This is a genomic window from Nocardia sp. NBC_01503 (genome assembly GCF_036327755.1).
In the GTDB taxonomy this organism is placed as follows: Bacteria; Actinomycetota; Actinomycetes; order Mycobacteriales; family Mycobacteriaceae; genus Nocardia.
In genome coordinates this window covers 969,625-1,027,295 of record NZ_CP109596.1, presented here as the reverse complement: position 1 = coordinate 1,027,295, position 57,671 = coordinate 969,625, and the positions used below count along the sequence as shown (strand labels likewise).

Sequence of the window (57,671 nt, the reverse complement as noted above, 5' to 3'; positions counted from 1 at the left end):
GGACACCTCGGCGGTCAAATCCCCGCTCGCCATTCCGGCGGTGGCGCGCCTGGTCAATCAGGTGATGAATCAGCTCGATCCGACCGTGGCGGCATCACTGGCCAACACCCTCGGCGCGGCCTTCCATGACACCGATTCGGCGATGCCCGCGCTCACCCGTGCCGGTAATCTGCTGGCGTCGGCGATTATGAGCCGTGAACCCAAGATTGCTCAGCTACTGAACAGTTTCCAGGCTGCGGCCTCGAACATGAGCGGCATGGGCGAGGCTACTGCCACCGCCGCACCCGCCTTCGTACAGTTCGCTCAGTCTCTCAATGACCTCGTCGAGGCGGTCGGTAGGCTCGTTGATCGAGTGCCCGGACCGCAGTCCTATGTGGATAGCAATGGTCTGGCACCCTTCCTGGCCAAGTTGGCCGACTGGTTGCGGCAGGCCGGACCCGAACTGAAAACCCTCGCGCCCCAATTGCAGCCGCTGGCCGATGCCGCACGCGGCACCGGGCCGCAACTCGATATCAGCGCCCTGATCGCACAGGCCCTCGCCAGTACCGGCGATAACGCCGTGCGCGTCCAGGTCAACGTCAAGTAGTCCCACCGAAGAAGGAGAAGCGGATGTCGCAGGACACCGAGCCGAAGCGGGCAGTCGACGCGGAGGCCGCTGCTGTCTCCGCTCCGGAGCAGTCCGAGACCCGGGTGGCCCCCGAGCTCCCGAAGACCGTCTCGCTGAAGCTGTCCAGCCTGGTCACGGCCACGGCTGCCGTACTGCTGATCGGCGCGCTCATCACCGTGAGCGTGCTGTGGATGAACAGCCGTAGCGCGCTCAGCGATCGCGATGCCACCGCGGCCGCCGTTCAGCATGCCGAACAGGTGGCCACCGACTATTCGGTCGGCGCGTCGAATATCAACTTCTCCGACCTGAATTCGTGGACCGGGCGGCTCAAGGCCAATACGACTCCGCGCCTGGCGGATAAATTCGATGCCACCGCCGCCAAGCTCCAGGAGATTCTGGTCCCGCTGAAGTGGACCTCGAGCGCCACTCCGGTGACGGCCAAGGTGATGTCGCATGAGAACGGCGTCTACCTGGTGAATGTCTTCCTGAATGTCACCTCCACCAATGCGCAGAATCCGCAGGGTGTGCAGACCACCGTCACCTACAACGTGACGGTCGATCCGAGCAATGGCTGGAAGGTCGCCGATGTGGGCGGTATGAATCTGGCGCTGCCCAAGCAGTAGCCGCCAATCTTGCCCGGCGTGATTGCGATCCAGGTCACTTTCATGCGATAGTTCCGAGTGTGTGAGACGAAGCGGTCTCACATTGGGCTCGGAGGGTGGAGAATTGAGCAAGCCGAAGACCGCGCGCCGAATGGCCGTCGCGCTGGCGGGTATTGTCGCGGCGGCCGTCATGGCCACCGGAACCGCGGCGGCCGATCCGGTGCCGGTACAGCCCGCACCCGCGATCGCCGTTCCGCCGGAATTGGATTCGGCCTTCTACCGTCCCGCCCCCGAGTTGGTGGCGAGCAAGGCTCCCGGCGAGCTCATTGCCGCTCGTCAGGTCAATGTCGCCAATTTCGGCGTGATTCCACTGAATGTGGATGCCTGGCAGTTGTCCTATCGCTCCAACAACAGTCGCGACGAAGCGATTCCGGCCGTCGCCACCGTGCTGAAGCCGCGTGGCTCCGCCCCGGACAAGCTGATCTCCATGCAGATCGCCGAGGACTCCCTCGCGGGCTACTGCGCACCCTCCTACGCGGTCCAGCAGTGGTCGCTGAGCGCGCTCGGCGGCCAGATCGTGGTACCCGCCGAATTCGCCATCACGCAGGGCGCGCTGTCGCAGGGCTGGGGTGTGGTGATTCCCGATCATCAGGGCCCGAACGAGGCTTATGCCGCAGGGCCTTTGGGCGCGCGCATCACCCTGGACGGAATTCGCGCGGCGCGGAATTTCGAACCCATGCGGCTGGCCGCCGGGACCCGCGTCGGTATGTACGGCTACTCCGGTGGCGCGATCGTCACCGGCCACGCCGCGGAGTTGAAGCAGTCCTACGCACCCGAACTGAATATCGTCGGCGCCGCGGAGGGCGGTGTGCCCGCGGATTTGGGAATGACGCTGAGTGTGGCGAACGGTCAGGCCACCTCCGGCCTGATCTTCGCCGCGGTGCTCGGATTGACCAGGGAATACCCGGATTTCGCGCGTTTCGTGAACGAGCGGATGGATCCGCTGGGGCAGGCCCTGGCCGCGGTGAAGAACAACCTGTGCGTGCAGTACACCTCGTCGCTGCTGCCATTCCTGAATTTGAAGGGCATGCTGCACACAGCCGGCGATCCGTTGCAGGATCCGGTCGTCGCCGATGTCATCGACAAGACCCGCATGGGAAAGACCGTTCCGGATATGCCCATGTACATCTGGCAGGCGAATCCGGATGAGATCATTCCGGTCGGCCAGGTCAATACGCTGGTGGACACCTATTGTCAGAATCCCGGGGCCACTGTGAAGTACACCCGCGAGCACCTCGGCGAACACGTCGTCACCGAGATCTCCGGCGGCGGCCCGGCCATGCTGTGGATGAAGGATCGGCTGGAAGGTGTTCCGGCGCAACCGGGTTGCTCCACCGCCGATGCCGGTTCCCTGCTGCTGGACGCGGACGGCAGGGCCATGCTCCTGGGAACCTTCGGTGAGGTGTTCGCGTCGTTCTTCGGAAAGCCGCTCGGCGCAAAATAATAGGGCCCGTGGCACTGGGCCCGCACCACTGGAATTTCTCGACTCCGGCGGCTCCGGAGTCGATCGCCCCTACGCTCGCCTACACCGAACAGGTCGCCGAGCAGCTGCTGCCCCGGGTGGCGGGGCTGTAGCCGACCGGTGTTCCCGTGACGGGCAACCGGGGCGGCCGGTATCATCGCGCGCGCTACTCATCACCTGGAGGAACCGTGCCCGCGAATCCCACCGCCGCCGAACTGCTGGCGACCGTCGAAGCCTCCCCGCGGGCGGTGGCGGCGCACGACCGCGCCGCCTGGGTCGGCCTCTTCGCCGACTCCGCCAGCGTGGAGGACCCGGTCGGTTCGCGCCCGCATATCGGCCGCGCCGCCATCGAGCGCTTCTACGAGACCTTCATCGCGCCCAATGGCATCGCCTTCGATGTCGAGCACGATGTGGTCTCCGGTATGACGGTCTTCCGCGATCTCAGTATTGCCACCACCATGTCGACCGGTGTCACCCTGCACGTGCCCATGCATCTGCGTTACGACCTCTCCGAGGTCGACGGTGAGCTGAAAGTCCAAGCGCTGCGCGCGCATTGGGAGCTGCCCGGGATGATCGCCCAGCTCATGGGTTCGGGTGCGCAGGGCCTGCTGGCGGGCGCGAAACTCGGCCCGCAGCTGCTCGGCAACCAGGGTATCGGCGGCGCAATGGGTTTCATGAAGGGTATGCGTAGCGTCGGCCCTGCCGGTAAGCAGGCGGCCGGACGACTGCTGGACGCGGCGGGCCGCGGTGAATCGGCGGGCGCACACGCGGCGCTGGCTCCGGTGCCCCGGCTGTCCTGGGCCGAGGACGAGCGAATGTCGCTGGAGGACTTCATCGTTCGTGCGAAGGGTTTGCGCTGGAGCAAGCCCATCGCGGCGGGCCGCACCGTCACCGTCTCGGTGGAGACCCGTGACGGGCGCGGTATCGCGCAGCTCGACTTCACCGAGCGTGGCGCGCGGATCGAGGCCGTGCGCGTCTTCGTACCCGCACGCAGCTGAGCCCGCGCGATCACCGCACGGGTGCGGGCTCCGCTGCGGCGGGGGTCAATCCCGTAGGCCGACAATCTGGGTGAGTGGATCGGTCCGGCTGAAGTTACTGCCGCCGGCCGAGCCCACCACCTTCCCGTGTACGGCGATCATCCACTGTCCGCAGACGCACCGTAGGTACTGCACCGAGCGGTGCGAGGAGACGGGCGTGGGGGAGGGCCAAGCGCAGGAAGGGCATTCGGCTATCACCACTTCATCCTGCGCGCGCCGACGCGGGCGCGCCCGCAGGACACGCGGCAAGATCGCAAACTGATTGCGAGAATTGCCTGGTTCACATTGCGTGATTTACCAATGCGTGCAGGCGAACTGGAGTCGCTTCACACCGGTTTACCGCGCCGCACGGCGGATGGTGTTGTGCCCCACCAGCGCTGGCAGCAGCGGGTGAAGGTGGATTGTTCGGAGAGCCCGACCAGTGAGGCCACCTGACTCATCGGCATATCGGTGGTGGTGAGATAGCGGCGTGCCTCGGTGCGGCGGACCTCGTCCAGTAGCGCGGCGAAGCTGGTGCCCTCGGCCGCCAGCCGCCGTTGCAGTGTGCGCGGATGAATGGTGAGCAGCCGTGCGACAGCGCCGATTTCGGGTGCGGCGGTGCCGAGCAGTTTCTGCAGGGTGATGCGCACCTGCGGGGTCAGCGCCGTCGACGCCCCGCCGGATTGCTCTGCCAGAAACGCCATGGCGAGGCGATGCAGATTCTCGTCTCCACCCGAGAGCGGCCGATTGGCCAGCGCGCTCGGCACTCGCAGCAGGGCAACCGGACGCTCGATTCGCACTGGGGCGCCGAAGAATTCCTCGTACACCTGAATCGGCGCGGCCGGTCGATACGGCAGCTCCACCGAGCGCAGGCCGTACTTCTCCTCGGCGAGCCGTTGAATCGCGCGGTGTACGAATGCCAATCCGACATCGGTGCCCTGTACCGGTGTCGGGAGCCCGGGCGCGGTGACGCCGTAGCGCAGGGCGATCACCCCGCGATCGCCGTACGGGTCCGGTCCCATGGTCAGGCTCAGCGACCGCGCGTGCACGAACAGATACCGCGAGGTGCACTCCAGGACATCCGCCAGGGTCGGCGAGTTGCGAATGGCCAGTGCGAGTGGCCCGAGCATGTCCAGATCCTGTCGGCGTGACATGCGCAGACCCAGATCCGGACAGTTCAGTCGATGCGCGGCGAGTTCGAGGGCCGCGCCCACCGCTTGGTCGGGCACGAGCAGATCATCGGTGTCGAGCGCCTCGAGGGGGAGTCCGCAGAGCGTGGCGAGCTCCTCGGCATCACCGCCGAGCTCGGCGACGGTGGCCCGGAACCCGCGCAATCCGGCGGATCGAATGACCGACATGTCGTCCAGAATCAAATACTTGTCGCGCAGAGTCAAGAAGGCCGTGCCCACCCGACGCAGACTGGAGGTTATGAGCGCCGCGACCTCCAGCCCTGTCGAGCACCTAGACGTCGTGATCGTCGGAGCCGGACTCTCCGGTATCGGCGCGGCGTATCGATTGCGGGCCGAACATCCCGGCCGCAGCTACGCCATCCTCGAATCCCGCGCGGCCCTGGGCGGCACCTGGGATCTGTTCCGCTATCCCGGCGTGCGCTCGGATAGCGATATGTTCACCCTCGGCTATCCGTTCAAGCCCTGGCGCGATGCCAAATCCATTGCCGACGGACCGTCCATCCTGCGGTACATCGAGGAGACGGCCGCCGAGAACGGTATCGACAAGCACATTCGCTTCGGCACCAAAGTCGTTGCGGCGGAATGGGACAGCGCCGCATCGCAGTGGCGGCTGACGCTCGAGGCGCGTACCGGCGACACGGTCGAGCAGCGCGCCCTCACCTGTGGATTCCTCTACTCCTGCGCGGGCTACTACAACTACGACCACGGTTACGAACCCGAATTCCCCGGCATCGGCGACTTCACCGGAACCGTCGTACATCCCCAATTCTGGCCGGAGGACCTGGATTACACGGGTAAGAAGGTCGTGGTCATCGGCAGTGGCGCGACCGCGGTGACACTGGTGCCCGCCATGGCCGAACAGGCCGAGCGGGTCACCATGCTGCAGCGCAGCCCCACCTGGATCTCCGCGGTCCCCGGCCGGGACAAGATCGCCGATCGACTGCGCGAACTGCTGCCGCCGGAGTTGGCGCACCGGGTGATCCGCACCAAGAACATTCTGTTCAATGTCGGCTTCTACCAGTACTGCCGCCGTCGGCCCGAGGCCGCGCGCAAGATGCTGACCGGCCTGACCAGCCGCATCCTCAAGGATGAGAGTCTGGTCGCCGAACATTTCACGCCCGACTACAACCCGTGGGATCAGCGACTCTGCGCGGTGCCGGACGCCGACTTCTTCAAGGCGATGCGCAAGGGTAAGGCAGAGGTGGTCACCGATCACATCGAAACCTTTGTGCCCGAAGGTATTCGGCTGAAGTCCGGCCGGGTGCTGGAGGCCGATGTCGTCATTACCGCGACCGGATTGCAGCTGCTGGCCTTCGGTGGTATCGGGCTGACCGTGGACGGCACACCGGTGGATCTGTCCGAGCAGTTCGTCTGGCAGGGCACCATGATGACCGGCGTCCCGAATTTCGCGGTCTGCATCGGGTACACCAATGCCTCGTGGACCCTGCGCGCCGACCTGACCTCGCGACTGGTGTGCAAGGTGCTCGGTTATATGGACCGCAACGGCTATTCGGCGGTCGTCCCGCGGCCCGAGCGCACCCTCGGTGAGCGACCGCTGCTGGATCTGGCGTCGGGCTATGTGCAGCGCTCGATCGCGGAGTTCCCGCGTCAGGGTGATCGGCATCCGTGGCAGGTGCGGCAGAACTATCTGCTGGATTCGGCGACCACGCTGCGCACGGATCTGCGCAAGACGCTGCGCCCGGTCCCGGTGACCGAGAAGCTCGAAACGGTCGCCTTGCCTCGGTAGCCAGCCCGACACTCCGGGTGTCGGTGCGCGAGGTTCGCCGCGGCCTTGGTCGAACGTGAAACCGCCTGTCAGGCTGGCGGTAACGTTCGGGCAACCGGTGGCCACGGTGAGGGAGGGTGATGGTATTCGAGGCTGGATTCGTACTGTCCGCACCGGATTCGGAGCCGCCGATCGCCCCGTGCCGCCGCACCCGTTTTCGCTGGGTGCGCCCGTCCGCACCCGTTCCGGCGCAATCAACGGCGCACTCGAGACCGCCGTCCTGTCGCAATCACGTCATGCGTAATGCGGCCGAGCGGCGTACCGGAACCGTTGCGCTACAACGGGTATTACAGGCTTCGCACGCTGCGAAATCGAGGGGGTGTGACGAAGTCGATACGCCGCTGCAATTCGCCGGGGTGGCACTGCGGTTGGCGCTGGAGGTGCTCGACGGGCGGCGCTCGCCGGTACAACTGCGCCCGCTCGCGGAGTCGAGCGTGATCGCCGCGCTGCGCACTTTGGCCGAGTACGGACAGGCCCCGGGCTGCGAGTTCGGGGCCGCCACGCTCACCAGGATCGATGTGATCATGACTGATTCGAAGGCGGCGGAAGTGTGTGCCGGATACGACCGGGGAACGCGACATTTCGCACTTGCCGCCCGCATTGTCCGCGGTCGTTCCGGGTGGCGCTTGACCGTTTTCCGGGTGTGCTGAAGACCGGATGGTCTCCGCGGTAATAGCAGAATAGTCTGAGCTCACCGAATACCATTCGCGCCTGGTTTGAAACTACCTCGCCGCGGCATTAGCATTTCGGCGAATAGCGGCACCTCTACGTGGAAGGGCAGTCCATGGCGAAGAAAGTCACCGTAACTCTGGTTGACGACTACGACGGCGAATCGAAGGCCGACGAGACAGTCTTTTTCTCGATCGACGGCATGGACTACGAGATCGATCTGTCGATCAAGAATGCCGGCAAGCTGCGGGAGTCTCTCGAGCCCTGGACCGAGAAGGCCCGCAAGGTCGGTCGTTCCAAGCAGCGCAAGGTTACGGCCGCCAACGGCCGTACCCGACCGGCTGTGGACCGGGAGGAGAGCACCGCGATCCGGGAATGGGCGCGCGCTCAGGGCCATCAGGTCTCCTCGCGCGGTCGTATTCCGGCCGAGATCGTCGAGGCGTACCAGCGTACGAAGTAAAGCGGGCGATCAACACCTGCCCGTAGGGGAATTCGGCGGCAGCCGGTGACCGTGAGGTTGCCGGCTGTTGTCTTTTATCAGGCGGCGCGCAACAGCGAATTTCCGGCTATCGGCAGTTCCGTTCGGATTCGCTCCAGTTGCCGGCGGGCGCTCTCGCGATGCGCGGCCGCCACATCGGTATCACCGAGTGCGTCGGCGAGCGCGGCGAGCACGGTATCGAGCGGTCCGAAAGCGGTCATACCGGTTTCACTGCCGATGATGCTGCCCGAATGCGGCAAAAGGTATTCATAGAGCGTACGAATATCGTCCGATTCGCCGAGTGCGATGGCGGTGCGCGCCCGCAGCGCCGACATGAGCACCGGATACATCTCCTCACGCACCCCGGCGGTCTCGTCGTAGATCTCCCGAGCCCGTCCGTGCTCCCCGGCGTGGATCAGCGCCAGCGCGTACGCCTGCCCGAAGGGGCCCGGCAACAGCGTGTAGATCTCCCCGAGCCGGGCCGCCAGAACCGCCAGATCACCACGCGCCCAACCGGTTCCGAGTGCGCAGAACAGCTTCGCCTCCGCGGCGTTGGCGATTCCGGAACGCGTTATCCGCCTGCCGAACTGCTCGTACAGCCGCTCGGCGGGCTCCACCTCACCGCGCAGCAGCTCCATGGTGGCGGCGAAGCAGCTGACCAGATCCAACAGCGGTTGCAACTGTCCCTCATCGGCATACTCCACCGCCTGCGCCACCCGCCGGGCCGCCTCGCGCAGATCCCCGTGCGCCACCGCCGCCCGATACGCCATGAAATGCGCCAGCGCCTGATACTCGGCCAGCCCGGCCTGTGCGGCGACCCGCTCCAACTCCGCGGTCAGCGCCACGAATTCGGGACCGAAGTCGAAGGTCAGGTAGGTCACGGCATTGATTGCCGCACAGAGTGATTCGGCATCCCCGTGCGTTCGCGCCAGGCCCAGTGCCTGCCGCGCCATGGCCTGCTCGTCGTCGTACTCCTCCAACCCCGCCTCGAAGCTCGCCGCGACCAGCAGCCGAATTCGTGCCGCATCGGACGCCTCGTCCATTTCGCTTCGCGGGGAGGCACTTTCGGTGGGATTCGAGCCGGACGCGCCGGCCGGGGCCGCCCGACCGGGCAGGGGAGGCGGAGCGAACACGTCGGGCGGAGCGAGCGGTTCGAGTGGGCCGAGCGGGGTGGGCCGGCCTGGCAGGGTCGACGGGCCGAGCGGGGTCGACGGGGTCGGTGGGCCGGACGGGTCGTAGGCGGCGAGGGCTCGGGACAGGGCGCGCCGGATGCGATGGTCGGGGGTCCGCCATTCTCGGATCGCCCAGATGACCGGGGCCCGCCAGCAGGTGAGCGCCCGGGTGCGGAACCGGAAGTCGTCGAATATCGCGGCGGCGGTGCGGGATCGGGTGCGCAACCGCTCATTGTCGAGGTCTTCGGCCAGGGCCAGGGCGCGTAATCGTTCGGCGCGGGCCGCGCGGTGTTGATTGTCGTAGCCGAGGGCGGTGACCAACGCGCAGCGGGTGTCCAGCAGGGCTATGCGATCGTCGTGCTCGGCGTGATCGGCGGTATCGCCCGCCAGGTCGTGCAACTCCACGGCGGCGCGCAGCAGCCGTACCGAGGCATTGCGATCGCGGCGGGCCATTCGGCGTTCAGCGGCGGTGCGCACGTATGTGATTGCCGCCCTGGCGGTTTCGGCGCTCGCACCGCGAATGGCATGCCGGGCCAAGATATCCGGGTCGCGAGCCAGTACCGGATAGGAGTCGGCGTTTTCGCGCAGCAGTTCCAGTGCGGCCCAGTGCATTCGGCTGCGGCGCAGCGGCGGGATGCCGAGCTGGACCGCATCGCGGACCAGATCGTGTTCGAAGCGGATCCGGCCGCCACCCGCGCTGCGGACCAGTCCGGCGGCCTCCGCGGCGGCGATCAGGTCGATGAGTCCCTCCTCCGGCAGCCCCGTGGCCAGCCGCAGAATTCCGAGTTCGACTCCGCTGCCCCAGATCGAAATATACTGCAGCACTTCGGCAACCCCGTTCGGCAGCCGTGCGGTGCGATTGTCGATTAGCTCCCGAATGGACTCCGGCACCTGCTCCAGGGTGCCGTGCGCGGCCAGTAGCTTGGCCAGCTCCCGGACGAAGAGCGGGTTACCGCCGGTGCGTTCGTGCAGCTGGGCGAGCAGCTCCGAGCCGATCGGCGTGAGCCCCGCAGCCTCGGCCACCTGCCGTGTCCCGGCCGCGTCCAACCCGGTCAACTCCAGGTGGGTGGCCGCGTACTGTGCCAGTGCGGCAGCGGTATCGCGTACCCCGCGCCCGGCCTCCGAGCGGCGCGTGGTCGCCAGGATCAGTACGGGTTCATCCCGCAGCCAGTTGATCAGTTGCCGCAGCACCTGCAGGGTGGCGGTATCGGCCCGGTGCACATCCTCCAGCAGGATTGCCACCGGCGCGGAGACCGCCGCGCGCCGACATGCCTGTGCCAGCTTCCGCGACAGCGTGAATGGATCCGGCTCGCCGCCGGACGGAAAGGCCACCGCCGCGGTCGGTTCCAAGTTGCCGTAGATCTCGGTCCAGGGCCAGGCCGCCGGGGCACCGTCGATATCGAGGCAGTTGCCGGTGGCCACGGTCCAGCCGGTGGCGGTCAGGGCCGCCAGGACGGTTTCGCTCAGCGCCGTCTTGCCCATCCCGGCCTCACCCGAGATCCAGGCCAGGCGCAATCGGCCGGTGCGGGCGACCTCGGCGAGGGTGAGCAGATCGGAGAGTTCGGCGGAGTATCCGGTGCCGGCGGGGGTTTCGGTGAAATGTTCGGCGGGTGCGGGGGATTCGGTGACGGCGGGCAGTCCGCCGGGTACCGCCAATTCGGTGGAGTGGGTGAGGATGGCGGTCTCGAGGTGCCGCAATCCAGGTCCGGGATCGACGCCGAATTCCGCGCTCAGGAATTCACGGGAGCGTCGAATTGTGGTGAGCGCCTCCAATTGCTGACCGAGTTGGTATTGCGCGGTGGCGAGCATCCGTACCAGTTCCTCACGCCCGGGATGTTCGTCGAAGAGTGCGCGCAGTTCGATCACCACCTCCCCGGAACGCCCGACTTCGAGTTTGGCCTGTGCGTTGAGTTCCACTGCGGTGAGCCATAAGTCGGTGAGTCGATCCGCCTCCGCGGTGGCCCATTCGGTATCGGCGAAGGCCTCCAATGCGGGGCCGTGCCATTGTCCGAGGACGGTTTCGAGCAGTGCGCTGCGTTCACCGGGTTGCGGCCGGGTTTCGGGATTGCCGGTGAGTTCCTGGTAGGTGCGCAGCTGTTCTTCGAATTGCCATGCGTCCACGGCATTCTCGGCTATTCGCAGCGCATAACCGGACGATTCGGACACGAGGTATCGGGAGGGCGCACGCCGCGGCCGGTCCGGTTCGAGCAGTCGCCGCAGATTGTGCACATGGACCTGCAGCACCGAGGTGGCCTTGGGTGGCGGCGCTCCCGCCCATAGGTCGTCCACCAGCCGCTCCGCCGCGACGGCCTGGCCGCGAGCCACGATGAGCCGCCCCAATACGGCGCGCTGCATGGGTGTTCCGAGTGGGGTCTCGCGACCGTCGAGGGTGAGGCGCAGTTGGCCGAGTACCCTGATCTCCGGCCCGCCCATCGAACCCTCCTCGTCCCGAAAGCAAACTGGACGTTCGCCGCAAGAAGAGCACTATCCCGCAAAAACCCGGAGATGCCAAAAGTTTGCACAATAGTTGTCGAATAGTTATGCCCGTACCCTTCCGAACCGCTCTGGAAGTGCAGCGGAAGTGGCCTCCCGGATACTTTTGGGTGGAACCAAACCTGACCGAAGAGGTGCTCGTCATGTCGCAGCAATCGCATTTTCCGAGTGGATTCGGAGAGAGTGGAATCGAACCCGCCGTCGACGGTTTCTATGTCGATCGCGACGGTGATATCTGGGAGAAGCAGGACGAGGGCTGGCGGCTGATCCTGCAGCGCGGCGTAGCGGTGGATCCCATATCCCTGTGGGATTGGACCGAGGGCTGCGTTCGTGATTACGCGCCATTCGCCCCGGTGGGTGCCGGACTGAACTGACACAAAGGCATTACGGCCCCTTGCCCTTTCGGACCCGCTCGCTAGTGTGGAGTCGAGTTCGCCCCATTAGTCCCCCGATTCCACGAGGTGACCATGACGCAGGGTTGGCCAAGCTCCAGGGACTCCTTCGACTCCATCGACGATATATTCCAGCGCTTCTTCGGCTCCGGTATGGCGGCCCAGCCACCGGTCCAGCGCATTGATCTGACCCGATTGCTGAGCGAGAGCGCCAAATCCGTCGTGGACGGAGTCCGGGCCGCCGTACGAGGAGCACCATCGGGTGCACTATGAGGACGAGGCGCTGATCGCGGCGGCCGAACTCTCGGATCGGTACCTCACCGACCGGTTCATGCCGGACAAGGCCATCGATCTCGTCGATCAGGCGGGCGCGCGCGTGCGACTGCGCACCCGCACCCTCGACCCGAAGGCGCGCGAGAGTCAGGAGCGGCTCGCGGGTCTGCGCAGGGAGAAGGATGCCGCCGTCGCCGCCGAGGATTATGAGAAAGCGAATAAGCTCAAGGCCGAAATAGCCAAGGCGGAGAAGGGATCCGGCTCCGACAGTGCCACCTCACCCGAGGTGCAGCAGGTGACCGTCACCGATATCGCCGAGGTGGTCTCGCGCCAGACCGGTATTCCGGTCACCGATCTCACGGTCGAGGAGCGGCAGAAACTGCTGAAACTCGAAGAGGTGCTGCATAAGCGGGTCGTCGGGCAGGAGGAGGCGATTGTCGCGGTGGCCGAGGCGGTGCGCCGGGCGCGCGCCGGACTCAAGGATCCGAATCGGCCGATCGGCTCGTTCCTGTTCCTGGGACCCACCGGTGTCGGTAAGACCGAACTCGCGAAAGCGTTGGCGCAGGCGGTATTCGGTGACGAGGACCGGCTGATCCGCTTCGATATGAGCGAATTCCAGGAGAAGCACACGGTCTCCCGGCTGGTCGGCGCACCGCCCGGATACGTGGGCTACGACGATGCCGCGCAGCTCACCGATAAGGTTCGCCGCCAACCGTATTCGGTGATCCTGTTCGACGAGGTGGAGAAGGCGCACCCGGATGTGTTCAATGTGCTGCTGCAACTTTTGGACGACGGCCGGGTCACCGACTCCAAGGGCCGCACGGTCGACTTCAAGAACACCATTGTCATTCTGACCAGCAATATCGGCTCGGACATCATCCTGTCCGCCGAAGACGGTGACCTGGAATCGATTACACCGCAGCTGGAGGATCGGCTGCGCAAGCATTTCCGGCCCGAGTTCCTCAATCGGCTCGATGAGCAGATCGTCTTCCATCGCCTGGACCGCGATCAACTGCGCGATATCGTGGATCTGGTGCTGGATGGCACCCGTCGCCGCCTGCGCGCACAGGACATCGCCCTCGATGTCTCGGACAAGGCCACCGATTGGCTCGCCGATACCGGGTATCAACCCGAGTTCGGTGCGCGCCCGCTGCGCCGGACCGTGCAGAAGCAGTTGGACAATGCCCTGTCGAAGAAGATCCTGGACGGCGCGCTGGCTCCGGGCGATACCGTGCGCATCGACGCCGATGAGAACGGTCTGCTCATAGAGGCGTTGCACCGCAAGGCTTCCGGTAAGAAAGGCGCGGACGCCACCATCAATATCCCGGCCGGTACCGCGCCCGCCAAAACGGGACGCGGCAAGGCCGGTGCGGGCAAGTCCAAGCACTAGCCGCCCACGGACAGCGCCGCGCCGGGTCCACTCCCGGCGCGGCGCTTTTGTCGCGACTCTCCCACTTCTCGCTTTGCTAACGAATGTGGGTTAACTTCGGGAGATGGAACACGATCGCGAATCGGCGCCGCTGCCGCTCGGGGAGCTCTTCGCGCAGGGGCCGTTCCCGCCGCATCACCCCGGGTGTTTCGGCTGCGGCCCCTCGAATCCGTCCTCGCCGCGTATTGTGTTCGAACGCCGCGGAGACACCGTGCGCGGCGCTTTCACCATGGATGAGCGGCATCAGGGCGCGCCCGGGGTGGCGCACGGCGGCATTGTCGCCGCCGCCCTCGATGAAGCCTCCGGGGCCATTCTGATGCCGCTGCGGCGGCCCGCGGTGACCGTGAATCTCGATGTGAACTTCAAGGCGCCCGCCCGCCTGGGCAGAGAACTGATCGTCACATCTCAGCTCAGCGCGCGGGAGGGTCGCAAACTCTTCATCGATGCGGTGCTGACCGATGGCGATACCGTCATCGCCACCAGTCGCGCGATCTTCGTCGAGGTTCCGCAGCAGCATTTCGTCGCACTGGGCGCGACCCCGGGCGAGCTTTTCAGCATCGGTATCTGACCGGAGCCACGGGGACGCGACGGAATTCGGCGCGAGTCAGCGCAGTCGGCGGATATCGCCGCGCACGCGATAGAAGCCGCCGCGTGCCGACTCCGAGACCGCGTCGACCACGTATCGCGCCCCCGCCTGGCGAATCTCGCGCGGGAACTGCACATTCCAGCCGCGCTGATAGCCGGGGGAGACCACGTGCACGCGCAGGTTACCGCCGTCGTTGACGCATTCCACGACAATGCCATTGCCCGCGTCCACCGCCACTTCGACTGTGGCACTCGGGGTTACGGCCGACATCTCGGGCGCCTTCACCGAAAGCGTCTGCGGCAGTACCCCCTGCTCCGCATCGTGGATGGCGGCCTCGCTCACATCCAGACAGGCCAGCGAACCGTTGGTGGTGACCAGGTACAGCTTCTCGTCGTGATACTGCATCGAATACGCCGAACCGCAGCCGGTGGCGAGCTTCCACAGCCGCTGGCCAGTGGAGTCGAAGCAGTACACCGAGGAGTAGTTGTCGCCGGCGAAGACATAGCGGCCATCCGGTGAAGTGGCGCAGGAGAATACCGACGCATCGCACTGGTAGGCGCGATCGGCCTGCCCGTTCTTGGCGACCATGCGCACCTGATTATGGCTGGTGCCCGCGTACACCGACTCGGCCTCCTGCCAGCCGAACAGTACCGCGCCGCCGGTCCGCACGTGCCACTGGTTGACGCCGCTGTCCAGGTCGTATTTGGTGACGCCGTCCGAATGGCCGTGGTACACACCGTCATTGTCGATGCGCACCATCCAGCCCGAGTTGCCGGTGCTGCGCCGCGTCCACAGCGACTCCTCCTCATGGTCGATGACGGTGAGCCCGCCCTCGCGATCGGAGACGCCGAGAATGCCGTCGTGAATATCGAGCCAGTAGATATCGACATTGGCGGCGATATCGTAGGCGGCGCGCGGCACCTTGCCCGACAGATCGTAGACGCGGCCGTCATCGCAGCCCGCGTAGATCCAGAAGTCATCGGCCACAATGCATTTCACCGCATCGGGGAGGCGGAAGCGGCCGGTCACCTCGCCGCCGGGGGTGAGCGTGAAGACATCGCCGCTCTCATTGCCGACCCAGCAGCGCCGCTCGTCGACGAAGATGCCGAACGCCGCCGCGCCGGAGTCGAAGGTCCACAGCACCGGGGCCGATTTCGCGGTGGAGCGCTGGGAGACGATGGCGCGCCGGGTGACCGGTCGCTTACCGCGCACACCCATGACGGCGGGTGCGTAGCCCTTGCGCACCTTCTCGCCCACCTTCTTGGCGGCGGCCGCGCGCGCTTTGTCCACGCTGGCAAAGGAACTCACCTTGACCTGCCCGGACTCCCCGATCCGGCCGTAGCGAATGGTCACCTGCGTGCCCGCGACGACGACCTCGTAGAACTTATGTGCCGAACCGCTGTCCTGCGACAATTCGAGATAGGTGGTTTCCCCGGTGGTCATGCGCCCCGCTCCAAGCTTCCGTCAACGTTTTACGCCGCGAAAGCTAGCAAGGCACACCGACATTCGCCGCCCGAGCGGCGCGCGATCACAGGTAGAGCTGTGCCACCAGGCCCGCGAGCGCACCGCCGACCAGCGGTCCGAGCACCGGTACCCAGGCGTAGGCCCAGTCGGCGTTCTTGTGATGTGAGCCCGGGTGCGCGGGCAGTTGCTCTTCGACCCGCTCGGCCACCCCGCCCGCATTCAGATCGGCCGGAACCCGTTCGGGGAGAACGGCGGTGGCGTGCCCGGTGGGCAGCAGCGCGTAGGCGATGCGCGGACCCAGATCGCGGGCCGGATTGATGGCGTATCCGGTGGGGCCGCCCAGTGACGCGCCGATACCGACGACCAGCAGGGCCGCGGCCAGCGGACCGAGCCCGCTCGGGGTGTGGCCGAACGCCAGAATCACGAACACCAGCGCGAAGGTCGCGATGACCTCGGTCAGGAAATTCCATTTGTACGAGCGGATGGCCGGGCCGGTGGAGAACACCGCCAACTTCTTGGCCTCATCCGGTTCGGCGTCGAAGTGCCGTTTGTAGGCCGTGAAGGCCGCGCACGCGCCGAGGAAGGCGCCGACCAGCTGACCGGTTAGATATGCGACGGTATTGCCGAAGGTCACCGGAACGCCAGGCGCGTACTCCTCGGCGCCCGCGAACAGATTGCCGATGGTGACGGCGGGATTGAGATGCCCGCCCGTCTTGTACGCGACGTACACGCCCGCGAAAACACCCAGACCCCAGCCGAACGTAATGAGCAGCCACCCGCCGTCGAAGCCCTTGGATTTGGCGAGCAATACATTGGCTACGACTCCGGCGCCGAGCAGGATGAGTATTCCGGTGCCGAGCGCCTCACTCACGAATATCGAGCTGAAGCCCATGGTTAGCCTCCGATCGGGGTTCGATCCGCTATCGCGGCCATACCTGATCAGACTCTACGGTTTTGACTTCTGCAAATCTCTGGGAACACGCGGCCGAGCCCGCTTGGTGAGTGAGAGCTCAGTGCCGTTCGGTGCGCGAGAGCTCAGTGGCCGAGTGTCGCCGCACCCGCTTGGGCGAACTTCTCATCCAGATCGCCGCTCGGCGCGCCCGCCACACCGATCCCGGCGATCGGCGCGCCCTTGACATCGACCGGTGCGCCGCCGGCCAGGAACAGCGTCCCCGGAATATCTGCCAGCTGCGGCGCGCCGCCGTATCTACGACAAGCTCGCCGTGGATACCCGCGCGGCCGCGGTGGCGGTGGCCAAGGAGCAGCGGCTGCTGCCCTGATCGAAAACCTCTGCGCTGCCCGGGAATCGGATCCCGGGCAGCACTGTCGGTGTTCAGTTGACGGCCGGGCTGGGGGCCTGCTTGCCGGTCGCCACCAGGTGACGGCGGCGGCTCGGCAGCATCATGGTGGGGTGTGCGAGACTCCAGGCGGTGCCCGCGCAGATGAACTCCTTGATACGGGCTCCGGTCCGGCCCGTGAGGGCAGTCGACTTGGGCTGGTCGTCGCGAGTGACCAGCTGGTATATACCGTCGTGGCGGCCGAGGCTGATGCACTGGGCGTTGTAGCCGATCGGAGCCGTGGCGACCTTGTGTCCGGTCAGGCGCGCGGCGAGGGCATCGGCGCCCTGCCAGGCCATCGGAGTCGCTGTGGCGCAAGCCATTCGGAGCGGCTTACCGCCGACTCCTTCGACGAATGCGGCATCACCGAGGGCGTACACGTCAGGGTGTGAGATCGAGCGCAGCGTGCCGTCGACAACGATCCGCCCGGTGCCCGAGACCGCCAGGGTGCTGGCGGCCGCGATGGGGTGCACCTCGAAACCGGCGGTCCACACCGTCACCTGCGCCGTAATCCGCTCGCCCGCAGCGGTTTCCACGCCGTTCGCGTCGACACGGGTAACGTCGGCCCGCTCGTGCACGGTGATACCGAATCGTTCGAACGCGGCGTGCAGGTGCTGCTGGGCCTTGTCGCCGAGCCAGTCGCCGACCCCACCGCGCGCGGCCATCGCGACGTGCAAATCCGTTCGGGCCTCGGCGATTTCGGTGGCCGCCTCGATAGCTGTCAGGCCGCCGCCGACGACCAGCACGGTCGCACCCGCGGCCAGTTCGCTCAGCCGCGCCCGCAATCGCAGCGCGGCCTGCTTACCGCCGACGTTGTGGGCGTACTCGGCGACACCGGGGACGCCGAAATCGCTGACCGCGCTCCCCAACGCGTACACCAGGGTGTCGTAGCCGAGTGTCTCGGAGCCGTTCTCGTCGATGAGATCCACGGTCTTGCCGTCGGCATCGACCGATACGACCCGGGCCACCCGGACCTGAACCCCGGTGCCCGCGTAGATCTCGGCCAGCGGCCGCTGCGGCAGCTCCTGTCCGCTGGCGAGCTGGTGCATGCGAATCCGTTCGACGAACTCCGAATCGGCATTGACGAGGATGATCTCGACGTCGTCGCGGTGCAGTCGCTTGGCGAGACGACCGGCGGCGATGCCACCGGCGTACCCGGCGCCGAGGACGACGATGCGGTGCTTCATGGCAGGCTCCCTCTGGTTGATGACACCTTCTGAACCGAGCAGCCATGCGATCCCTGACAGCATCAGGGTGTGATGTGGGTCACCAGGTTCCAGGGAGCGGGTGATGTGCCTCTGCAGCCCGCCACTGCCGCGCCACCCGCGCCAGCTTCTCGGGATTGACCTGGATGCGAATCGCCGCGACACCCGCGGTGGTCGGCTCGAAGCTGAAAATGCCGTAGACCTGCCCGTCGACCTCGACCAGAACGGCTGGATCGCCATTGACCTCGGTCGCGTAGAAGACCGGGGTGCCACCGACATACGCCCGTCTGGCCGGGGTCGGTCGGAACGCGTCGCGGATGTAGCGCGCGATGGCGAGCGCGCCGAGCACCGGGGTCTTGCGCGCCGGAACCCGGCCACCGCCATCGGCGATGCCGACCGCGTCATCGGTGAGCAGCCGGATGAGCGGTTCGGTCTCACCGCTGAGCATCGCGGCGAGGAACTCCTCGATAACCTTCCGCACGGTGGCCGAATCGACCTCGGCGCGTGCGCGTTCGGTACCGACATGTTGTTTTGCGCGCCGGAAGATCTGCTGGCAGTTCGATTCGGTGAGGTCGAGCATTCCGGCTATCTCGCGATGCGAATATCCGAACGCTTCGCGAAGTACGTACACCACGCGTTCGTTCGGCGAGAGTCGCTCCATCACCGTGAGCATGGCGAGTGAGACCGCTTCGCGCTGCTCCAGCGTCTCGGCCGGTCCGAGCATGGGATCTCCGGCCAGCAGCGGCTCCGGAAGCCACTGTCCGACATAGGTTTCGCGCCGGGCCCGAGCCGAGGTGAGCTGGTTCAGGCACAGGTTGGTGAGCACTTTGGTCAGCCATGCCTCAGGTACTTCGATCAGTGTCCGATCGGCCGCATGCCACCGCAGATATGTGTCCTGCACGGCGTCCTCGGCGTCACCGGCGGATCCGAGCAGTCGATAGGCGATCGCCTCCAGGCGACCCCGGGACCGCTCGAACAGATCGGCTTCGGAAGTACTGACCAACATGCCCCCATCGTCGGCTATATCCGCTTCTTACGCGAAGCGGGGTGTCACCCCACCAGAGGTGACACCCCACTTTCGACTGTCGGACCTAGCTGACAGCGAGCAGACGGGCGGCGTTGGCGGCCTCGTCGTCATCGGCCTCGTTGGCGGCGAGTTCGGCGTGCACGCGGTCGTAGTACTGGTTGATCTCGGCATTGGTGCGCTCGGCATCCCAGCCCAGCTGCGGTGCGATGAGCCGCGCGATCTCCGGGGCCGCCTTCAGGCCGCGATCGGGCACCTCGATGGAGATGCGGGTGCGGCGGGTCAGCACATCGTCCAGGTGCAGTGCGCCCTCATGGGTGGCGGCGTACACGGCCTCGGCGGCCAGGTAGTCCTCCGCGCCCGGAATCGGTTCGCGCAGTGCGGGAACCGCCGCGATGAGATCGAAGAGCGCATCGGTGAGCGAGCCGTAGCGGCCGAGCAGATGCAGGACGGTCTGCACGGGCAGTTCGGCCCGCGCCGCGACCTCGTCGACGTGATCGAGCATGTCCTGGTAGCCGACCGCGCCGAGCAGCGGCAGATCCGCGGTGACCGAGGAGGGTGCGTCACTGCCCAGACGGGCGGCGGCGGCATCGACCACATCGGCGGCCATCACCCGGTAGGTGGTGTACTTACCGCCCGCGATGACGAACAGGCCGGGGGCCGGTTCGGCGACCGCGTGCTCGCGTGAGAGCTTGGCGGTCTCCTTGGACGCGCCGGTCATGAGCGGCCGCAGTCCGGCGTAGGTGCCGACGATATCGGCGCGCGTAAGCGGTTCGCGCAGTAGCGAATTGATGTGATCGAGGATGTACTGCACATCGGCGGCGCTGGCGGTCGGATGGTTCTTGTCCAGCGACCAGTCGGTATCGGTGGTGCCGATGATCCAGTGCTCGGCCCACGGAATCACGAAGAGTACGGACTTCTCGGTGCGCATGATCAGACCGGTGTTCATATTCAGCCGCTCGCGCGGCACCATGATGTGCACGCCCTTGGACATGCGCACATGGAAGGGGAACTCCACACCGGTCATCTTGATCATGTCGTCGGTCCACACGCCGGTCGCGCTGATCACCGTGCGGGCTCGAATCGTATGCTCCAGACCGGTTTCCAGGTCCATCACCTTCGCGCCGACAACCTGCTCGCCATCGCGCAGCAGCCCGGTGACCTTGGTCCGGGTCAGGACGGTCGCGCCGTGCCGAGCGGCGGTGCGCGCCAGGGTCATGGTGTGCCGGGCATCGTCCACCTGCGCGTCGTAGTACTTGATCGCACCGGTCATGGCATCGTCCTTGAGCGCCGGCGCCAATTCCAGTGCGCCGGTACGGGTCAGGTGCCGGTGCATGGGCACCGCGCGCGCTCCGCCGAGCGTGTCGTACAGCGCCACGCCCGCGCCGATGTACGCGCGCTCCCACACCCGATGCTGCAGCGGGAACAGGAACGGCACCGGGTGCACCAGATGCGGCGCCAGCTTGTTCAGCAGCAGGCCGCGCTCCTTCAAAGCCTCACGCACCAGCGCGAAGTCGAGCTGCTCCAGATAGCGCAGGCCACCGTGGATGAGTTTGGACGACCGACTCGAGGTGCCCGCGGCGAAGTCGCGGGCCTCGACCAGGGTGACGGACAGGCCACGCGATGCGGCGTCCAGGGCCGCACCCGCGCCGGTCACACCGCCACCGATGACGAGGACGTCGATCTCGGTGTCGCCGAGCGCATCGATGGCCCGGGTGCGGTAGGCGGGATCCAGTTGTGCGGACACGAAATACTCCTTGTAATCGGTGTTTTCAGTCATTGGGCGGCAGCTCGATCAGTCGTCGTCGATATCGACCCAGTCGAGGGTTCGTGACACCGCTTTGAGCCAGCGGGCGTACCCGCGCTCGCGCTGCTCCTCGCTCCAGGTCGGCGGCCAGCGTTTGTCCTCGTGCCAGTTGGCGACGAGTTCGTCTGTGTTGTTCCAGAATCCGACAGCCAGGCCCGCGGCGTACGCGGCCCCGAGCGCGGTGGTCTCGGGCACCATCGGTCGTGACACCGGTACACCGAGGAAGTCGGCCTGGATCTGCATGGCGAGTTCATTGGCGGTGACGCCGCCGTCCACCCGCAGGGTGGCCAACCGCACCCCGGAGTCGCGCTGCATGGCCTCGACCACATCGCGGGTCTGGTAGCAGATGGATTCCAGTGTGGCCCTGGCCAAGTGGGCATTGTTGCTGTATCTGGACAGGCCGACGATCGCACCGCGCGCGTCGGGCCGCCAGTACGGTGCGAAGAGACCGGAGAACGCGGGTACGAAATACACGCCGCCGGTGTCCTTGACCTGCCTGGCCAAGGTCTCCATTTGTGAAGCGCCGGAGATGATTCCGAGTTGATCGCGCAGCCATTGCACGGCCGATCCGGTGACCGCGATCGAACCTTCGAGCGCGTACACCGGTTTCTCGTCGCCGAATTGGTAGGCGACGGTGGTCAGCAGCCCGTGCTCGGAGTGCACAATATCGGTACCGGTATTCAGCATCAGGAAATTCCCTGTGCCGTAAGTGTTCTTGGCCTCACCGGGGCGGAAGCACACCTGTCCGACGGTGGCGGCCTGCTGATCGCCGAGGACGCCCGCGATGGTGACCGAGCCCTTGAACGGCCCGTCCGGATTGGTGGTGCCGAAGCCCGCCGGATTCGAGGACGGCGCGATGGCAGGCAGCATGGCGCGCGGAATCCCGAAGACCCGCAACAGTTCCTCGTCCCAGTCCAGGGTTTCGAGGTCCATGAGCATGGTGCGGGAGGCATTGGTGGGATCGGTGATGTGCACCCCGCCGCGCGCGCCGCCGGTGAGATTCCAGATCAGCCAGGAGTCGGGGGTGCCGAAGAGGGCATCACCCTTCTCGGCGTCCGCGCGCACGCCCGGGACGTTCTCCAGAATCCACTTCAGTTTGCCGCCGGAGAAGTACGGGGCGGGCGGTAGTCCGGCCTTGCGGCGGATGAGATCGCCGTGCCCGGCCTTGTTCACATCCGAGATGATCCGGTCGGTGCGGGTGTCCTGCCAGACGATGGCGTTGTAGTACGGGCGTCCGGTGCGGCGGTTCCACACAATGGTGGTCTCGCGCTGATTGGTGACGCCGACGGCGGTCAGATCGCTCGCCGTGAGGTCGGCTCCCGCGAGGGCGCTCTTGATGACGGTGCGGGTGCGCTCCCAGATCTCGTCCGGATTGTGCTCCACCCAGCCGGCCTGCGGCATTATCTGCTCATGCTCGAGTTGATGGCGGGCAACCACATTGCCGCCGTGATCGAACACCATGAATCGCGTGGAGGTCGTGCCTTGATCGATGGCTCCGACGTACTGCGTCATCGCGGTCCTTTCCGGATACTCGTCATTGAGTCCGTTTGCCCTGTTGAGCACGGTCGCGGCCGGGCCCGAGGTCAACGTTACGAAGTGGAGGGTCTCGCGGACAGGGTCGCCGTTCGACAATGCCGAACGGTTTGCTGATAGGTTACCGACATGCCCGGCCCGATTCAGTCGATCGAGCGCGCAGCGGCCATGTTGCGCCTGCTCGCGCGTGGATCCGGGCGCATGGGCGTCGGCGAGATCGCGGCGGCGCTGGGCCTGGCCAAGCCCACCGCGCACGGGATTCTCAAGACCCTGCAGGGTGTGGGATTCGTGGAGCAGGACCCGGTGAGCGGTAAATATCAATTGGGTTCCGCACTGGGCGAGTTGGGCTCCGGCCGCCTGGACGCCAACGAACTGCGCTCCCGAGCGATCAATCGCGCCGATACGCTGGCGGCGCGCAGCGGCGAATCGGTCCGCATCGCCGCCCCGGTGCGCAATACGGTCGAGGTGGTGCACCACGTCTTCCGCCCCGACAACACCACCCAGGCCCTCGAGGTCGGCGAAATCCTCCCGCCCTATGCGACCGCCCTCGGAAAAGTGCTGCTGGCCTACGACACCGAGCTGGCGGCGACCGTGCGGGACGGCGACCTCCCCGCCCTCACCCACCGCACCATCGTCGACCGCCCCGCCCTGGGGCGCGCCCTGGCCGAGGTGCGCCGCACCGGCTGGGCGGGCGAGATAGGGGAGTACCGCGCCACCGAGGCCGGAATAGCCGCCCCCATCCGAGCGCGCGGCGGCCTGGTCGTCGGCGCGATCGGCATCACCGGCCCCGTCGACCATCTCTGCGACGGCCAACTCCACTTCCGCCCGGCACTCATCGCCCAAGTGCGCGATGCCGCCCAAGCTGTTTCACGCGACCTGGGCGGTGCACAATGAGGCGCGGTGCGATCCCACCCCGGGATGACGAAGGGCGGCCATGCCGGGATGACGAAGGGCGAAGTCACCTATGACGCAGCGCTACGTGCTGGCGATTGATCAGGGCACCACTTCGACTCGGTGCATTCTGTTCGATCAGCGCGCCAGGTTGGCGGGTGTGGCGCAGCGGGAACACCGGCAGCACTATCCGCGACCCGGGTGGGTGGAGCAGGACGCGCTGGAGATCTGGCGCACCGTGGAGCGGATTGTGCCCGCGGCGCTGCGGGATTCGGGGATCACCGCCGACCAGGTGGCCGCCATCGGGATCGCCAATCAGCGTGAGACCACGGTGGTGTGGGATCGCAATACCGGTACGCCGATCGGGCGGGCCATCGTCTGGCAGGACGTGCGCTCCGAGGAATTGGTGGCGCGGCTGCGGGAAATGCCCGGGGCGGAACGGATTCGGGAACTCTGCGGACTGCCGCTGGCCACCTATTTCGCGGCTCCGCGACTGCGCTGGATGCTCGATACCGTGCCGGGTCTGGCCGAGCGCGCCGAACGCGGTGAGGTGCTGTTCGGGACCATGGAGACCTGGCTCATCTGGAATCTCACCGGCGGCGCGGATCACGGTGCGCACGTCACCGATGTGACCAATGCCGGGCGCACCCTGCTCATGAATCTGGCCACGCTGGCGTGGGATGACGAGCTGCTCAGCTTCTTCGGCATACCGAAGGCGATGCTGCCGCGCATCGAACCCTCCACCGGTGATTTCGGTGTGGCCCGGCGCGTGGTTCCCGGGGTGCGTATCGCCGCCGCGCTCGGCGATCAGCACGCCGCCCTGTTCGGTCAGACCTGTTTCGCGCCCGGTGAGACCGAATGCACCTATGGCACAGGCGGATTCCTGCTCATGAACACCGGCCGTGAACTGGTGCGCTCGCAGCACGGCCTGCTCACCACCATCGGCTATCAGATCGGCCCGGACCCGGTGTACGCCCTCGAGGGGCCGATCGCGGTGACCGGCTCACTGGTGCAGTGGCTGCGCGACAATATCGGGCTCATCGCCAGCGCCCCGGAGATCGAAACCCTCGCGGGCACAGTCGAAGACAATGGCGGCTGCTATCTGGTGCCCGCGTTCTCGGGCCTTTACGCCCCGCATTGGCGTAGTGACGCGCGAGGCCTGCTCATCGGCCTCACGTCGTATATCACCAAGGGGCACATAGCCCGAGCCGTCCTGGAGGCCACCGCCTGGCAGACCCGCGATGTGGTCGAGGCCATGAACGCCGATGCCGGTCTGCGCGCCGATTCGCTGCGGGTGGCCGGTGGTATGACCTCGGACAACCTGCTCATGCAGATTGTCGCCGATGTGCTCGACATACCGGTCATGCGCCCCATCGTCTCGGAGACGGTCTCGCTCGGCGCGGCCTATGCGGCGGGTCTGGCGGTCGGTTATTGGCCGGATCTCGAAGGGCTGCGGCATAACTGGCGGGTGGCGGCGCAGTGGGTGCCGCGCATGGATCCGGCCCTGCGCGCCGAGGAGTACGACAACTGGCAGCGCGCGGTGGAGCTTACCTTCGGTTGGCTGCGGCCCAAGAAGCCCTTGACCTAACGTGGCAGTTATGCGGTTGTACGTGGGGTGCGCAATGTGGACACATCCGGACTGGCAGGAACGCCCACTTCCGCCCGCGGAACGCCTGCGCACCTACGCCTCCTGGTGCAATGCGGTGGAGGGCAACACCACGTTCTACGCCACCCCGCAGCGCCGCACCGTCGAATCCTGGGCCCGCCAAACCGATCCCGACTTCCGCTTCGTGATCAAGTTGCCGCGCACCGTCACTCATGAGCGGCGGTTGACCGGTATCGACAACGATATGAACGCCTTCCTGGACGCCGTGGAACCGCTTGGCCGCCGCCTGCACGCCCTGTGGATTCAGCTGCCGGGCTCGTTCACCGATCTGGCGGCGCTGTCCAATCTGCTGGAGGGCCTCCCGCCGCACTACCGCGCCGCCGTCGAGGTCCGGCATCCGGCCTTCTTCGAAAATCCCAGGGCCATAGCCCAATTGGAGTCCATTCTGGAGGCGGCGGGTGCGGAGTGGATCCCCTTCGACACCGGCACGCTCTTCGCCGCCCAACCCATCTCCGCCGCCGAACGCGAAGCGCAATCCAAGAAGCCGCGCCTACGCCGTCGCACCAAGGCGCTCACCGAATTCCCCATCGTCCGCTATCACGGCCGGGACGATGCGGAGGCGACTGTCGCGGGCTGGCAGCCCTGGGTGGATCAAACCGTGGCGTGGCTGCGTGAAGGCCGCTCGCCCACGATCTTCATCCACACCCCGGACAATGCCTCCTCGCGCACCCTGTCCCGCCGCTTCCATGCCGAAGTGCGTGCGCGCCTGCCGAATGTGCGGCCGCTGCCGGATCCGATCCCGACCGATCCGATGACACTGTTCTGACGGAGACGAAAAGCGCTGCACCGGAGGGTGATCCGATGCAGCGCCGGAATCCGCTACCTAGCCCACCAGCAGGGCCTGCTGCTCCGCCCGTGCGGCCTCGCGAGCCAATGAGCGATCGCGCTGCTCCTCGAACTTGAGCACATCCTTGCGGAGCTTCTCCAGGAAGTCGCCGAGTTCATTGCGGAGTTGATCGCCGCGGGCCCCGAAGTCGTTGCGCTCGAAGATATTCCACTTCTTCAGTACGGGCATGATCACCTCCTCCAGGTGTTGGCGGAGGTCGTAGATGCCGTGCTTGGCCATGATGACCCCGTTGCGCCGGAAGTTCGGCATTCCGGCTCCGGGCATCTGGAATTCGCGGATCATATGCGTGATCGCCTCCATGGCCTGATCCGGCGCCAGATCCAGGGCCGCGGCACACAGATTCCGGTAGAAGATCATGTGCAGATTCTCGTCGGCGGCAATCCGCTGCAGCATTTTGTCCGCTATGGGGTCATTGCACACTTTGCCGGTATTGCGATGAGAAACGCGAGTCGCCAATTCCTGAAATGTCACATAAGCGACAGAAACCATAAATCCGGAGGATGCCGGAATGGCATTGGTGCCGATCCGCTTCCGCGCGATCTGTGTCGCGTTGTATCCGTTGGTCATATGGATCATCCGGGCCTGCTCCAGCGCCACCGGATCGACGCCGCGGGTCACCACCAGGTAGTCCCGCAGTACGATCCCGTGCCGGTTCTCCTCGGCCGTCCAGCGCCCGACCCAGGTGCCCCACGGACCGTCCTGGGAGAAGTTCTCCGAGATTTCCCGGTGATAGCTGGGCAAATTGTCCTCGGTGAGAAGATTGGTGATCATGGCCGCCTTGGCGACCTCGCTGAGTTGAGACTGTTCCGGATCCCAATCCGCGCCACCCATTGCTGCGAAGTTGCGACCGGCATCCCACGGCACATAGTCGTGCGGATGCCAATCCTTGGCCATGGATAGATGCCTATTCACATTCGCTTCGGCAATCGGCTCCAACTCGATCAGCAACTCGAGCTGCGTGAGATTCCTGGCCACGGTCGTGTGCCTCCCTCGAAAATGGCTGTGCGCTGCGGAATGATGCAGTAGAAAGCGCTGAAGACGTGGCGATCGCCGCCGCGGGGAAAAGGCCACCGGCAGATGGTCCGGGGATGCCCGCGTGTCGGTCAACAAGACTGGTCGGCTTCGCCTCGGATAATCTAGCCCAGTTCGCCGGAGATTGGCTTCATCCCCCGCCGATGTGTCCAACGGCCGGGGCGTTCGCTAGTTGCATACCAGTCCTTGACAGCCCACGCGGATCGAAACTGGTTCGCCGGAGCATTGCTACGGAGAGTGAACGATCATGCAGACGCCCAACCGAAGGAAGTTTCCGAACGTAGTGGTCACCGCCATGGCGGCCACCACCTCTATTGCGGGGGATGTCGATTCGACCTGGAAGGGACTACTCAACGGGGAGAGTGGAATCGATGTGCTCGAGGACAGTTTCCTCGACGATTTCGGTCTCCCGGTTCGTATTGGCGGCCACCTCAAGGTGGCCCCGACCTCGGTGCTCTCGCGGGACGAGTGCCGTCGCACCTCGTATGTCGAGCAGATGGCCCTGGTGCTGGGGCGTGAGGTCTGGCGCAATGCCGGTACTCCGGAGGTGGATGGTGACCGCCTAGGCGTCTCCATCGGCACCGGTCTGGGTGGCGCGGAGATGCTCATCATCGCGCGCGACAAATTGTCCAGTGGCGGCTACCGCAAGGTGTCACCGCTGACCGTGCAGACCATCATGCCGAACGGTCCGGCAGCCGTGGTGAGTGTGGAGCTGGGCGCGAGGGCCGGTGTGTCAACGCCTGTTTCGGCCTGTTCGTCCGGTTCTGAGGCGATCGCGAATGCCTGGCAGCGCATCGTGATGGGCGATGCCGACATGATGATCACCGGTGGCGTCGAGGGCTCCATCCAGGCCCTGCCCATCGCGGGCTTTTCGATGATGCGCGCCATGAGTACTCGCAATCACGATCCCAAGGCGGCCTCGCGCCCGTTCGATCGCGATCGCGACGGTTTCGTCTTCGGCGAGGCGGGCGCGCTCATGGTCATCGAGACCGAGGAGCACGCACTGGCGCGCGGTGCGCGGATCCACGCGCGAATCATGGGCGCCGGCATCACATCCGACGGATTCCACCTTGTCGCACCGGATCCCGAGGGCACCGGCGCCGCGCGCGCCATGTCCCGCGCCATGGAACACGCCGGAATCTCCAAAGCCGATGTGTCCCATATCAATGCGCACGCCACCGCCACTCCGATCGGTGATACGGCGGAGGCTAATGCCATCTATCAGGCCGTCGGCAACCATGCGGCGGTCTACGCTCCCAAGTCCGCTTTGGGGCATTCCATCGGTGCCGTGGGAGCGCTGGAATCGGTCATCACCGTGCTCAGCGTGCGTGACGGAATCATCCCGCCCACCTTGAATTTGGACAATCTGGACCCTGAAATCGACCTTGACGTGGTGTGCGGCATGGCACGCAGTGGCAACTACGAGTACGCGCTGAACAACTCGTTCGGTTTCGGCGGCCACAACGTAGCCCTGGCCTTCGGTCGGTACTGAGTGCAGAGGATCATCGACACCTGCTAGTCTTCCCCAGCCCCAGCTACTTCTCGGGCTTCGGTGTCGATTCTTGTTCGGTGTCACTGCACAGTCATTTCTGTGAGTTGAAAAAGGATAGGGAATGATCGGCGAGACCTTTGATGACTATCTGGACGAGCGCGGCAACATCACGATGCCCGACAACCAGACAATGATCGACTTGGTCGACAAGCACTCTGCGGCGCAAGGGGATGAGCTCGCCTACCGCTATGTCGACTACTCCCGCGAACGCGACGGCGAGTACTTCGAGCTGACCTGGAACGAGTTCGGCGTGCGGCTGCGTGCGGTGGCGGCCCGGCTGCAGCAGGTGACGCAGCCGAAGGATCGAGTCGCCATCCTCGCACCGCAGGGGCTCGACTACATCGTCGCCATGTACGCGGCGGTCTATGCCGGCTGTATCGCGGTGCCGCTCTTCGACCCCGACGAGCAGGGCCACTCCGACCGGCTACACGCGGTGCTCGACGATTGTCAGCCGGCGGCGATTCTGACGGTCGGCCCCTCGGCCCCCGGGGTGCGCGAGATCTTCCGGGATCTGCCCGCACCGCAACGGCCGCGAATCATTGCGGTGGAGGCGATTCCGGACAGCGTGGGCTCGGCCTGGGTGCGACCGGATATCAATATCGACAGCATCGCGTACCTGCAGTACACCTCCGGCTCCACCCGCACCCCGGCGGGCGTGGAGATCACCCACCGAGCGGTCGGAACCAATCTGCTGCAGGTGATTACGACCGTCGGTATCACCGAGAAAGCGCGCGGTGTCACCTGGCTGCCGCTGTTCCACGATATGGGCCTGTTGACGGTCATCCTGCCGACCATCGGCGGCAAGTTCATCACCATCATGTCGCCCAGTGCCTTCGTGCGTCGCCCGTACCGCTGGATCAAGGAGCTCGCGGCACAGGAGGATGGTGCCGAGATCTTCGCCGCCGCACCGAATTTCGCCTTCGAGCACGCGGCAGCGCGCGGTCTGCCCAAGCCGGGCGAGGAGCTCGATCTGTCCAATGTGATCGGCTTGATCAACGGCAGCGAACCGGTGTCGGTGACGTCGATGAAGAAGTTCAACGACGCCTTCGAGCCGTACGGTCTGCCCAAGACCGCGATCAAACCCTGCTACGGCATGGCGGAGGCGACGCTGTTCGTCTCGGCGACCCGGCGCGAGGACGAGGCGCGGGTGGTCTATGTGGACCGCACCGAACTCAACGCGGGTCGGATGACCGAGGTGAGTCCGGACGCGGAAAACGCTGTCTCCCAAGTGTCCTGCGGTTATGTGGCGCTCTCACAGTGGGCCGTCATCGTGGATCCGGAGACCGGGACCGAGAAGGCCGAGGGCGAGGTCGGCGAGATCTGGCTGCACGGCAAGAATATGGGCATCGGCTACTGGGGTCGTCCCGAGGAGTCCGAGGCCACCTTCCGCAATCGGCTGAAAACCCGTCTGCCGCAAGGTAGTCACGCCGAAGGCGCGGACGACGACGCGGATTGGATGCGCACCGGCGACTTCGGCGCGTACCTGGACGGCGAGCTCTACATCACCGGACGCGTCAAGGATCTGGTGATCGTGGACGGGCGCAATCACTATCCGCAGGATCTGGAGTACTCCGCACAGGAGTCCAGCACCGCGCTGCGGCCGGGATTCGTTGCGGCCTTCTCGGTTTCGGCGAATCAGATGCCCGCCGAGGCGGCCACCCAGAATGGCGTGAAGCTCACCCTGGATCCCGGCAACAATGCCGAGCAACTGGTGATAGTGGCCGAACGTGGTACGGGCGCGGCCAAACTCGATCCCGAGCCGATCGCGGAGTCGGTGCGCGCGGCGATCGCCAAGCGGCACGGGGTGACGGTGCGCGATCTGCTGCTGGTGCCCGCGGGTTCGATTCCGCGCACCTCCAGCGGGAAGATCGCGCGGCGCGCCTGTAAGACGGCGTATGTGGAGGGCACCCTGCGCGGTGGTTACCGCCAGCAGGCCTTCCCGGATGTAGCGGAGTAGGTCCCGGCCCGCTCCGATATGAATTGCCCGGCCCGCGTGCGTATTGCGCGCGGGCCGTTTTCATGTCGAGGGGGCTTGGCGATGGGCGTGTGATCAGCGAATAGGCAGACCGGTCCGTACACTTTCCTGCCGTGGGGAAATCCGCCCGGATCGGGCTCATAATCGCGATGACCGCTGCCGTGCTGACATGCTCCGCGATGCCCCCGGCCGGGGCGGTGGAGGTGGCGCCGGCATTCTGCGGAACGCCGCTCTCCGCTGATGAAATCGCGACAATTGGTGAGCTATCGGACATTTCGACCTTGTCCGGAGATGCTCTGCAACGGCTGGAAACCGCCGTGCGGAACAATCATCTGATCACCGAGATACTGGTGGCGCATCAGGACCGCCGGGGGCTGTTCGGAATCGGCCTGGACGGGGTCGAGCAGGTCGCCGTCATGCCGTTGCAGGAAGATCCGACCGCCTTCCAGAACCGCGAGTACGCCCATCGCATCAGCCTCGAGCTACTCAGCCGCTACCTGAACAATGTGCATGCCGAATTCACCGGCGGCGCGGTCGAATGGCATTGGGCGCGTTACTTCGCCCAGGCGGCGCAGTGTGAACTCTCCGGTGCGCGAGTGGCCATGACGGGCTATAACGCGCACCTCGCGGTCGACCTCGCCTACTCGATCGCCGCCATCGGCACCCGCCCCGAGAACGCTCCCGACTACTTCAAGATCGTGGCCGCCATCGCGGGTGCGGGCGATGTCATCGTCGACCGCACCAAAGAGGTCTACCACGCCGACCTCGGCCCACTCTGGCGCTTCTACTTCCTCGGTGCGGGCCTGGATCTGCTGGTGGGCCGGGGCGTAGCCACCAAACCGCTGCTCGTCCTGGCCGACCTCGGCGCGAATGTCGTCATCTTCGGCAATGGCCTGGCCCTGGAGGATCCCGCCCTGCACGACCCCACCGCCCTGGAGATCCACACCCTCTCCGATGCCGCCGACGTCGCCTTCGAGGTCCTCGCCGACATCCACGCCCTGTAGCGGGCCGTCTCCCTCGTCCGATCCGGATCGCCTCCCTTGTCATCCCGGCGCGCTTTTGGCCGGGATCCACTGATCGGGGTGGATCCCGGCCGAGAACCTGCCGGGATGACGATGGGTTGCCGACCTACCCTGCGGCGGTATCGGTTCGGCGGCCGCGGCCCGCGGCCTTGGCCCAGTACATGCTGTAGTCGGCGGCCTGCAGCAGGTCGTCCGCGGTGGTGTGGGCCGCGTACTCCTCGGCTATACCGACGCTGGCGGTGACCGTGAGGTGATGTCCCTGCACCTCGAACGGATGGGTGAAGGCGCGGCGCACGCGGCGGGCGATATCGTCCACGTCGGCGGTGGAGTTCGGTACCAGGACAACGAATTCGTCGCCGCCGATGCGCGCCACCAGTTGACCGAAGCCGTCGGCGCAGGCGTCCAGGCGGGCGGCGGCCTGGAGCAGGAGTTCATCGCCGACGGCGTGGCCGAAGGTGTCGTTGACGGCCTTGAAGTGGTCGAGGTCTATGTAGCAGAGCCCGATTCGACTGTCCGGATCGGTGAACGCGGCGGTGAGCGCGTCGAAGAAGCGGGTGCGATTGGCCAGTCCGGTGAGTTGATCGTGGTGGGCGCGGAAGTGCAATCGTTCGCGCAGTGCGCGTCGCTCGGAGATGTCCTCCACCAGAATCAGCGTGTAGCGCGGATCGCCGCGATCATCGCGAATGAGCGAGACATTGATATTGGTCCACACCGTGTGCCCGTCCCGATGCGGATAGGCCTTCTCCAACTGCACGTTCTCCACATCGCCGCGCAGCACCGAGGCGTACAGCGGCCACATGTTCGGATCATCGTCAGGATGGGTGAGATCGGTGACCTCGATGGCGCACATCTCGGCGGGGGAGTAGCCGAGCATATTCGCGAAGGCGGCGTTGACCTCGATAATGCGTCCGGTCATATCGGACAATCCGGTACCGATTCCGGCCTGTGCGAAGACCGCGCGGAAGCGTGCCTCGCTGGCCCGCAACTGCTCCTGCATATGTAATCGAGCGGTCATCTCGGCGGCGCGCACACTCTCCTGCTCGGCCAGTAGCCACCGCCGGAAGGCGCGTACGTACCCGGTGGTGAAGGCGCCCAGCAACTCCGCGGCACGCTCGGCCGCGATGGTGTGCTCCCGGGTGAAGTGCGCGTCCAGCACCGTGATGCTGCGGCCCAGCACCTCATCGCCGACGAAGTGCGCGCGCGCCAACTCCGCGCCGAGTTCGGCCACCCGATCCGCGGATTCGCCATTGCGCGCGGCGGCATCCACCCGTTCGGCCAGGCGGGCGAGCAGCGCGATGGTCTCATCGCGGCTCATGGGCACGACGTGATCGCGGGCTCCGCTGGCGAGTGCGGCTACCCACTGATCGACCAACTCGGCGTGCGGGCCACCCTGCTCCGGCCCACCCCCGGGATCCGACGCCATGAGGGTCGATGGTAGCCCGACCGGTCGGTGCCCGTGAACGCCGCCCCGTGGCCGAAGGTGGGATACCATTGCGGCGCTTCACGATTGGTAGTGGGTTCGAGAGGGGCTGTGGATCGATGACCAGACCGAGTTGGGCACCGGAGGGTATCGATCTGGATCGCCCCAGCGCCTCCCGTGTTTACGACTATTTCGTCGGCGGTATGCACAATTTCGAGATCGATCGCGAACTCGCGCAGATGATCGAGAAGTTCACCCCCAATGTCGCCGAGACCATGCGCGCCAATCGGGATCTGTTGCGCCGCTGCGTCCGGGTGCTGACCGACGCCGGTATCGACCAGTTCCTGGATCTGGGCTCGGGTATCCCCACCGTCGGCAATGTGCACGAGGTGGCGCAGGCCCGGAATCCGCGGGCCCGGGTGGTTTACGTGGATATCGATCCGGTGGCGGTGGCGCATAGCCAGGCCATTCTGGACGGCAACCCGCTCGCGACGGTCGTTCACGCCGATATGGCACAGCCGGATTCGATCCTGAACGATCCGGAGGTGAAGCGGCTGCTCGATTTCGAGCGCCCGATCGCCGTATTGCTCTTGGGTGTACTGCATTTCGTACCCGATGAGGCCGATCCCGCCGGTGCGGTGGCCAAGCTGCTCGAGGTGTGCGCGCCGGGCAGCTATGTGGCCATCACCCATGCCACCGCGGATGGTCAACCGGCGGAAGTTCTGGAGGCGCAGAAGCTTTCGGGCCGCACCTCCACCGAGATCGTGCTGCGCGGGCACGATGAGATCGCCGCCTACTTCGGTGATTGGACCCTGCTGGAGCCGGGCCTGGTCCAGCTGCCGCTGTGGCGTCCGGAGAATCCGGACGAGGTCGTCGAAGCGCCCGAGCGTTCGGGTGCGTACGGCGGCCTCGCCCGCAAGGACTAGGGCACGATCAACTCCGCGGCTGACCCCTGCCTCCGGAAGGTCGCTACCGCCACCACGGCGGCTACGGCGGCGATACCGGCGGCGGCCCGGAATGCCGCGCTGAAGCCGTCCGTGAGAGCCAGTGTGTCACCGAGCTTTTCGGCTCCGGCCGCGGAGGCGATGGCGGTGACCGCGGCCAGGCCCAGGGCCGAGCCGATCTGGTAGCCGGTGTTCACGATGCCGGAGGCCAGGCCGCCCTCCTCCGGCGGCGCCGCCGAGATGGCGGTCTGGAGCGACGGAACGAAGGCCAGGGACATGCCCAGCGCCGCGACCAGTGAGCCGGGCAGCACGTCCACCCAGAAATTGCCGTCGGCGCGGATGAACGACAGCCACACCAGTCCGGCGGCCAGGATGAGCAGCCCGGCGATGATCATGGTCCGAGCGCCGAAGCGCGCGAACAGCTTCGGTGACAGTGCCACCATGCCCGCCATGATGAGCGCGGTCATGGGCAGCAGTGCCGCACCGGATGGGAACGCCGAGTAGCCGAGAACCTGCTGTAGGTAAAGGTTCAAGAAGAACCACATCGGCACCCAGGCCGCACCCAGCAGCAATTGGGAGAGGTTGGCGGCGCCCAGATTCGGTGACCGGAAGACCGACAGCGGCATGAGCGGTTCCCGGCGGCGAATCTGGACGACCAGGAACGCGATCAGCAGCCCCGCAGCCAAAGCGAGTGTGCCCCAGGTGGATCCGGAGAGCCAGCCCGCCTCCGGTGCGCGCACCACGGCGAAGACCGCGGCGCCCAGGCCGAGGGTGGCGGTGAGCGCGCCGAGTAGATCGACCGAACCGTGCGGGGCGAGCGCGCCGCCGGGCACCAGTGCGGGCGCGGCGATCAGCGCCAGGATGGCAAGCGGGATATTGATATAGAAAACCCAAGGCCACGAGGCGTATTCGGTGATCAGTCCGCCGAGGAATACACCGGCGGTACCGCCCGCGGGGGCAGCCGCGCCGTACACCGCGAACGCCTTGGTCAGCTCACGCGGGTTCGAGCCGAACAGCATCATGAGCAGTGTCAGCGCGGAGGGTGCGATGAGCGCCGCCCCGGCTCCCTGTACGCCGCGGCCGATCAATTCGACGGTGGCGGAGGAGGCGATTCCCGCGACCAGTGAGCCGATCCCGAGGATCGCCCATCCGGTCTGGAATATCCGCCGCGCCCCGAGGATGTCGGAGAGCTTGCCGCCGAGCAGTAGCAGTCCGCCGAAGACCACCACGTAGGCGTTGAAGACCCAGCTCAGGTTCTCCTGCGAGAACCCCAGTGCGCCCTGCATTTTCGGCAGTGCGACCCCGATGATCGAGGTGTCCATGATGACCATGAACTGGGCGAGTGCAATGAGTGCGAGGGCGGTCCACCGTCGCGAGGACGGTGGCGCCTGGGTATCGATGGACACGGTCTCACTCCTTCTGGAAAGTCGATGGGTACTTGTATACCCATGGGGGGTATCCAGAAGAAAGGTTGTGGACAGTGATTCATTTCATACCCGTGGGGGGTATGAAGAACGCGGCCGCCCGATTATCGGCGGCCGCGCTGTTTCCCGCTGTGGGAGGGTAGGTTTCGGCCGCTCAGGCGGCCTTCTCGCGCACATGCGCGGCAATCGCGGGCAATACCAGGCTCAGCCGCTGCCGCGCCTGGTCATCCTCGACCAGTCCGTCCGCGCCGACCTGTTCGCGTAGCACGGTGATGCGCCCGCACGCGACCTCGACGATATCGGCGCTGACGTAACCCAACACCGTGCTGAGGGTTTCGACGGCGGCGTCCCCGCGCCCCGGGTACGCCACATTGATCCACGCCACCGGCTTGTCCATCAGATCCCCGGTGCCGACCGTCCATTCGAGCAGATTCTTCAGGCTCCCCGGAATCATGCCCGCGTACTCCGGTGTGCAGATGAGCACCGCGTCGGAATCGGCCAACTGCTTGTGCAGCGCCTCGACATTCGCGGGTTCGGGTTCGAGACCGGGGACGAACTGCGGCAGCTCGACCAATCCGGCGTAGAGCGTCGCGGTGAGATCGGCCGGCGCCTCCGCGGCGATGGTGCGCAGTGCGGCGGTATTGGTGGAGCTGTCCCGGGTGCTGCCCGAGATCAGCAGAATGCGCAGGGGTGTGGTCACCCTGCGGGGAACGCGCCGCGGCGGGCGGGTATTTCGCATCGAAGATCGCAGTCCCACCGAGTGGGAGCTGCCGCGACTTAACCTGGCACTTTCTCTCATTTTCGGTATCGTTGGCGGGATGCCGCACTGTCCCGGACAGTGTTAACGTTCGGATTCGATTGTGCGACAACTGCATAGCGATGTTTGTGCGAGAAGGGCAGGCGACGATGACTGCGTTCACCAACCGCTTCGACGAGGCGGCGGTCGGTGCCGGAGACTCCACGGCGGCATTCGGCGGGCTCGGTCCCGGTCGACTGCTGGCGGCGGAGCCGATGACGGCGTACCTGCTGCCCGGGGTGAAACTGCCCGCCCGCGCCTGGCGGATCAGCTACACCACGACCACCGGCTCGGGTCAGCCGACGCGGGTCACCGGTACGGTGCTGGTCCCGCGCGAACCATGGCGGGGCGAGGGCTCGCGACCGCTCATCGGATACGCCGTCGGCACCCAGGGGCTGGCTGACAAGGTCGCCGCCGCCTCCTGGCAGCTGCGCTTCGGACTCGAGTACGAATCGGTCTTCATCACCGCGGCGCTGCGCCGCGGCTGGGCGCTGGCCATCACCGACTATCCGGGACTGGGTAATTCGGGTACGCACCCGTACGTCATGGGGCGTTCGCTCGGCCCGGCCGTACTGGACAGCATTCGCGCCGCCCGCCGCCTGTCCGCCGCGGGCCTGGACCCGAACGGTCCGCTCGGCATCTACGGGTACTCCGAGGGTGGTTGCGCCGCGGGCTGGGCGCTGCAATTGCAGCCCGGCTACGCCCCGGATCTGCCGCTCGCCGGTGGCGTGGTCGGCTCCGCGCCCGCCGATCTCGAGGATATGATCGCCTTCCTGGACGGCAGCCCGTACGCCTTCCTGCTCTTCTACGGTGTCGTCGGATTGCATGCGGCGTATCCGGAACTCGATGTGATGCAACACCTCAAGCCGCATGGCCGGGCGCTGGCCGCGATCTTCCGCCGGACGCACGCGCTGCCCGCCGCGCTGGTCGGCATCGGCCTGGGGGCGTTCGTGCCCAAGCAGGTCTCCAGCTACTGCCATCGGATGCCGTTCGAGGTGCCGGAGGTCCGGGATCGCCTGCGGGAGAACAAACTCGGGCATATCGCGCCGGCCGCGCCGGTGCTGGTCGCGGGTGGAACGGCCGAGCAGATCATTCCGTATCCGCAGGCCGTCCGGCTCGCGGAGAGCTGGCGCGCGTTGGGTGTCGACGTGACCATGCACTCCATGCCGCGCCGCGAACACATCACCGGCGCACTGTCTTTCGCGCGTCCGGCGCTGGGCTTCCTGGCGGATCGGTTCGCCGAGTCCGGCCGGGTCGCCCTGCGCCGCGGCGCCTAGACCCCGACGCTCCAGTGCAGTACGCGAGAGGTGAACAGCACCAAGCCGAGTGACACCACCGCGACCGTCGCCAGACAGTACGGCCACCACCGGTGGCCGCATGGGGCCGGGAGCGGCAGCGAACCATGGTTGAAATCGCGCTGATCGAATGTCCGAAAGTGTGGATTTTCTGGCCGCCGCTCCTTCTCGCGCGCATCCGTGCGGGTCGTAGCGTGACCGGCATGCGATTCGACTATGACGTCCTGGTCATCGGTTCGGGGTTCGGCGGCAGTGTGAGCGCCCTGCGTCTGACCGAGAAGGGGTACCGGGTGGGCGTGCTGGAGGCGGGCCGCCGGTTCGAGGACCATGAGTTCGCCAAGACGTCGTGGCGGGCACGGCAGTTCCTCTGGGCTCCGGCGCTGGGCTGCTTCGGAATTCAGCGACTGACGCTGTTGCGGGACACCTTCGTCATGAGCGGTGCGGGCGTGGGCGGCGGATCGCTGGTATACGCCAATACGCTCTATCAGCCGCCGGACCGGTTCTACGCCGACCGGCAGTGGGGGCATATCACCGATTGGAAGGCCGAGCTCGCACCGCATTACGACCAGGCCGCCCGCATGCTGGGGGTGACCACCAATCCGGCCACCACACCCGCCGATCGGGTGCTGCGCGAGGTCGCCGACGAGATGGGAATCGGTGACTCCTATCGGAGTACACCGGTCGGGGTCTTCTTCGGCGGTCCCGGTCGCAGGCCGGGGGAGGATGTCCCGGATCCGTTCTTCGGCGGCGCGGGGCCCGAGCGCCGCAGCTGTACGCACTGCGGTGAATGTATGACCGGCTGCCGTCACAATGCCAAGAACACGCTGGTGAAGAACTACCTGTATTTGGCCGAAAAGGCCGGTGCCACAGTGCATCCGCTCACCACCGTGACCGATGTGCGGCCGCTCTCCGGTGGTGGGTACGCCGTCGGGACCGTGCGCACCGGGCGCTGGATTCGCAAGCGGCGTCGTGAGTTCACCGCCGAACAGGTTGTCTTCGCGGCGGCCTCACTCGGCACTCAGCGGCTACTGCATCGACTGCGTGATCGCGGTTCGCTCCCGAACATCTCCGACCGGCTCGGCTACCTCTCGCGCACCAATTCCGAAGAGCTGCTCGCGGTTCGAAGTCGAGACAGGGGAACCGACTTCACCAAGGGCGTGGCCATCACCTCCTCCATTCACCCCGACGCGGACACCCATATCGAGCCGGTTCGCTACGGCAAGGGCAGCAATGTCCTGGCCCTGATGACCACCGCCATGGTGAGCGGTGAACCACCGCGCGCCCGCCGTTGGCTCCGCGAATTGGTGAGCAATAGACGCGATCTCGTGAGAATGCACAATCCCCGGCGCTGGTCGCAGGAGATGATCGGCCTGCTGGTCATGCAGTCGGTGGACAACTCGATCACGACGGTCACCAAGAAGGGCCTCTTCGGCCGCCGCATGACCACCACCCAGGGTGAGGGTCAGCCCAATCCGACCTGGGTGCCCGCCGGTCACGAGGTGGCCGAGCGGGTCGCCGGGAAGATCAATGGCATCCCCACCGGATCCTTCACCAGCAGTATCTTCAATATCCCCATGACCGGCCACTTCCTGGGCGGCTGTGCCATCGGCGATTCCCCCGAAACCGGTGTGGTGGACCCCTACCATCGCCTCTACGGCCACCCCGGTCTGCACGTGATCGACGGCTCCACCATCTCCGCCAACCTGGGCGTGAACCCGTCCCTGACCATCACCGCCCAGGCCGAACGGGCGATCTCGTTGTGGCCGAACAAAGGTGAGCCCGACGCTCGTCCGGAGCCGGGCTCCGCCTACCGGAGAATCGTTCCGATCGCACCGGCGAATCCCGCTGTACCGGCGACCGCTCCGGCGGCGCTGCGCCTGCCGATCATCGCCATCAACGAGTGAGCGGCGCACGGTGGAGCGATTCGTCGGCTGGTGAGCCGATCAGCCGAGCAGCGGTGCGTCCGGATCGAGGGCCAATCCGCGCGATTCCGCGGTGGAAGACAGTGCGCCCCAAGCGAAGTGGGTGAGCTGTTCGGCCAACTCCTTGCCGTCGATGACCGGATCGTTCAACCAGCGCAGTACGCCCAGACCGACCGCGCCGAGCAGCGCGTCCACCACGAATTGGGTGTGCTCACCGTCCGCGCCGCGCATGCGGAGCACCGCGGAGAAGAATTCGGCCACCGAATCCGAGAGCGGCCGCCCATCCTCGATCAGCCGTGCCGCCCCGAAGGCCGCCACCACATGTGAGCTGACAATGAATCGAAACAGGTTGGGTCGCTCGGAGACCAGGTCGATATAGGCCGAGAGCGCGGTGTGAATCGCCTCGCGGGCCGACGCCGCCGGATCGAAGAGCGGCGTCACCCGCTCCACGATCAACTCCTGTACCCGCCCGCTCACCGCGGCCAGCAGCTCCACCTTGTCACCGAAGAATCGGTACAGCTTGGGGCGCGGGATACCGGCGGTCTTGACCACATCATCGATCGACAGATCCGGCCCGTGCGCGTCGATGGCGCGAATGGTTGCCTCGATGAGCTCGGCCCGCACCAGCGCACGATGGGAGTGCCAGCGATCATGGCGCGCATCGCCTTTGAGCGCCGCCGCGGTCTGCCGTACCTCCGGCAGTGGATCGCGCGGTGGGGAGGCCATGCGGCAGATTGTAATTCGATCCGTTACGGCGCACCCCTTGCTTGCTGTCTGAGACAATCCTACACTGGCTTCACATCGAACACTCAGTACTAGGTACTTGGTGTTGCACCAAGGATGGCCAAGATGACAATTGCCCCAGCGGTCAGTACCTATCCGAAGGCCAGACGGATCAGATTCCGCTTCGACCAACACGATTCGAACGACAAGTACTTCGTCGACGGCGATATGGTCTTCAGCCATTTCGTCGCCGGACTCTCCGGCGGATTCCCGCCCGGTGAGGAATCCTTCATCCGCTCGGTGCGCCGAGTGGCCGAGCGTGTCACCGATCCACTGCTCAAGAAGCGGGTCACCGGTTTCGTCGGCCAGGAGGCCACGCACGGCCAGGAGCACCGCAAACTCAATGACAAACTCATCGAAATGGGTTATCCCATAGCGTGGATCGACACCGAGCGCGCGCATGAGCGCATGCTCGGCATCGAGACCCGGCTCTCGCCGCTGGTGCACCTGGCCGCCACCGCGGCCGCCGAGCACTACACCGCGGTACTGGCCGAACGCGTGCTCTCCAGTGCCGAAATCCAGTCCATCCCGGCCGCACCCGAGTTCTGGAATCTGCTGAACTGGCACGCTCTCGAAGAGCTGGAACACAAGTCCGTCGCCTTCGACGTCTTCCGTGCGGTCGGCGGCACCGAACCGGTGCGGATCGGGGTCATGGTGGGTATGTACGCCTTGACGCTGCCGTTCACCTTCGGCAGTCTCGCGGTCGCGCTGGCCCGCGATCCCGTCGCCCGGCAGCAGCCGGCACGGGTGGCGCGCGAGGCGTACGACCTGTTCCGCGGACCCATCTTCCGCGGCCTGATGGTGGAGCTGGCCAAGTATCTGCGCCCCGGCTTCCATCCCGACGATATCGACACCACCGCCCTGCTGAACCGTTGGCAGCGTGAACTTTTCGGCGATGACGGTGCCCTGGTCGACCACCTGAAGTAAACAACTCCATCGAGAAAGGACCGACCAATGACGATCGGTCAGGACGTCAAGTCCCTCACCCCCTACCCCAAGGTCCGGCGTATGCGATTCCGGTTCGGGCAGCCCGAACCCATGACGCATATCTTCGCCGAGGGCGATATTCCGCTCACCCATCTGATCGCCGTACTGTCCGGCGCGTTCCCGCCCGGCGAGGAATCCTTCATCCGCTCGGTGCGCAAATTCTCCGGTGAGATCACCGATCCCGTACTCAAGAAGCGGGTCGCCGGATTCATCGGCCAGGAGGCCGTCCACGGGCAGCAGCATCGTGTGCTCAATGATCAGCTGATCGCGCTGGGCTTCCCGATCGTGCGGATCTTCACCTTCGAACCCGGCGCACTGCGCGAACGCGCACTGGTCGCCGTGGAGAACATGGTGCCGCGCCAGGTGCACCTGGCCGTCACCGCACTGGCCGAGCACTACACCGCGACGCTGGCGAAGCGGGTGCTCAGCACACCCGAGATCCAGTCTCTCCCCGGCGATCCCGAGGTGCTGAACCTGCTCAACTGGCACGCCTTCGAGGAGCTCGAGCATAAGTCCGTCGCCTTCGACGTCTATCGCGCCAGCGGTGGTTCCGAGGCGGTTCGCATCGGGCTCATGGCGGGCAGTTACGCCCTCACCATTCCGGTGGTGGGACTCGGGGTACTCGTCTCGATCCTGAGTGATCCGCGCAGCTGGCGGCCGATCAAGGTGGCCCGGCAGTCGGTTCGACTGGTGCGCGGCCCGATTGTGAAGGGCCTGCTCGAGGAGATGCGGCCGTATATGCGGCCCGGTTTCCATCCGGACGATATCGACACCTCCGAGCTGCTCGAGCGCTGGCGGGTCGAATTGTTCGGCGCTCAGGGCGAACTCGTAGATCGCATCGGCTGAGGAGCACAGGTGAACAGTCTCGGCGACCGCGGTGCGCCGGACGAAGCCCGTCCCGATCACGAGGTCATCGTGGTCGGGGCCGGTTTCGGCGGAATAGGCACCGGTATCGCGCTACAGCGCAAAGGTATTCACAACTTCATCATCGTCGACAAATGGGATCGGGTCGGCGGTACCTGGCATGCCAACACCTATCCCGGTGTGGCGGTGGACATCCCCTCGTTCATCTACAGCTTCTCCTATGAGCAGCGCGGTGACTGGTCGCGAATCTTCGCGCCCGGCAGCGAACTTCGCGACTATGCCGAGAGCATGGTCGACAAGTACGGGCTGCGCGACAAACTCCGAATGAACACCACCATTGTGGCGGCGGCATTCGATGATCGAAACAGTCTGTGGCGGTTGCGCACCGACGGTGGGCACCAGCTCACCGCACGCCATATCGTGCTGGCCATCGGTGGCCTCGAACGGCCCAAGATGCCCGATATCGAGGGGCTGAACGATTTCGGCGGCGCCCTGGTGCACACCGCCATGTGGGATCACGATGTCTCCCTCGCCGGTAAGCGCGTGGCGGTCATCGGCACCGGTGCGACCGCCCTGCAATTGATTCCGGCCATTGTCGAGGAGACGGCGCATCTGACCGTCTTCCAGCGCACCCCGATCTGGGTGTTCCCGAAGAATGATGCCGAGGTGGGCTGGCTGGGCCGGCAGGTACTGGGCCGCAGACGGATTCGCTCCGCCCTGCGCGTCGCCGGAAACCTCGGCACCGAGGTCGCCATGAGCGGGATGGTGGTGGGGCCGCCCTGGCTCACCGAATCGGGCCGACGCCTGGCCGAGGGTCCGATCCGGCGGTGGATGCGCTCGCAGATCGACGATCCGGTGCTGCGGGACAAGCTCACGCCCCGGTACGGACTCGGCTGCAAACGGCCGTCCATGTCCAATGACTATCTGAAGACATTCAATCGCGATGATGTCAGCCTGGTCACCGATTCGATCGAGCGCGTCACCGAGCGCGGTGTGGTCACCGCGGACGGCACCGAGCACGAGATCGATATCCTCATCTGCGCCACCGGATTCAAGCTCTGGGACAAGGGCGCGATCCCACCGTTCCCGGTGCGCGGTCGCGGCGGACTCGATCTGGAGCGGTTCTGGGACGAGCATCGCTACCAGTCGTATCAGGGCGTGTCGGTACCCGGATTCCCGAACGCCTTCACGATCACCGGACCCTACGGATTCGTGCTGGGCTCCTACATCTGGATGATCGAGGCCACCGCCGCGCATCTGAGCCGCGCCATCGCGGAGGCGAATCGCCGGGGCGCAACGGAGATCGAGATCCGGCAGCGGGTGCACGACGAGTACTTCGAGAAATGCCTGAAACGGCAGGAGAAGAACTTCCTGTTCACCCCGGTCTGCGCGGGCTCGAACACCTACTACATCGACGATAAGGGTGATTCCCCGTTCCGGCCGTCCACGCACGGCGAGATGTATTGGCAGAACCGGCATTTCGATCTCGACGTGTACCGGTACACCGTGGGTGCTCCGCTTCCCCGCGAGGTGGACGTCCTGTCCGAGGAGGTCTCGTGAAGATCAATGACATTCGGCCGAGCCTGGTCGTGGTCACCGGTGCCGGCAGTGGGATCGGGCGTGCGGTCGCGCTGCGCTTCGCCCGCGGGGGAGCCCAAGTGGTGGTCTCCGATATCGACAAGGACGCCGCCCTCGCAACGGTCGCGAAGATTCAGGCGCAGGGTCACCGGGCCGTGGCCATGCAGCTGGACGTGACCGATCCGGCGGCCTGGGAATCCTTCGCCCGTGATGTGCACGCCGATCTCGGAGTGCCGGATGTACTGGTCAACAATGCCGGAATCCTGGTCAGCGGCGCGTTTTTGGATCTCGAACCGCAGGACTGGGAGCATCAGCTCGGGGTCAATCTGCTGGGTGTGGTCTACGGCTGCCGGGCCTTCGGACGGCAGCTGATCGAGGAGGGCAAACGCGGTCACATTGTCAATATCGCCTCCGCTGCGGCCTTCACGCCGACACCGGTCATGTCGGCCTACTCGGTCTCCAAGGCCGGGGTGAAGATGCTCACCGAATGTCTGCGGCTCGAACTCGCACCGAAGGGCGTGGGGGTGAGCGCCATCTGCCCCGGCGTGATCAATACCAATATCGGCGACCACGCCACCACCGTCGGCGTCGATCCGGCGCTGGTCGAGCGCGGTAAGGAGATCGCCAGGCAGGTACAGGATTTCGCGGAACGCCTGCCGTTCTCGCCGATGAGCCCGGATCTGGTGGCGCGGGCCGTGGTGCGCGCGGTGCGCTTCGATCTGGCGGTGGTGCCGGTGCGCACCGAGGCGTGGCTGGGGTACTTCCTGCTGCGAATCGCGCCCGGGGTCAATCGCCGTATCGCCCAGCCGATTTCGATGGAGCGTATCGAGGCAGGCGGCGCGTGGCTGCTGCGGCAGGCCGGCTACGCGGGGAGAGCCGGATGAACGCACGCGCCCACCGGATCAAGGTGCGCGAGGTTGTCAGCGAGACCGCCGAGGCGGTCTCGCTGGTCTTCGATATTCCGGAGGACCTCACCCGCCGATTCGCCTACGCCCCTGGACAATTCCTCACCGTGCAGGTGCCCAGCACCCGCACCGGATCCGTGGCGCGCTGCTATTCGCTCTCCAGCAGCCCGCACTGTGATGACCGGCCCACCGTGACGGTCAAGCGCACCCCCGGTGGATACGCCTCCAACTGGATCTGCGACAACATCGAGGCCGGATCGATTCTCACGGTGCTCGAACCCGCGGGAAACTTCGTGCCGCGCACCTGGAATCGCGATCTGCTGCTCTGTGCGGCGGGCAGCGGTATCACCCCGGTCATCTCCATTCTCAAATCGGCATTGAGTATGGGCCGGTCGAGAATCGTGCTGCTGTACGCCAATCGCGACCGGGGATCGATCATCTTCGCCCGCCAGTTGCGGGAGCTGGTGCGGCGCGATCCGCGGCGGCTCACCGTGCTGCACTGGTTGGAGTCCGAACGCGGTATACCGAGCGCGCGCGGGCTCGCGGGCCTGGTCAAACCGTATCGCGGCTACGAGGTGTACCTCTGCGGGCCAACCGGTTTCGCCCTGGTCACCAAACAGGCCCTGGCACAATCACGGATATCCGCGCGCGATATCCGCCAGGAGGAGTACCGCTCACTGACGGAGAACCCGTTCGAGCAGCCCGCACCCGCACCGGTGGTCACGACCACCGTTCGGCCCGCCGGGGATATCGCCAGTGTGCGGGTCGAGATCGAGGGACGGACCCATCAGCTGCCGTGGCCGCGCGGGAAGAAGCTGTTGGACCTCCTGCTCGAACACGGTATCGACGCACCGTACGTCTGCCGGGAATCCGCCTGCGGGACATGTGTTTGTCGCGTGGAACGGGGTCGAACGCGCATGCTGATGAATGAGGCCCTCATCGACGAGGAGCTCGACCTGGGACTCACCCTGGCCTGCCAGACCCTGCCCGAATCCGACGAACTGCACATCACCTTCGATCAGTAACCGCCCGAACCGGCCCGACAATGAGGTTGCCCGCCATGCTCACTCTGCCCGAAGGAATCCGCGGTTCCGCGGACCCGCGCTTCACCGCCCCCGTCCGTGCCTTCGCCCGCCTGTTCGCCCGCTATGTCCGCACCGGCGGCGCGCTCTCGGTGCGGCTGCGAGGTGAACCGGTGGTGCGGATCTGGACCGGAACCGCCGATGCGGCGGGCGAGGTCCCGTGGCAGGAGGACACCAGCGCGCTCACCTTCTCCACCACCAAGGGCATCACCTCGCTGGTCGTACACCGCCTGGCCGATCGCGGGCTGCTCGACTACGACACCCCGGTCGCGGAGTACTGGCCCGAATTCGCCGCCGGGGGAAAGCACTCCATCACCGTGCGCGATCTGCTCGCACACCGTGCCGGACTCTCCGATCTGCGCCGGGTGCTCGAGCAGCCCGGCGATGTCCTCGACCATGTGCTGATGGAGCAGCGGATGGCCGCGGCGACGCCGGACTGGACGCGCGGCCTGCCGGTCTATCACGCGGTGACCTTCGGCTGGCTGCTCGGCGGGCTCTGCCGTGCGGTCACCGGGCAGAGTATGGCCGAGCTCTATCGCACCGAACTCGCTGAACCACTGGGCATTACCGGACTGAGCCTCGGCCGTCCCGCCGATGACGCCCGGGTCGCCGAGCTGGTCGGCCCGAGCCTCGATCTCACCGGAACCCGGCTGGGCAAACCGATTACCGCCGCGGCCGTCCGAGTTCCCATCGTGGGCAAGATAATCAGCTCCATGCACTTCACCGACGGTGAACGAGCGTTGAGCGGGCCGATTCCGGAGCTCTCCTACTCCGAGAACGGCGCCGCCACCGGTGTATTCACCGCCGATGCCATTGCGAGCGTCTACTCCGTTCTCGCCGATGACGGCTGTCGCGGCGACACCCGCCTGCTCTCCCCGGGCACCACGCGGGCCCTCATCCGCTCCACCAACACCAGCCCCGACCCGAACCGCCTCACCTTCTGGCATCTGGGCTATCACCCGTTCCCGACGGTCGGAGCACCCCGCGCCCTCGGTCATATGGGCCTGGGCGGCTCCGGCGGCTGGGCCGATCCCGACTCCGGCCTCTCGGTCGGCTTCGTCCACAACCGCCTCGACCTGGTCCGACTACCCTTGGACATGACCCTCATGTCCCTGCTGCTGCCCTCGGTCGTTCGGGCGGCTTCCACCGCACAGCGCGGCGAAAAAGCCACTCGCGCAGCCTGATCCGCCGCAGCCTCGGCGCGCGCGGAAAGACAGGACCGGGTAGGACGACCCGCGGAACCCGGTCCCGCTGAGCACGCCTTCCCCGTCATCCCGGCATGCTTTTGGCCGGGATCCATATCCTCAGCGCGGCAACCTATCTCCGTGGATCCCGGCCAAAAGCGCACCGGGATGACGAAGGTCGCTTCGATCCATCTGACTAGCTGGTCCGCGCGAGCTCCGCGCGGGCCGCGGTCACCATGGCCGTGATCATCGCCGGGAGCGTCTGCGCCGGGTCCGGTGCGAAACGCGGGGAATGGTTGGACGGGAACCGCGGCGGAATCGTGTGTTCGGCGAGCATGAGCGCCTGATCCGCCTCGGTGAACCGGGTCGGATCGATCCCGCCGATATGCCAGAACACCGACGGACACCCCGCCGCCGTACCGAAGGTTCCGAAATCCTCACTGCCGGTGAGGGGATGGGTGAGCGGCAGGACCGGAACCCCGGCCTCGGTGAGCGTGGCCATGATCCGCTCGGTATCACCGTCGGTATTCACCGTCACCGGGAAATGGTCGTACGGCGCGACCTCCGGCGGTACCGGCGCACCCGCCGCCTCGGCCTCGGTCTGCGCCAGGCGCTGAATATCGGCGAGCATCGCATCCCGCGAGGAATCACTGAATGTCCGCAGGGTGAGCAGCAATTCGGAGGTATCGGCAATGATATTCGGCCGCGTCCCGGCGTGCAGCGATCCCGCCACCAGCACCGGCCCGGATGGCACCGCCGCCTGCCGGGAGGTCAGCGACTGCATACGCACCACGAACGAGGCCGCCATCAGCAGTGGATCCACCGCCAGATGCGGCTGCGAACCGTGCCCGCCGCGTCCGGTGAACTTCACCCGAATCGAGTCCGAGGCCGCCATGATCGGCCCGCTCTTGCTGATCGCGAGCCCGGCGGGCAGCGGCGCCACATGCTGGCCCAGCACGATCGTGGGCTTTGGAAAGCGTTCCAGCAGACGGTCATCCAGCATGCGCTGCGCGCCCGCACCGGTCTCCTCGGCGGGCTGGAAGATCGCCACCACGGTCCCGGCGGGCCGATCGGCCGAGAGCTGCGCACAGGCCCCGAGCAGTGCCGCGACATGCGTATCGTGCCCACAGGCGTGCATGACTCCCGCTGTGCGCGAGGCGTATTCGAGTCCGGTGTCCTCCTGCACCGGCAATCCGTCCATATCCGCGCGCAGCCAGATCACCGGTCCGGGCCCGCCCTGGAGTACGCCGACCACGCCGGTCCCACCGACTTCCGTGGTCACCTCCCAGCCCTCCAGTGCGCGCAGCTCCTCGGCCACCAGGCTCGCGGTGCCGACCTCCTGGCCGGAGAGCTCCGGATGCATATGCAGCTGCCGGTAGACCTGCTGCCAGTGCTCGGTCATCGACTGCGCCGCAGCGGTATCGGTGGTGGTCACGTGAGACTCTCCTTCGTGGGTACGGCCGCACCGGCCCGCCGGGCCACCTTCGCCCGGAACTCCGGTGCGGTCTGCGGGACCAGCAGCGCCGCCACAATGCTCAGTAGCGGGCCGACGGCCATGGTTTCGAAAGCCGTTGTGTACGACACATGATCGGTCACCACACCGAAGATCAGTGGACTGAGCACACCGGCCAGTTGACCGCCGAAGATGATCACACCACTGGCCGCGCCCATATAGGCGCTGTGCAACGCGCGCAGCGGTACCGAGAACGCGGGCATGAAGGCCATCCCGGCGGCCAAGCTCATGACGGTGCCGACCAGGACGAAGAGCGGAAACGGCTGCATCCGCGGCAGTACGAACAGCATGATCGCGGTGAAGGTCATGGCCGGGACCACGATGACCCGTGGCCGCCCGCCCAGGCGATCGGACAAGCGCGCGCCCAGCACCACCCCGGCCGCCGCGGCCAGGGTCGACGGTACCGCCGCTATGGCGACCAGCGTCAGCGACAACCCGCGCTCCTCGTGCAGGAAGGTCGGCGTCCACGCGGTCACACCCCACACCAGCACGTCGTAGCCGAAGAAGATCGCGGCATAGCCGAGCAGGGCAGGGGAGAACAGCACCGCGCGCCGATCGGCCGCCTCCGCCTTTTCATCGACGAGCGTCATATCCTGCGGCAGCGGCTCGGGCATCCACCGCCGCCACGCGAAGATCACCGCCACGCCGAGAACCGAGATGAGCGCGAACATGACGCGCCAGCCCACCGTCGGCAGCAGGATTCCGGAGATGATCGCGGCCGCCAGAATGCCGACCGCGTTGGAGGAGTTGGTCCAGCCGGTCGCGGTGGTGCGCTGCTCCGGCTCCGAGCGCTCGGAGAGCGCTTTGATGGCGGCCGCCGGGAAGACGCCCTGCACCAGTCCGAACAGGAAGCGCACACCCAGCAGCACCGTGAAAGACCATGCGACAGCGGTCAAGCCGGTGAAGACCGACCAGGCGATCAGACCGATGGTGCCGACCTTCAGCGCACCGTAGCGGTCCGCCAGCAGCCCGCCCGGCACCTGCACGATCGCGTACGCCAGGAAGAACACCGAGATGAGCAGGCCCTGCTGGGTATGGTCCAGCCCCAGATCGCTGCCGATATCGGGCAGCGCGAAGTTGATCACGGTCCGGTCGATGTAATCGACGACCCAGGCCGCGAACAACAGCATGACGGTTATCCGGGTGGTGCGTGGCATTCCTGCCCCTTCACAACGTGGAGGCGTGGCGAAATGCCACAATGGCCCCCATGACCGAGAATATGGCGAAATCGCTGGATATCGCCATATCGAATGGACTCATGCCGGATTCCGCCGCCGCGACGGCGGGATTCGGTGAGCTCGATCTGGATCTGGTGAACGCGCTGCAGATCGATCCGCGCGCGTCGTGGACCAGGATCGGGGCCTCGCTCGGCGTGGACGCCACCACGGCGGCGCGACGCTGGCAGCGGCTCACCGACGCCGGGCTGGCGTGGATCACCGCGTATCCGCCCGGACTCGCGGTCATCGGGTACCTGCGCCTGCACTGCCGGGCGGATGCGCTGGCGGTGATCTCCGAACGGGTCTGCGCCATGGAGTGCGTCTTCTCTGTGGAGCGCACCGGCGGGCACTGTCAACTGAATCTGTCGGTGGCCGCCGAAGACGCTGCCGCACTGGATGATCTGGCGGTGCGTGTACTCGGCGCGCTGCCGGGGGTGCGCGAGATCGATATCGCGGTGGGTACGCGGATCTATATCGAGGGCGGGCATTGGCGGCCGGGTGCCCTCGATCCGGCGCAGCGCACCCTGCTCGCCGAGGATCAGCGCCGTACCCCGCCGGTGCCGTTCCGGCCGCGCGCGGGGGATCTCGAGTTGATGGTCGCGCTCGGGCCGGACGGCCGGCGCAGCGTCGCCGATCTGGCCCAGGACACCGGACTCAGTGAGACAACCGTGCGCCGCCGTCTCGCCGATATGACGAGATCCGGGCGTCTGCAGATTCGCTGTGACTTCGCGCAGCAGTCCGCGGGCTGGTCGATCAATATCAACTACTGGATCCGGCTGTCCGCCGGTGAACTCGGCGCGTTCGCCGCCGAACTCGCGCAATGGCCCGAGATCCGGCTCTGCGCCGCCGCTACCGGTGCCAGTAATGTGCTGGTCATCGCCTGGCTGCGCTCGCAGCACGAATGCATCCTCCTGGAAAACCGTCTGCTGCAAAGTTTTCCGAATCTGCACATTACCGAGCGCCAGTTAACCCTGCGTGCCCTCAAACGTATGGGCAGACTGCTGGCACCGAATGGATCGGCGGTGGGGCATATCCCCTTCGGTGTTTGGGCCACGCCGGTCGCATAGCGCGTGTCGATGTGCGGGGGCCCAGGGCTCGTCGCGCGCTGTTGGCGCAATGCACAGTCGCGTCGCGGCCGATCCGCTCCAGGCTCCAGATCGGGGAGATCGGATCTTCGATTGAACCCCGGTGCCGCCCGCATCGTTGAACCTGATGAGTTGATCGCGATCCGGTTTGCGGGCCGGCTGCCGATGCGGCGGTCGCCGCGTTCGATTCGGAGCCCCGCCGGGTCCGCCCGGCGGGGCCCTGTCGCGGCCAAAATCGCTGCGTAGCAGTACTTTTCGGGCAATCATGTGATCTGTACCACGTTGTCTGGGACGGGTCGCCCTAGATACATTGTGGGCGATGTATCGCGGGCAATGTATTTCGAAACGGGGGATCGTGAGCGAACGCGGAGTAGTCGGCCACACCGTCGCGGACGTCATCGTCACGCGCCTCGGCGCCTACACCGATCACGTCTTCGGCGTGGGCGGGGCGAATATCGAAGACCTTTACGATGCGGTGCAGCGCCGCCCGGATCTACTCACCGGCATTGTCGCCAAACACGAATTCGGTGCCGCCACCATGGCGGACGGATACGCCCGCGCCACCAATCGGCTCGGCGTGGTGGCGGCGACCTCCGGCGGCGGGGCGATGAATCTGCTTGCGGCGCTGACGGAATCGTACGATTCCCGGGTTCCGGTGCTGGCGCTGGTCGGCCAGGCGCCGACCGGACTGGAGGGGCGCGGCGCGTTCCAGGACACCAGCGGTGGCATGGGCCGACTCGACGCTCGGCAGATCTTCGGCGCGGTCAGCCGGTACTGCGTGAAAGTGGCTCGGCCGCAGCATATTCACGCCGAAATAGAGCGAGCCGTCGAGGCCGCCCTCGGCGGTGGACCGGCGGTGCTGTTGCTGCCCAAGGATATTCAGGCGGCCATCGCGCCGGGCGGCTCCTGGCCCGTGCACCGCGAAGCCGATCCCGTCCCGATGCCGTGGCAGGTCGATGTGCGCGCGGCCGGTCAACTCGCCGAGGCCGCCGAACTGGTCGCCGCCGCGGCCGGACAGGGGCCCGCGGTGATCATCGCCGGACCCGAGATCGCCCGCGCCGACGCGCGCGCCGAGCTCGCGGCCCTGGCCGTGGCGCTGGACGCCACGGTCCTGGTCACCCCCGATGCGAAAGACGCCTTCCCGAACCGGCATCCGCGTTTCGCCGGAGTCACCGGCATCATGGGGCATCCGCACGCGCCGGACCTGATCGCCACGGCAGCGGTGTGTGTACTCGCCGGAACGCCGCTGACCATGACCGCGCGGGCCGGGCTCGATACCGCGCTGGCCGCCTGCCCTCGCGTACTGCACCTGGGTACGGATGAGCCCTTCGTGCCCGTCCGGGTACGCGTGCCCGGCTCGCTGCGGCGGCGCTTGCTGGAGCTGTCGGCGCGTGCCACGCGGCCTGGATTCGGGGCGGCGCAGTCGAACCGGCAGCCGCTGCCGGAGCTGCAACCACCACCGGCGCATGGCCCCGGCATCCGTTATCGCGATGCGGTGCGGGCTGTTTCGGCTCGCCTGGAGCCCGGTACGGATGTGGTCGCCGATGCGGGCAATACCGGCGCCGCTGTCGTACACCATCTTCCCGTTCCCGATGGTGGCCGCTTCCTCATCGCCCTCGGTATGGGCGGTATGGGTTACTCGTTCGGCGCGGGTATCGGCAGCGCGCTCGGCCGCGGCCGCCGCACCTTCGTCATCGCCGGGGACGGTGCGTATTTCATGCACGGTCACGAGGTGCACACGGCGGTCGAGTATCAGGCCCCGGTCACCTTCGTCATCTTCAACAACAATGCGCACGCCATGTGCGTCACCCGCGAACAGCTCTATTACACGGGCGATTACAGCTACAACCGCTTCCGTCCCGCGCGGATCGGCGCGGGCGTGGCTGCCATGTTCCCGCAGCTGCCCGCCTACACCGCGGCCACCCTCGACGAACTCGAGAACGCCCTGGACAAGACCCGCGATGACGCGGGTCCGGTCTTCATCGAAATCCTCTGCGACCCAGATGAACTCCCGCCTTTCGCCCCCTTCCTGAAGGAGCCCCTCGCATGACCGACACCGTCAAAGCCGAACCGGTCGAGGTACCCCATCTCGATGTCCCGGGCGTGTACCGCATCGAGACCATGACCCTCAAGGAGGGCATGCCCATGGTGCTGGACATGACCCGCGCGGTGTACCCGCACGACGAGATCTTCGGTGAGTACTGCACCGTCAACGAGTACATCGACGCACCGCCGGACGAGGTGTTCGACTACCTCTCCGATACCCGCAGCCTGTGCGAATGGACCTACAGCATGCGGGGTTTCGAGCGCACCGACACCCCGGACCTGTGGGTCTCCGACGATCGGATCGGCTCGAATACCCGTATCTACACCCGCACCGAATCGAGCCGTGCGACCCGCACCGTCGACTACCACTGCGCCTGGGATCAGGGCGAACACCTGTGGATGATCTACCTCATGCGGGTCGTCGACGCGCAGCGGGTGCTGAACAAGCCCGGGTCGGTGGTGCTGTGGACGAACTGCCACCACCCCTTCTACGACGAGAACGCCTACCCCGAAGCCGCGCCGGAGGGCCGTCCGGTGTGGGTCGGTGACTTCTGGCATCTCTTCGCCGCCGGGCACCTGCTGGAACTGCGCAATCTCAAGGCCATTTGCGAACACCGGCACGCCAACGGCCTGCCGATCAAGCCCGAATGGATGGACTGAATATGAGCACCGTCAGCCTGCTCGACGTCGCCGGGTACCTACCCGAAACCATTGTTCCCGCAGACTATTTCGCGCAGTACGCGGATGCGGAGGACATCACCTCGAACATCATGTTCAAGTCGCCCAAGTTCCGGCATCACATCGCGCCGGGGGAATCGGCGGCCGATATGGCCGAGCGCGCGGTGGCCCCGCTGCTGGACCGGCACGGGCGAGATGTATTGCGCGATATCGATATTCTGATCGTGCACACCCAGCTGCCGGAGACCGCCATCGTCGGCAATGGCGGTGAGGTCGCCGCGCGACTGGGCATCAATCCGGAGTGGCTCATCGATCTGCACAATGGCGGCTGCGCGGCGTTCGTGCACGCCATGAAGCTGGCCCGGCAGATTCTGATCAGCACCGATGCCAAATCCGCGCTCATCGTGAATATTCAGAATGCCGCCGGACAGGTCTTCACCCAGGAGCAGGTGCGCGGAAAACCACAGGCCGCCATACCCGGTGACGGTGCCGGCGCGGGACTGCTGGTGAAATCCGATATCTCGCCGATCCTGGATATCGAGACCCGGCATCTGCCCGAGTTCGCCGGGCAGATGACCGTGCTCGCCGATCCGCCCCGCAAGTACTGGGAGGCCGGGCCGGGCCAGATGCATGTCGGCTTCACCGAATCCAAGATCGCCAAGGTGCTCGGGCGCGGCAATCGGATCGTGCCGGAGGTGGCCTCGCAGGTGTGCAAGCGGCTCGGCGTCGCCTCCACCGAACTGGATCTGCTGGTCACCAATCAGCCCAATCGCGCCTTCCTGCGCAATTGGCGTGACGCCCTGCAGTTGCCGCCGGAGAAGCATCCGGACACCTTCGACGAATGCGGAAACCTGTTCGGCGCGGGGATTCCCGTCACCTTCGACCGGGCGATCGATGAGGGCCGCGTCTCGGCCGGATCACTGGTGATGTTCGCCGGATTCGCGCACGCGGGCGACTTCGCGGCCGCCGCCGCGGTGCGCTGGGGCGGGCGCTGAGGCGAGCAGATGTCACCTCTGGCCCGTCTCGGGCATCAGTTACAGCTCAATGAGAACCCGTACGGTCCACCGCCTTCGGTGCGGGAGGCGCTGTCGCAGGCGCTCTCGTCGGCCAATCGCTATCCGGAGTTCCTGCCGCGGCGGCTGCCCCGGTTGATCGCCGAACGACTCGGGGTGGGCGCCGACCACATTGTGGTCGGGGCCGGGGCCACCGGCGTGATCATGCATATCGTGCAGGAATTCGGTTCCGGGGGAGCTGGTGTCGTCATGGCGATGCCCACCTTCGACGGGTATCCGATTCTGACCAGCATGGCCGGTGGACGGCCGGTGACGGTTCCGCTCACCCCGGACGGGCGGCAGGATCTGGACGCGCTGGCCGAGGCGATCGATCCGGGCACCCGGCTGGTGGTGCTCTGCAGTCCACACAATCCGACCGGAACACTGATCGCGCCAAGGGAATTCGAGAAGTTTCTGCATCGGGTGCCGACCACCGTCACCGTAGTCCTCGATGAGGCGTATGTGGATTTCGTCGCCGGCGAAGACCGTATCGAGGCATTGGCATTGGTCGAACATCATTCGAATCTGCTTGTGCTGCGGACCTTCTCGAAGGCGTACGGGCTCGCGGCGCTGCGGGTCGGGTACGCGGTCGGCGCACCCGGGCTGATCGATCGAATCGCGCGCTGGCAGTTGCCCTTCGGGATGAACGCGCTCGCCGAGGTCGCGGTGCGCGCCTGCTATGCCGCCGAGGCCGAGATCGAGGCCCGGGTGGAGATGATCGCCGGGCATCGGCATCGCCTCACCGCCGGACTGCGGGAGCTCGGTCTGTCGGTACCGGACAGCTACGCCAACTTCTCGTATCTGACGCTGCCCGAACCTGATATCGATCGGGTGGCGGCGGGGCTGGCGGGGGCGGATATCCACGTCAAACGCTATCCGACGGGTATCCGCATCACCGTCGGTGATGGGGACGCCACCGACGCCGTGCTGACCACCGTGCGCAGTACAGTGCAGTAATGTCAGAAAATCCGCCTTCCGCACCCGATGGGCACCGGGCCGGAGCGGACGAGGAGATCGACTACGCGCTTCTGTCGCTGAACGCTCAGCTGTGTTTCGCGCTGTACTCCACGTCGCGGTCCATGACCGCTGCCTACCGTCCCTTTCTCGAAGAAATGAATCTCACCTATCCGCAGTACCTGGTGCTGCTGACCCTGTGGGAGCGACCGGGAATCACCATGAAAGAGCTGGGCGAACACGTCCACCTCGACTACGGAACACTGTCTCCGCTGGTACAGCGGTTGACCGCGAACGGTCTCGTCGAGAGTGTGCGCAGTGCGACCGACGGGCGGGCGGTGGTGCTGCACGCGACCGCCGCCAGCGCTCGATTGCAGCCCGCGGCGCAGCGCATGATCCACGCGGTCCTCGAATCGGTCGGGCTGCCGCTCGCCGATATCGAGGCGCTGCGGGACCGGGTCAATGCCTTGGGTACCCGCCTCGAAGCCATGGTGGCGGCCGCCCGCATCCGTTGACCGGAATGGTCTCCGGCACACTCTGCGGGTGTGCGCGATGTTCGCTCGCACATTGTGATCCACGGCGCAGCGCTCCAGCATTGTGAATTGGCCCTGCTTCGCGGGTCGTGCGAGAGTGTGCCCGCATACCGGACATCGAGGTCCGGGCAGCGTCAGGAGAGAGGTCGTAGCGCAGATGGGATCTACCGCGGTTGCCGGACGTGAGGTCGAGGCGAAGGCGTCATACGTCATCGCCGAGGGCGCCTCGCTCACCGATATCGTCGACGGTCTGGACCGGACCTCTCCCGAGTTCGTGGCCTTCCGGCGGCCGGTGGACGGCGGCTGGGCCGATGTGACCGCCGCCGAATTCGCGGCGCAGGTGCGCGCGATTGCCAAGGGGCTCATCGCCTCCGGCGTACAGGCGGGGGACCGGGTCGCATTGATGTCCGCCACCCGCTACGAGTGGACGCTCATCGACTACGCCATCTGGACCGCGGGCGCGTGCACGGTCGCCATCTACGACTCCTCCGCCACCGATCAGGCGCGCTGGATTCTCGAGGACTCCGGGACCAAGCTGCTCATTGTCGAGAACGAGCGGCACGCGGTCACCGTCGCCGAGATCGAGACGCCGGATCTGGTCGAGACACTTCGCCTGGACGAGGATGCGGTGGAGTCGTTGATCTCGCGCGGTCTCGCGGTAGCCGATTCGGTGCTGGCCGAGCGGCGCGCCGAGGTCGGTGCCGCCACCCCCGCCACTCTCATCTACACCTCCGGTACCACCGGACGACCCAAGGGTGTCGTCCTCACCCACGAGAACCTGCTCGCCGAATCACTCTCCGGCAAGCTGGCGCTGCGGCATCTGCTCGCCGAGGGCAAGACCACGCTGATGTTCCTGCCGCTGGCGCACGTCTTCGCCCGCGCCATCGCGGTCGGCTCGCTCGCGGCCAAGGTGACCGTCGCGCACTCGTCGGACTGGACCACGCTGACCACCCAATTCGCCTCGTACAAGCCGGATTTCATCCTGGCCGTACCGCGCGTCTTCGAGAAGGTCTACAACGGCGCGAAGCAGCAGGCGCACGACAGCGGTAAGGGCAAGATCTTCGATCTGGCCGCCGATACCGCCATCGCCTGGAGTGCAGCGCAGCAGTCCGGCGGCGCGGGCCTGCTCCTGCGCGCCAAGCATGCCGTTTTCGACAAGCTCGTCTACTCGAAACTGCGTGCGGCCCTTGGTGGTCGGTGCTCCGGTGCGGTCTCCGGCGGTGGCCCGCTCGGTGCGCGCCTCGGCCACTTCTTCCGCGGTATCGGCGTGCCGGTGTTCGAGGGCTACGGGCTCACCGAAACCAGTGCGGCCATCACCGTGAACACGGTGTCCCATATGCGAGTCGGCACCGTGGGTCTCCCGCTGGAAGGCAATGCGGTCCGTATCGCGGAGGACGGCGAAGTCCTCCTCAAAGGCAATGTGGTCTTCAATGGTTACTGGAAGAACGAAGCCGCCAATGCCGAAGCCCTCACCGACGGCTGGTTCCACACCGGCGATCTCGGTGCCCTGGACACCGACGGCTACCTCTCCATCACCGGCCGCAAGAAGGAAATCATCGTCACCGCCGCGGGCAAGAACGTCTCACCCGCGCCGATGGAAGACACCTTGCGCGCTCACCCGCTGATCGGCCAGTGCATGATCGTCGGCGATAACAAGCCCTTCGTCGGCGTCCTCATCACCCTCGACCGCGACGCCCTCCCGGGCTGGCGCGACCGCAACAACATCCCCGCCGACGTCAGCATCGAAGACCTGGTCACCAACCCCGCGCTGGTGGCCGAAATCGATGCGGCAGTGGCGGAGTCGAACAAGAAGGTCTCGAAAGCCGAGTCCGTCAAGCG

Annotated in this window: 49 protein-coding genes and 1 pseudogene (2 of these 50 only partly in view); 34 read left to right on the top strand and 16 right to left on the bottom strand. The window is 66.2% G+C overall.

The window, feature by feature from the left end:
* The 5 genes from OHB26_RS04800 to OHB26_RS04780 all read left to right on the top strand — a co-directional run.
* Positions 1 to 586, top strand: partial view of an MlaD family protein gene (locus tag OHB26_RS04800; protein ID WP_330183028.1) — the 3' portion only. It extends 371 nt beyond the left edge of the window; 586 of the gene's 957 nt are visible here — the last part of the coding sequence; its start codon lies off the left edge, out of view; its stop codon occupies positions 584 to 586.
* Between the two features lie 23 nt (positions 587 to 609).
* On the top strand, positions 610 to 1,230 hold the full coding sequence (locus OHB26_RS04795) for a hypothetical protein (protein ID WP_330183027.1): 621 nt from the start codon (positions 610 to 612) through the stop codon (positions 1,228 to 1,230).
* Positions 1,231 to 1,360: 130 nt separating this feature from the next.
* The gene (locus OHB26_RS04790) at positions 1,361 to 2,713 is read left to right on the top strand and encodes a lipase family protein (protein WP_442942984.1); all 1,353 of its coding nucleotides are present in this window, start codon (positions 1,361 to 1,363) and stop codon (positions 2,711 to 2,713) included.
* Positions 2,714 to 2,721: 8 nt separating this feature from the next.
* A complete protein-coding gene (locus OHB26_RS04785) occupies positions 2,722 to 2,844 on the top strand; it encodes a hypothetical protein (protein WP_330183025.1) in 123 nt (40 codons plus the stop codon).
* Positions 2,845 to 2,919: 75 nt separating this feature from the next.
* Positions 2,920 to 3,729, top strand: a complete 810-nt coding sequence (locus tag OHB26_RS04780; protein WP_330183024.1) for a nuclear transport factor 2 family protein — start codon at positions 2,920 to 2,922, stop codon at positions 3,727 to 3,729.
* Between the two features lie 365 nt (positions 3,730 to 4,094).
* On the opposite strand, the gene OHB26_RS04775 is transcribed toward OHB26_RS04780, so the two are convergent.
* A complete protein-coding gene (locus tag OHB26_RS04775; RefSeq protein ID WP_330183023.1) occupies positions 4,095 to 5,156 on the bottom strand; it encodes an AraC family transcriptional regulator in 1,062 nt (353 codons plus the stop codon).
* Positions 5,157 to 5,175: 19 nt separating this feature from the next.
* On the opposite strand from OHB26_RS04775, the gene OHB26_RS04770 reads away from it, so the two are divergent.
* The 3 genes from OHB26_RS04770 (at position 5,176) to OHB26_RS04760 (ending at position 7,852) form a co-directional block, all read left to right on the top strand.
* Entirely contained in the window at positions 5,176 to 6,684 is a 1,509-nt protein-coding gene (locus OHB26_RS04770; RefSeq protein WP_330183022.1) for a flavin-containing monooxygenase, read from the top strand.
* A gap of 275 nt (positions 6,685 to 6,959) precedes the next feature.
* Positions 6,960 to 7,373 (top strand): Rv3235 family protein, encoded by a 414-nt coding sequence (locus OHB26_RS04765; RefSeq protein WP_330183021.1) that lies wholly within the window; start codon positions 6,960 to 6,962, stop codon positions 7,371 to 7,373.
* A gap of 134 nt (positions 7,374 to 7,507) precedes the next feature.
* Entirely contained in the window at positions 7,508 to 7,852 is a 345-nt protein-coding gene (locus OHB26_RS04760; protein WP_153807735.1) for a histone-like nucleoid-structuring protein Lsr2, read from the top strand.
* 77 nt (positions 7,853 to 7,929) lie between these two features.
* Here OHB26_RS04760 and OHB26_RS04755 read toward each other — a convergent pair whose 3' ends face one another.
* Complete coding sequence (locus tag OHB26_RS04755) at positions 7,930 to 11,475, bottom strand: BTAD domain-containing putative transcriptional regulator (protein ID WP_330183020.1); 3,546 nt, start codon at positions 11,473 to 11,475, stop codon at positions 7,930 to 7,932.
* A gap of 203 nt (positions 11,476 to 11,678) precedes the next feature.
* Between OHB26_RS04755 and OHB26_RS04750 the strand changes: the two genes are divergently transcribed.
* The 3 genes and pseudogenes from OHB26_RS04750 (at position 11,679) to OHB26_RS04740 (ending at position 14,197) form a co-directional block, all read left to right on the top strand.
* Positions 11,679 to 11,909: a hypothetical protein gene (locus OHB26_RS04750; protein ID WP_330183019.1), complete on the top strand. Its 231-nt coding sequence runs from the start codon at positions 11,679 to 11,681 to the stop codon at positions 11,907 to 11,909.
* A 262-nt stretch (positions 11,910 to 12,171) separates the two neighbouring features.
* Positions 12,172 to 13,590: pseudogene (locus OHB26_RS04745) on the top strand (AAA family ATPase); the annotation flags it as partial.
* Positions 13,591 to 13,693: 103 nt separating this feature from the next.
* Positions 13,694 to 14,197: a PaaI family thioesterase gene (locus tag OHB26_RS04740; protein WP_330183018.1), complete on the top strand. Its 504-nt coding sequence runs from the start codon at positions 13,694 to 13,696 to the stop codon at positions 14,195 to 14,197.
* 36 nt (positions 14,198 to 14,233) lie between these two features.
* Here OHB26_RS04740 and OHB26_RS04735 read toward each other — a convergent pair whose 3' ends face one another.
* From OHB26_RS04735 to OHB26_RS04725, 3 genes are all read right to left on the bottom strand, one after another.
* Entirely contained in the window at positions 14,234 to 15,658 is a 1,425-nt protein-coding gene (locus OHB26_RS04735) for a WGR domain-containing protein (RefSeq protein WP_330183017.1), read from the bottom strand.
* A gap of 85 nt (positions 15,659 to 15,743) precedes the next feature.
* Entirely contained in the window at positions 15,744 to 16,571 is an 828-nt protein-coding gene (locus tag OHB26_RS04730) for an MIP/aquaporin family protein (RefSeq protein ID WP_330183016.1), read from the bottom strand.
* A gap of 143 nt (positions 16,572 to 16,714) precedes the next feature.
* Positions 16,715 to 16,840, bottom strand: coding sequence for a heme-binding protein (locus OHB26_RS04725; protein ID WP_330185496.1), 126 nt, complete (start codon positions 16,838 to 16,840; stop codon positions 16,715 to 16,717).
* Here OHB26_RS04725 and OHB26_RS04720 point away from each other — a divergent pair.
* Positions 16,825 to 16,959 (top strand): hypothetical protein, encoded by a 135-nt coding sequence (locus OHB26_RS04720; RefSeq protein ID WP_330183015.1) that lies wholly within the window; start codon positions 16,825 to 16,827, stop codon positions 16,957 to 16,959. The genes OHB26_RS04725 and OHB26_RS04720 overlap by 16 nt on opposite strands.
* Positions 16,960 to 17,012: 53 nt before the next feature.
* On the opposite strand, the gene OHB26_RS04715 is transcribed toward OHB26_RS04720, so the two are convergent.
* From OHB26_RS04715 to glpK (OHB26_RS04700), 4 genes are all read right to left on the bottom strand, one after another.
* The gene (locus tag OHB26_RS04715; protein ID WP_330183014.1) at positions 17,013 to 18,203 is read right to left on the bottom strand and encodes an NAD(P)/FAD-dependent oxidoreductase; all 1,191 of its coding nucleotides are present in this window, start codon (positions 18,201 to 18,203) and stop codon (positions 17,013 to 17,015) included.
* Between the two features lie 79 nt (positions 18,204 to 18,282).
* Positions 18,283 to 19,227 carry an RNA polymerase sigma factor SigJ gene (sigJ, locus tag OHB26_RS04710; protein ID WP_330183013.1) on the bottom strand — a complete coding sequence of 315 codons (945 nt, stop codon included), beginning with the start codon at positions 19,225 to 19,227 and terminating at the stop codon, positions 18,283 to 18,285.
* Positions 19,228 to 19,312: 85 nt separating this feature from the next.
* Complete coding sequence (gene glpD, locus OHB26_RS04705) at positions 19,313 to 21,025, bottom strand: glycerol-3-phosphate dehydrogenase (protein ID WP_442942853.1); 1,713 nt, start codon at positions 21,023 to 21,025, stop codon at positions 19,313 to 19,315.
* A gap of 15 nt (positions 21,026 to 21,040) precedes the next feature.
* On the bottom strand, positions 21,041 to 22,564 hold the full coding sequence (glpK, locus tag OHB26_RS04700) for a glycerol kinase GlpK (RefSeq protein WP_330183011.1): 1,524 nt from the start codon (positions 22,562 to 22,564) through the stop codon (positions 21,041 to 21,043).
* 150 nt (positions 22,565 to 22,714) lie between these two features.
* Here glpK (OHB26_RS04700) and OHB26_RS04695 point away from each other — a divergent pair, with 150 nt between their 5' ends.
* The 3 genes from OHB26_RS04695 (at position 22,715) to OHB26_RS04685 (ending at position 25,908) form a co-directional block, all read left to right on the top strand.
* On the top strand, positions 22,715 to 23,479 hold the full coding sequence (locus OHB26_RS04695) for an IclR family transcriptional regulator (protein WP_330183010.1): 765 nt from the start codon (positions 22,715 to 22,717) through the stop codon (positions 23,477 to 23,479).
* 70 nt (positions 23,480 to 23,549) lie between these two features.
* Positions 23,550 to 25,064, top strand: coding sequence for a glycerol kinase GlpK (gene glpK, locus OHB26_RS04690; protein ID WP_330183009.1), 1,515 nt, complete (start codon positions 23,550 to 23,552; stop codon positions 25,062 to 25,064).
* Positions 25,065 to 25,098: 34 nt separating this feature from the next.
* Positions 25,099 to 25,908, top strand: a complete 810-nt coding sequence (locus OHB26_RS04685) for a DUF72 domain-containing protein (protein WP_330183008.1) — start codon at positions 25,099 to 25,101, stop codon at positions 25,906 to 25,908.
* 57 nt (positions 25,909 to 25,965) lie between these two features.
* On the opposite strand, the gene OHB26_RS04680 is transcribed toward OHB26_RS04685, so the two are convergent.
* Positions 25,966 to 26,964 (bottom strand): acyl-ACP desaturase, encoded by a 999-nt coding sequence (locus OHB26_RS04680; RefSeq protein ID WP_330183007.1) that lies wholly within the window; start codon positions 26,962 to 26,964, stop codon positions 25,966 to 25,968.
* 304 nt (positions 26,965 to 27,268) lie between these two features.
* Between OHB26_RS04680 and OHB26_RS04675 the strand changes: the two genes are divergently transcribed.
* The 3 genes from OHB26_RS04675 to OHB26_RS04665 all read left to right on the top strand — a co-directional run bounded on the left by OHB26_RS04675 (position 27,269) and on the right by OHB26_RS04665 (position 31,552).
* Positions 27,269 to 28,513 (top strand): KasA/KasB family beta-ketoacyl-ACP synthase, encoded by a 1,245-nt coding sequence (locus OHB26_RS04675; protein ID WP_330183006.1) that lies wholly within the window; start codon positions 27,269 to 27,271, stop codon positions 28,511 to 28,513.
* Positions 28,514 to 28,634: 121 nt separating this feature from the next.
* Positions 28,635 to 30,530 (top strand): AMP-binding protein, encoded by a 1,896-nt coding sequence (fadD32, locus tag OHB26_RS04670; RefSeq protein WP_442942852.1) that lies wholly within the window; start codon positions 28,635 to 28,637, stop codon positions 30,528 to 30,530.
* A gap of 299 nt (positions 30,531 to 30,829) precedes the next feature.
* Entirely contained in the window at positions 30,830 to 31,552 is a 723-nt protein-coding gene (locus OHB26_RS04665; RefSeq protein WP_330183005.1) for a DUF5995 family protein, read from the top strand.
* Between the two features lie 124 nt (positions 31,553 to 31,676).
* Here the strand turns inward: OHB26_RS04665 and OHB26_RS04660 are convergent, their stop codons facing one another.
* On the bottom strand, positions 31,677 to 32,993 hold the full coding sequence (locus OHB26_RS04660; RefSeq protein WP_330183004.1) for a diguanylate cyclase domain-containing protein: 1,317 nt from the start codon (positions 32,991 to 32,993) through the stop codon (positions 31,677 to 31,679).
* Positions 32,994 to 33,109: 116 nt separating this feature from the next.
* On the opposite strand from OHB26_RS04660, the gene OHB26_RS04655 reads away from it, so the two are divergent.
* Complete coding sequence (locus OHB26_RS04655) at positions 33,110 to 33,916, top strand: SAM-dependent methyltransferase (protein ID WP_330183003.1); 807 nt, start codon at positions 33,110 to 33,112, stop codon at positions 33,914 to 33,916.
* Here the strand turns inward: OHB26_RS04655 and OHB26_RS04650 are convergent.
* Both OHB26_RS04650 and OHB26_RS04645 read right to left on the bottom strand, forming a co-directional pair.
* Positions 33,913 to 35,334, bottom strand: coding sequence for an MFS transporter (locus OHB26_RS04650; RefSeq protein ID WP_330185494.1), 1,422 nt, complete (start codon positions 35,332 to 35,334; stop codon positions 33,913 to 33,915). The two genes, OHB26_RS04655 and OHB26_RS04650, sit on opposite strands and share 4 nt — an antisense overlap.
* A 178-nt stretch (positions 35,335 to 35,512) precedes the next feature.
* Positions 35,513 to 36,058 carry an NADPH-dependent FMN reductase gene (locus OHB26_RS04645; protein ID WP_330183002.1) on the bottom strand — a complete coding sequence of 182 codons (546 nt, stop codon included), beginning with the start codon at positions 36,056 to 36,058 and terminating at the stop codon, positions 35,513 to 35,515.
* 206 nt (positions 36,059 to 36,264) lie between these two features.
* Between OHB26_RS04645 and OHB26_RS04640 the strand changes: the two genes are divergently transcribed.
* Positions 36,265 to 37,431 (top strand): lipase family protein, encoded by a 1,167-nt coding sequence (locus tag OHB26_RS04640; RefSeq protein WP_330183001.1) that lies wholly within the window; start codon positions 36,265 to 36,267, stop codon positions 37,429 to 37,431.
* A gap of 221 nt (positions 37,432 to 37,652) precedes the next feature.
* The gene (locus OHB26_RS04635; protein WP_330183000.1) at positions 37,653 to 39,353 is read left to right on the top strand and encodes a GMC family oxidoreductase; all 1,701 of its coding nucleotides are present in this window, start codon (positions 37,653 to 37,655) and stop codon (positions 39,351 to 39,353) included.
* A 39-nt stretch (positions 39,354 to 39,392) separates the two neighbouring features.
* Here the strand turns inward: OHB26_RS04635 and OHB26_RS04630 are convergent, their stop codons facing one another.
* Positions 39,393 to 40,097: a TetR/AcrR family transcriptional regulator gene (locus tag OHB26_RS04630; protein WP_330182999.1), complete on the bottom strand. Its 705-nt coding sequence runs from the start codon at positions 40,095 to 40,097 to the stop codon at positions 39,393 to 39,395.
* Positions 40,098 to 40,220: 123 nt separating this feature from the next.
* Here OHB26_RS04630 and OHB26_RS04625 point away from each other — a divergent pair, with 123 nt between their 5' ends.
* From OHB26_RS04625 to OHB26_RS04600, 6 genes are read left to right on the top strand one after another with little or no spacing between them, the layout of a single operon-like run.
* Positions 40,221 to 41,081, top strand: a complete 861-nt coding sequence (locus tag OHB26_RS04625) for a metal-dependent hydrolase (RefSeq protein WP_330182998.1) — start codon at positions 40,221 to 40,223, stop codon at positions 41,079 to 41,081.
* Between the two features lie 27 nt (positions 41,082 to 41,108).
* Positions 41,109 to 41,987, top strand: a complete 879-nt coding sequence (locus OHB26_RS04620) for a metal-dependent hydrolase (RefSeq protein ID WP_330182997.1) — start codon at positions 41,109 to 41,111, stop codon at positions 41,985 to 41,987.
* Positions 41,988 to 41,996: 9 nt separating this feature from the next.
* Positions 41,997 to 43,565, top strand: a complete 1,569-nt coding sequence (locus OHB26_RS04615; protein ID WP_330182996.1) for a flavin-containing monooxygenase — start codon at positions 41,997 to 41,999, stop codon at positions 43,563 to 43,565.
* The gene (locus OHB26_RS04610; protein WP_330182995.1) at positions 43,562 to 44,467 is read left to right on the top strand and encodes an SDR family NAD(P)-dependent oxidoreductase; all 906 of its coding nucleotides are present in this window, start codon (positions 43,562 to 43,564) and stop codon (positions 44,465 to 44,467) included. Before OHB26_RS04615 ends, OHB26_RS04610 begins: the two co-directional genes overlap by 4 nt.
* Positions 44,464 to 45,513 carry a ferredoxin--NADP reductase gene (locus tag OHB26_RS04605; protein WP_330182994.1) on the top strand — a complete coding sequence of 350 codons (1,050 nt, stop codon included), beginning with the start codon at positions 44,464 to 44,466 and terminating at the stop codon, positions 45,511 to 45,513. The genes OHB26_RS04610 and OHB26_RS04605 overlap by 4 nt, the downstream gene beginning before the upstream one ends.
* 35 nt (positions 45,514 to 45,548) lie before the next feature.
* A complete protein-coding gene (locus OHB26_RS04600) occupies positions 45,549 to 46,754 on the top strand; it encodes a serine hydrolase domain-containing protein (protein WP_330182993.1) in 1,206 nt (401 codons plus the stop codon).
* 196 nt (positions 46,755 to 46,950) lie between these two features.
* On the opposite strand, the gene OHB26_RS04595 is transcribed toward OHB26_RS04600, so the two are convergent.
* Together OHB26_RS04595 and OHB26_RS04590 are read right to left on the bottom strand one after the other, a co-directional pair.
* The gene (locus OHB26_RS04595) at positions 46,951 to 48,156 is read right to left on the bottom strand and encodes an amidohydrolase (RefSeq protein ID WP_442942983.1); all 1,206 of its coding nucleotides are present in this window, start codon (positions 48,154 to 48,156) and stop codon (positions 46,951 to 46,953) included.
* Between the two features lie 29 nt (positions 48,157 to 48,185).
* Entirely contained in the window at positions 48,186 to 49,424 is a 1,239-nt protein-coding gene (locus OHB26_RS04590) for an MFS transporter (RefSeq protein WP_330182991.1), read from the bottom strand.
* 50 nt (positions 49,425 to 49,474) lie between these two features.
* Between OHB26_RS04590 and OHB26_RS04585 the strand changes: the two genes are divergently transcribed.
* The 7 genes from OHB26_RS04585 to OHB26_RS04555 all read left to right on the top strand — a co-directional run.
* Positions 49,475 to 50,551 (top strand): Lrp/AsnC family transcriptional regulator, encoded by a 1,077-nt coding sequence (locus OHB26_RS04585; RefSeq protein ID WP_330182990.1) that lies wholly within the window; start codon positions 49,475 to 49,477, stop codon positions 50,549 to 50,551.
* A gap of 373 nt (positions 50,552 to 50,924) precedes the next feature.
* A complete protein-coding gene (locus OHB26_RS04580; protein WP_330182989.1) occupies positions 50,925 to 52,619 on the top strand; it encodes a thiamine pyrophosphate-binding protein in 1,695 nt (564 codons plus the stop codon).
* A complete protein-coding gene (locus tag OHB26_RS04575) occupies positions 52,616 to 53,275 on the top strand; it encodes an SRPBCC family protein (protein WP_330182988.1) in 660 nt (219 codons plus the stop codon). The genes OHB26_RS04580 and OHB26_RS04575 overlap by 4 nt, the downstream gene beginning before the upstream one ends.
* Positions 53,276 to 53,277: 2 nt before the next feature.
* The gene (locus OHB26_RS04570) at positions 53,278 to 54,288 is read left to right on the top strand and encodes a 3-oxoacyl-ACP synthase III family protein (RefSeq protein WP_330182987.1); all 1,011 of its coding nucleotides are present in this window, start codon (positions 53,278 to 53,280) and stop codon (positions 54,286 to 54,288) included.
* 9 nt (positions 54,289 to 54,297) lie between these two features.
* The gene (locus tag OHB26_RS04565) at positions 54,298 to 55,302 is read left to right on the top strand and encodes a pyridoxal phosphate-dependent aminotransferase (protein ID WP_330182986.1); all 1,005 of its coding nucleotides are present in this window, start codon (positions 54,298 to 54,300) and stop codon (positions 55,300 to 55,302) included.
* Between the two features lie 122 nt (positions 55,303 to 55,424).
* Positions 55,425 to 55,814 (top strand): MarR family winged helix-turn-helix transcriptional regulator, encoded by a 390-nt coding sequence (locus OHB26_RS04560; protein WP_330185493.1) that lies wholly within the window; start codon positions 55,425 to 55,427, stop codon positions 55,812 to 55,814.
* A 175-nt stretch (positions 55,815 to 55,989) separates the two neighbouring features.
* On the top strand, positions 55,990 to 57,671 hold the 5' portion of the coding sequence (locus OHB26_RS04555) for an AMP-dependent synthetase/ligase (protein ID WP_330182985.1). The gene runs 121 nt beyond the window's last position; only the first 1,682 of its 1,803 coding nucleotides appear in the window; its start codon is at positions 55,990 to 55,992; the stop codon falls past the right edge of the window.

Excerpts from the sequence above, each read along its gene's own strand:
- OHB26_RS04795 (WP_330183027.1), top strand. The coding sequence starts at position 610 with ATGTCGCAGGACACCGAGCCGAAGCGGGCAGTCGACGCGGAGGCCGCT.
- OHB26_RS04790 (WP_442942984.1), top strand. The coding sequence starts at position 1,361 with ATGGCCGTCGCGCTGGCGGGTATTGTCGCGGCGGCCGTCATGGCCACC.
- OHB26_RS04770 (WP_330183022.1), top strand. The coding sequence starts at position 5,176 with ATGAGCGCCGCGACCTCCAGCCCTGTCGAGCACCTAGACGTCGTGATC.
- OHB26_RS04765 (WP_330183021.1), top strand. The coding sequence starts at position 6,960 with ATGCGTAATGCGGCCGAGCGGCGTACCGGAACCGTTGCGCTACAACGG.
- OHB26_RS04760 (WP_153807735.1), top strand. The coding sequence starts at position 7,508 with ATGGCGAAGAAAGTCACCGTAACTCTGGTTGACGACTACGACGGCGAA.
- OHB26_RS04755 (WP_330183020.1), bottom strand. The coding sequence starts at position 11,475 with ATGGGCGGGCCGGAGATCAGGGTACTCGGCCAACTGCGCCTCACCCTC.
- OHB26_RS04750 (WP_330183019.1), top strand. The coding sequence starts at position 11,679 with ATGTCGCAGCAATCGCATTTTCCGAGTGGATTCGGAGAGAGTGGAATC.
- OHB26_RS04740 (WP_330183018.1), top strand. The coding sequence starts at position 13,694 with ATGGAACACGATCGCGAATCGGCGCCGCTGCCGCTCGGGGAGCTCTTC.
- OHB26_RS04735 (WP_330183017.1), bottom strand. The coding sequence starts at position 15,658 with ATGACCACCGGGGAAACCACCTATCTCGAATTGTCGCAGGACAGCGGT.
- OHB26_RS04730 (WP_330183016.1), bottom strand. The coding sequence starts at position 16,571 with ATGGGCTTCAGCTCGATATTCGTGAGTGAGGCGCTCGGCACCGGAATA.
- OHB26_RS04715 (WP_330183014.1), bottom strand. The coding sequence starts at position 18,203 with ATGAAGCACCGCATCGTCGTCCTCGGCGCCGGGTACGCCGGTGGCATC.
- sigJ (WP_330183013.1), bottom strand. The coding sequence starts at position 19,227 with ATGTTGGTCAGTACTTCCGAAGCCGATCTGTTCGAGCGGTCCCGGGGT.
- glpD (WP_442942853.1), bottom strand. The coding sequence starts at position 21,025 with ATGACTGAAAACACCGATTACAAGGAGTATTTCGTGTCCGCACAACTG.
- glpK (WP_330183011.1), bottom strand. The coding sequence starts at position 22,564 with ATGACGCAGTACGTCGGAGCCATCGATCAAGGCACGACCTCCACGCGA.
- OHB26_RS04695 (WP_330183010.1), top strand. The coding sequence starts at position 22,715 with ATGCCCGGCCCGATTCAGTCGATCGAGCGCGCAGCGGCCATGTTGCGC.
- glpK (WP_330183009.1), top strand. The coding sequence starts at position 23,550 with ATGACGCAGCGCTACGTGCTGGCGATTGATCAGGGCACCACTTCGACT.
- OHB26_RS04685 (WP_330183008.1), top strand. The coding sequence starts at position 25,099 with ATGTGGACACATCCGGACTGGCAGGAACGCCCACTTCCGCCCGCGGAA.
- OHB26_RS04675 (WP_330183006.1), top strand. The coding sequence starts at position 27,269 with ATGCAGACGCCCAACCGAAGGAAGTTTCCGAACGTAGTGGTCACCGCC.
- fadD32 (WP_442942852.1), top strand. The coding sequence starts at position 28,635 with ATGATCGGCGAGACCTTTGATGACTATCTGGACGAGCGCGGCAACATC.
- OHB26_RS04660 (WP_330183004.1), bottom strand. The coding sequence starts at position 32,993 with ATGGCGTCGGATCCCGGGGGTGGGCCGGAGCAGGGTGGCCCGCACGCC.
- OHB26_RS04655 (WP_330183003.1), top strand. The coding sequence starts at position 33,110 with ATGACCAGACCGAGTTGGGCACCGGAGGGTATCGATCTGGATCGCCCC.
- OHB26_RS04640 (WP_330183001.1), top strand. The coding sequence starts at position 36,265 with ATGACTGCGTTCACCAACCGCTTCGACGAGGCGGCGGTCGGTGCCGGA.
- OHB26_RS04635 (WP_330183000.1), top strand. The coding sequence starts at position 37,653 with ATGCGATTCGACTATGACGTCCTGGTCATCGGTTCGGGGTTCGGCGGC.
- OHB26_RS04630 (WP_330182999.1), bottom strand. The coding sequence starts at position 40,097 with ATGGCCTCCCCACCGCGCGATCCACTGCCGGAGGTACGGCAGACCGCG.
- OHB26_RS04625 (WP_330182998.1), top strand. The coding sequence starts at position 40,221 with ATGACAATTGCCCCAGCGGTCAGTACCTATCCGAAGGCCAGACGGATC.
- OHB26_RS04620 (WP_330182997.1), top strand. The coding sequence starts at position 41,109 with ATGACGATCGGTCAGGACGTCAAGTCCCTCACCCCCTACCCCAAGGTC.
- OHB26_RS04605 (WP_330182994.1), top strand. The coding sequence starts at position 44,464 with ATGAACGCACGCGCCCACCGGATCAAGGTGCGCGAGGTTGTCAGCGAG.
- OHB26_RS04600 (WP_330182993.1), top strand. The coding sequence starts at position 45,549 with ATGCTCACTCTGCCCGAAGGAATCCGCGGTTCCGCGGACCCGCGCTTC.
- OHB26_RS04595 (WP_442942983.1), bottom strand. The coding sequence starts at position 48,156 with ATGACCGAGCACTGGCAGCAGGTCTACCGGCAGCTGCATATGCATCCG.
- OHB26_RS04590 (WP_330182991.1), bottom strand. The coding sequence starts at position 49,424 with ATGCCACGCACCACCCGGATAACCGTCATGCTGTTGTTCGCGGCCTGG.
- OHB26_RS04585 (WP_330182990.1), top strand. The coding sequence starts at position 49,475 with ATGACCGAGAATATGGCGAAATCGCTGGATATCGCCATATCGAATGGA.
- OHB26_RS04575 (WP_330182988.1), top strand. The coding sequence starts at position 52,616 with ATGACCGACACCGTCAAAGCCGAACCGGTCGAGGTACCCCATCTCGAT.
- OHB26_RS04570 (WP_330182987.1), top strand. The coding sequence starts at position 53,278 with ATGAGCACCGTCAGCCTGCTCGACGTCGCCGGGTACCTACCCGAAACC.
- OHB26_RS04565 (WP_330182986.1), top strand. The coding sequence starts at position 54,298 with ATGTCACCTCTGGCCCGTCTCGGGCATCAGTTACAGCTCAATGAGAAC.
- OHB26_RS04560 (WP_330185493.1), top strand. The coding sequence starts at position 55,425 with ATGACCGCTGCCTACCGTCCCTTTCTCGAAGAAATGAATCTCACCTAT.